Annotated in this window: 43 protein-coding genes (2 of these 43 only partly in view); 6 read left to right on the top strand and 37 right to left on the bottom strand. The window is 45.9% G+C overall.

The window, feature by feature from the left end:
• From MKY87_RS26575 to rpiA, 6 genes are all read right to left on the bottom strand, one after another.
• A protein-coding gene (locus MKY87_RS26575; protein WP_338593754.1) for an alpha/beta hydrolase crosses the window boundary here: on the bottom strand, positions 1-510 show its 5' portion. Its footprint begins 444 nt before the window's first position; only the first 510 of its 954 coding nucleotides appear in the window; it begins with the start codon at positions 508-510; its stop codon lies off the left edge, out of view.
• 36 nt (positions 511-546) lie between these two features.
• Positions 547-2,256, bottom strand: a complete 1,710-nt coding sequence (locus MKY87_RS26570) for an ATP-binding protein (protein WP_340966859.1) — start codon at positions 2,254-2,256, stop codon at positions 547-549.
• Between the two features lie 15 nt (positions 2,257-2,271).
• Positions 2,272-3,360 (bottom strand): cobalamin B12-binding domain-containing protein, encoded by a 1,089-nt coding sequence (locus MKY87_RS26565; RefSeq protein ID WP_340966858.1) that lies wholly within the window; start codon positions 3,358-3,360, stop codon positions 2,272-2,274.
• A 286-nt stretch (positions 3,361-3,646) separates the two neighbouring features.
• On the bottom strand, positions 3,647-4,108 hold the full coding sequence (locus MKY87_RS26560) for a MarR family winged helix-turn-helix transcriptional regulator (protein WP_017689273.1): 462 nt from the start codon (positions 4,106-4,108) through the stop codon (positions 3,647-3,649).
• Between the two features lie 15 nt (positions 4,109-4,123).
• Positions 4,124-4,723, bottom strand: a complete 600-nt coding sequence (locus MKY87_RS26555; RefSeq protein WP_340966857.1) for a GNAT family N-acetyltransferase — start codon at positions 4,721-4,723, stop codon at positions 4,124-4,126.
• Between the two features lie 25 nt (positions 4,724-4,748).
• Complete coding sequence (rpiA, locus tag MKY87_RS26550; protein WP_047842431.1) at positions 4,749-5,420, bottom strand: ribose-5-phosphate isomerase RpiA; 672 nt, start codon at positions 5,418-5,420, stop codon at positions 4,749-4,751.
• Positions 5,421-5,931: 511 nt separating this feature from the next.
• On the opposite strand from rpiA, the gene MKY87_RS26545 reads away from it, so the two are divergent.
• Both MKY87_RS26545 and MKY87_RS26540 read left to right on the top strand, forming a co-directional pair.
• On the top strand, positions 5,932-7,674 hold the full coding sequence (locus tag MKY87_RS26545) for a methyl-accepting chemotaxis protein (RefSeq protein WP_091034997.1): 1,743 nt from the start codon (positions 5,932-5,934) through the stop codon (positions 7,672-7,674).
• Positions 7,675-7,753: 79 nt separating this feature from the next.
• A complete protein-coding gene (locus MKY87_RS26540) occupies positions 7,754-11,428 on the top strand; it encodes an amino acid adenylation domain-containing protein (RefSeq protein WP_445669468.1) in 3,675 nt (1,224 codons plus the stop codon).
• Between the two features lie 114 nt (positions 11,429-11,542).
• On the opposite strand, the gene MKY87_RS26535 is transcribed toward MKY87_RS26540, so the two are convergent.
• The 3 genes from MKY87_RS26535 to MKY87_RS26525 all read right to left on the bottom strand — a co-directional run bounded on the left by MKY87_RS26535 (position 11,543) and on the right by MKY87_RS26525 (position 13,439).
• Positions 11,543-12,163 carry a TraX family protein gene (locus MKY87_RS26535; RefSeq protein ID WP_339784660.1) on the bottom strand — a complete coding sequence of 207 codons (621 nt, stop codon included), beginning with the start codon at positions 12,161-12,163 and terminating at the stop codon, positions 11,543-11,545.
• A 77-nt stretch (positions 12,164-12,240) separates the two neighbouring features.
• The gene (locus MKY87_RS26530; protein WP_340966855.1) at positions 12,241-12,840 is read right to left on the bottom strand and encodes a GNAT family N-acetyltransferase; all 600 of its coding nucleotides are present in this window, start codon (positions 12,838-12,840) and stop codon (positions 12,241-12,243) included.
• 125 nt (positions 12,841-12,965) lie between these two features.
• The gene (locus MKY87_RS26525) at positions 12,966-13,439 is read right to left on the bottom strand and encodes an RbsD/FucU family protein (RefSeq protein WP_074094514.1); all 474 of its coding nucleotides are present in this window, start codon (positions 13,437-13,439) and stop codon (positions 12,966-12,968) included.
• Between the two features lie 260 nt (positions 13,440-13,699).
• Here MKY87_RS26525 and MKY87_RS26520 point away from each other — a divergent pair, with 260 nt between their 5' ends.
• Both MKY87_RS26520 and MKY87_RS26515 read left to right on the top strand, forming a co-directional pair.
• The gene (locus tag MKY87_RS26520; protein WP_340908286.1) at positions 13,700-14,122 is read left to right on the top strand and encodes a MarR family winged helix-turn-helix transcriptional regulator; all 423 of its coding nucleotides are present in this window, start codon (positions 13,700-13,702) and stop codon (positions 14,120-14,122) included.
• Between the two features lie 30 nt (positions 14,123-14,152).
• On the top strand, positions 14,153-15,496 hold the full coding sequence (locus MKY87_RS26515) for an MFS transporter (RefSeq protein WP_340966854.1): 1,344 nt from the start codon (positions 14,153-14,155) through the stop codon (positions 15,494-15,496).
• A gap of 154 nt (positions 15,497-15,650) precedes the next feature.
• Here MKY87_RS26515 and MKY87_RS26510 read toward each other — a convergent pair whose 3' ends face one another.
• The 4 genes from MKY87_RS26510 to yicI all read right to left on the bottom strand — a co-directional run bounded on the left by MKY87_RS26510 (position 15,651) and on the right by yicI (position 23,411).
• Positions 15,651-16,952, bottom strand: coding sequence for an MFS transporter (locus MKY87_RS26510; protein WP_338593740.1), 1,302 nt, complete (start codon positions 16,950-16,952; stop codon positions 15,651-15,653).
• Between the two features lie 82 nt (positions 16,953-17,034).
• Positions 17,035-19,986 (bottom strand): glycoside hydrolase family 3 C-terminal domain-containing protein, encoded by a 2,952-nt coding sequence (locus MKY87_RS26505; RefSeq protein ID WP_340966851.1) that lies wholly within the window; start codon positions 19,984-19,986, stop codon positions 17,035-17,037.
• A gap of 19 nt (positions 19,987-20,005) precedes the next feature.
• Positions 20,006-21,016 (bottom strand): phosphotransferase family protein, encoded by a 1,011-nt coding sequence (locus tag MKY87_RS26500; RefSeq protein WP_340966849.1) that lies wholly within the window; start codon positions 21,014-21,016, stop codon positions 20,006-20,008.
• A 76-nt stretch (positions 21,017-21,092) separates the two neighbouring features.
• A complete protein-coding gene (yicI, locus tag MKY87_RS26495) occupies positions 21,093-23,411 on the bottom strand; it encodes an alpha-xylosidase (protein ID WP_340966848.1) in 2,319 nt (772 codons plus the stop codon).
• Between the two features lie 172 nt (positions 23,412-23,583).
• Here yicI and MKY87_RS26490 point away from each other — a divergent pair, with 172 nt between their 5' ends.
• Positions 23,584-24,504, top strand: a complete 921-nt coding sequence (locus tag MKY87_RS26490; protein WP_339309097.1) for an AraC family transcriptional regulator — start codon at positions 23,584-23,586, stop codon at positions 24,502-24,504.
• 156 nt (positions 24,505-24,660) lie between these two features.
• Here the strand turns inward: MKY87_RS26490 and MKY87_RS26485 are convergent, their stop codons facing one another.
• The 21 genes from MKY87_RS26485 to MKY87_RS26385 all read right to left on the bottom strand — a co-directional run bounded on the left by MKY87_RS26485 (position 24,661) and on the right by MKY87_RS26385 (position 54,006).
• Positions 24,661-25,581, bottom strand: a complete 921-nt coding sequence (locus tag MKY87_RS26485; RefSeq protein WP_338593733.1) for a hypothetical protein — start codon at positions 25,579-25,581, stop codon at positions 24,661-24,663.
• Positions 25,582-25,816: 235 nt separating this feature from the next.
• Complete coding sequence (locus MKY87_RS26480) at positions 25,817-25,969, bottom strand: hypothetical protein (RefSeq protein WP_340966846.1); 153 nt, start codon at positions 25,967-25,969, stop codon at positions 25,817-25,819.
• The gene (locus tag MKY87_RS26475; RefSeq protein ID WP_340966844.1) at positions 25,962-27,824 is read right to left on the bottom strand and encodes an adenine deaminase; all 1,863 of its coding nucleotides are present in this window, start codon (positions 27,822-27,824) and stop codon (positions 25,962-25,964) included. The genes MKY87_RS26480 and MKY87_RS26475 overlap by 8 nt, the downstream gene beginning before the upstream one ends.
• 314 nt (positions 27,825-28,138) lie before the next feature.
• Positions 28,139-30,514: an RNA polymerase recycling motor HelD gene (helD, locus tag MKY87_RS26470; protein ID WP_340966843.1), complete on the bottom strand. Its 2,376-nt coding sequence runs from the start codon at positions 30,512-30,514 to the stop codon at positions 28,139-28,141.
• Between the two features lie 244 nt (positions 30,515-30,758).
• Positions 30,759-31,220 carry a pyridoxamine 5'-phosphate oxidase family protein gene (locus MKY87_RS26465; RefSeq protein WP_340966842.1) on the bottom strand — a complete coding sequence of 154 codons (462 nt, stop codon included), beginning with the start codon at positions 31,218-31,220 and terminating at the stop codon, positions 30,759-30,761.
• A 178-nt stretch (positions 31,221-31,398) separates the two neighbouring features.
• Positions 31,399-32,466, bottom strand: coding sequence for an FUSC family protein (locus MKY87_RS26460; RefSeq protein WP_338593726.1), 1,068 nt, complete (start codon positions 32,464-32,466; stop codon positions 31,399-31,401).
• A gap of 300 nt (positions 32,467-32,766) precedes the next feature.
• Positions 32,767-33,438: an HD domain-containing protein gene (locus MKY87_RS26455; protein WP_340966841.1), complete on the bottom strand. Its 672-nt coding sequence runs from the start codon at positions 33,436-33,438 to the stop codon at positions 32,767-32,769.
• 52 nt (positions 33,439-33,490) lie between these two features.
• Positions 33,491-34,930 carry an NAD-dependent malic enzyme gene (locus MKY87_RS26450; protein WP_124113995.1) on the bottom strand — a complete coding sequence of 480 codons (1,440 nt, stop codon included), beginning with the start codon at positions 34,928-34,930 and terminating at the stop codon, positions 33,491-33,493.
• A gap of 208 nt (positions 34,931-35,138) precedes the next feature.
• Complete coding sequence (locus tag MKY87_RS26445) at positions 35,139-37,211, bottom strand: beta-galactosidase (RefSeq protein ID WP_340966839.1); 2,073 nt, start codon at positions 37,209-37,211, stop codon at positions 35,139-35,141.
• An 87-nt stretch (positions 37,212-37,298) separates the two neighbouring features.
• Entirely contained in the window at positions 37,299-38,384 is a 1,086-nt protein-coding gene (locus tag MKY87_RS26440; RefSeq protein WP_310334245.1) for a glycoside hydrolase family 53 protein, read from the bottom strand.
• Between the two features lie 32 nt (positions 38,385-38,416).
• On the bottom strand, positions 38,417-39,295 hold the full coding sequence (locus tag MKY87_RS26435) for a carbohydrate ABC transporter permease (protein ID WP_091032085.1): 879 nt from the start codon (positions 39,293-39,295) through the stop codon (positions 38,417-38,419).
• A gap of 29 nt (positions 39,296-39,324) precedes the next feature.
• Positions 39,325-40,215: an ABC transporter permease gene (locus tag MKY87_RS26430; RefSeq protein ID WP_074094500.1), complete on the bottom strand. Its 891-nt coding sequence runs from the start codon at positions 40,213-40,215 to the stop codon at positions 39,325-39,327.
• A 190-nt stretch (positions 40,216-40,405) separates the two neighbouring features.
• Positions 40,406-42,097, bottom strand: coding sequence for a sugar ABC transporter (locus MKY87_RS26425; protein ID WP_340966836.1), 1,692 nt, complete (start codon positions 42,095-42,097; stop codon positions 40,406-40,408).
• A 123-nt stretch (positions 42,098-42,220) separates the two neighbouring features.
• Positions 42,221-43,849, bottom strand: a complete 1,629-nt coding sequence (locus MKY87_RS26420) for a response regulator (protein ID WP_340966834.1) — start codon at positions 43,847-43,849, stop codon at positions 42,221-42,223.
• A 73-nt stretch (positions 43,850-43,922) separates the two neighbouring features.
• The gene (locus tag MKY87_RS26415; protein WP_338593716.1) at positions 43,923-45,677 is read right to left on the bottom strand and encodes a sensor histidine kinase; all 1,755 of its coding nucleotides are present in this window, start codon (positions 45,675-45,677) and stop codon (positions 43,923-43,925) included.
• 298 nt (positions 45,678-45,975) lie between these two features.
• Positions 45,976-46,674, bottom strand: a complete 699-nt coding sequence (locus tag MKY87_RS26410; RefSeq protein WP_338593714.1) for a hypothetical protein — start codon at positions 46,672-46,674, stop codon at positions 45,976-45,978.
• Between the two features lie 183 nt (positions 46,675-46,857).
• Complete coding sequence (locus MKY87_RS26405) at positions 46,858-48,387, bottom strand: ABC transporter substrate-binding protein (RefSeq protein WP_340908318.1); 1,530 nt, start codon at positions 48,385-48,387, stop codon at positions 46,858-46,860.
• A 133-nt stretch (positions 48,388-48,520) separates the two neighbouring features.
• Positions 48,521-49,429 (bottom strand): carbohydrate ABC transporter permease, encoded by a 909-nt coding sequence (locus MKY87_RS26400; protein WP_338593712.1) that lies wholly within the window; start codon positions 49,427-49,429, stop codon positions 48,521-48,523.
• A 17-nt stretch (positions 49,430-49,446) separates the two neighbouring features.
• Positions 49,447-50,433, bottom strand: a complete 987-nt coding sequence (locus tag MKY87_RS26395) for an ABC transporter permease (protein WP_338593711.1) — start codon at positions 50,431-50,433, stop codon at positions 49,447-49,449.
• 185 nt (positions 50,434-50,618) lie between these two features.
• Positions 50,619-52,232, bottom strand: a complete 1,614-nt coding sequence (locus tag MKY87_RS26390; protein WP_338593710.1) for a response regulator transcription factor — start codon at positions 52,230-52,232, stop codon at positions 50,619-50,621.
• A complete protein-coding gene (locus MKY87_RS26385; RefSeq protein ID WP_340966831.1) occupies positions 52,207-54,006 on the bottom strand; it encodes a sensor histidine kinase in 1,800 nt (599 codons plus the stop codon). The genes MKY87_RS26390 and MKY87_RS26385 overlap by 26 nt, the downstream gene beginning before the upstream one ends.
• A 341-nt stretch (positions 54,007-54,347) precedes the next feature.
• Here MKY87_RS26385 and MKY87_RS26380 point away from each other — a divergent pair, with 341 nt between their 5' ends.
• On the top strand, positions 54,348-55,790 hold the full coding sequence (locus MKY87_RS26380) for a hypothetical protein (protein WP_340966830.1): 1,443 nt from the start codon (positions 54,348-54,350) through the stop codon (positions 55,788-55,790).
• A 222-nt stretch (positions 55,791-56,012) separates the two neighbouring features.
• Here the strand turns inward: MKY87_RS26380 and MKY87_RS26375 are convergent, their stop codons facing one another.
• From MKY87_RS26375 to MKY87_RS26365, 3 genes are all read right to left on the bottom strand, one after another.
• Positions 56,013-56,594 carry a DUF4269 domain-containing protein gene (locus MKY87_RS26375; RefSeq protein WP_340966829.1) on the bottom strand — a complete coding sequence of 194 codons (582 nt, stop codon included), beginning with the start codon at positions 56,592-56,594 and terminating at the stop codon, positions 56,013-56,015.
• A 20-nt stretch (positions 56,595-56,614) separates the two neighbouring features.
• Complete coding sequence (locus MKY87_RS26370; RefSeq protein WP_026081155.1) at positions 56,615-56,821, bottom strand: YwbE family protein; 207 nt, start codon at positions 56,819-56,821, stop codon at positions 56,615-56,617.
• Between the two features lie 213 nt (positions 56,822-57,034).
• Positions 57,035-57,671, bottom strand: partial view of a polysaccharide deacetylase family protein gene (locus tag MKY87_RS26365; protein WP_340908331.1) — the 3' portion only. The gene runs 152 nt beyond the window's last position; 637 of the gene's 789 nt are visible here — the last part of the coding sequence; its start codon lies off the right edge, out of view; its stop codon occupies positions 57,035-57,037.

The following is a 57,671-nucleotide window of genomic DNA, read 5'->3' as shown; positions in this document are numbered from 1 at the left end:
TATGCCGTGCAATACGATTTCCCCTTGTGTACCCACTTTTTCAAGCACCCAGTTGGTCCACTGGACATAATCCTTCCGATCTAACCAGCCAAAACCGATGATATCACCTTCACTCTGTCCATGACCTCGATCATCCGGCATTAACACGTTATACCCATGCTTTTCAGCATAGAATCGGGCAAAACCAGCCATTTCTCTGCCTCTCCCCGAATAACCATGTGCCAGAATAACCGTCTGATCCGACCCTTTATTGGAACTGAGCCATGTACCGTGCAGTTTTAATCCATCATGTGATTGAAGAGATATCTCTTCTGTAGGCTGACCATCAAGCCACTTCAGATCGGAAGCACTGCTGATGATTTCATTGTCCGGTTCAGGCATCAGATTCGGGTTATCCACCAAAAACGTTTTTGGTGTACGGCGAATGGCCGTTTTGAAAAAATAAAGCCCACCTGCCCACAAAAGAGCAAGAACGATCAGTACCAGTACTGCAAGTACGTAAAATAACATGAACGAGTTCTACCCTCTTTCCTTATTAAGATATGTTCAATCTTTACTTACTCGTTGAAGTGACACACATGCTGCTTGATAGGCAGGTAACAAAGCATCCAGCAAAGGTTCTGCTTTCCGTGATTGACCTTCCTTCGCAAACTGCTCTATCTGGGCAAACAAAGTTGATAAATAACGAATCCCAAGACTCAGACTCCCTGATTTCAGATCATGGGCTACTTCGGTTGCAGCAACATGGTCGCCGGACACAATATGTCTGCGCAGCACCTCAATCTTGCCGGGTGTCTCGGTACGATACATGTCCAACAACATACCGAGGAGGGTACGATCGCCATCGGTGTTTAATTCCGCAATCTCATGTACGATGTTCATATTTAGTACCTCTGTCGGTTCGGAGGATTGCTGCCACTTCTCGATCATCTTACTCAGAATTTCCAGCGTGAAGGGTTTGCCAATAAAGTCATTCATCCCGGCTTCCATACACTTGTCTTTCTCTCCCTGCATGACATTACCTGTCATTGCAATAATGGGTGTGGTATGGCGCATTTCATCCATTTCTATCGAGCGGATTTTGCGTGTTGCCTCCAAACCGTCCATCAATGGCATCATATAGTCCATGAGAATCAAACTGTATTTTTTGCTGAGAAAAGCAGCTATCGCCTCTTCCCCATTCACTACAGCATCCACTTGGGTTATTCCCAGTTTTTTGAGCTGTAACATAACAAGCTGTCGGTTGATGACATTATCATCAGCCAGCAATACAGATACAGAAGAAGCTTTATCATCCATGTCCTGCCCCTGATGCTCTTGAGCGGAAGCAACAGACTGGTTAGCGGACTGGTTACCGTCTTTCTTACCAAGTGTAAGTTCGAACCAGAATGTTGATCCTTCACCCTCCTGACTGTCTACTCCAATCTGACCTTCCATCAGTGTAACGAGCGACCTGCAGATCGATAATCCAAGGCCCGTTCCTCCATACTCACTTGAGCGTCCTCGTTCAGTCTGCATGTAGGGTTGAAATAACTGGTTCTGATCTTCTTCCGAGATACCAATCCCCGTGTCTTCGACTTCAAATCGGATCATTTGTGTAATCTCATCATCTTCCATAAGGGTAACTCGTATCCGCACCGTACCTTCTGATGTGAATTTGTTCGCATTCTGAATTAGATTGATCAGTATCTGTGTAATCCTCGTTGGATCCCCTTCAAGAAGAGTAGAGATTCTGGGGTCACAGTCTATCGATAACTGATTTCCGTTCTTTCTGACTTGGGGTTCGAGCAAACGAACAATATAGTTTATCGTCTCTTGCAGATCCACTTCTCCCAGTTCTAGTCGCATCTGACCCGCCTCAAGTTTGGACAGATCCAGAAGATCCTGAATCAGCTTAAGCAGCAGTTTGGCAGCATCCTGTATAACGGAAACCGAATTCTCCTGTTCTTCAGACAAGGGAGATAACTTGAGCATCTCAGCCATCCCCAATATGCCATTTAATGGTGTACGAAAATCATGACTGATACCTGCAATAAATGCGATTTTTGAATCACCTGCATCTACTGCTTGCTGACGTGCAGCTTCAAGACTGTTATTGTTCTTTGCAAGCAGACGCTGGAGTGTCACCAGTTCATTATTCATATCCGAGAATTCTGCAAGTGTTCGTTCCTCTTGCTCTTTACTCCGAATCATCTGATCCGATAACTGCTCAATCGTTCTGCGTAGCCTCTGTATCTCTCCGCTCTCATTAGACATCACATCATCCCTCTCTTAATCCCTAACCATATCAAGCTGATTACATGTAGCTGGCTGAGCCAGTAATTGTTCTGCAACCGCTACCGCTTCGTCGGCTCCTGGAGCATAACCGTCAGCTCCTATCGTTTTCCACAACTCCTGATCAATATTAAAGGGATATCCCCCAACCATAATCTTCACATGTGCCGTTGCCGGATGATGACGGATCAGATGAATCAACTCTTTGGCCAGATGAAGGTGATATGTCATCGTAACCGATATCGCAACAACATCGCCCTGATGCCGCTCTATAGCCTCTATTACACTTCCATTGGGAACATTGGCTCCCAGATAGTGCGTATCCCAACCTTCCATCTCGAACACATCTGTGAGCATACGCAGTCCGATCTCATGTTGTTCACTACCTACACAGGTAGCCACTAGTTTTTTATCCTGACCGGTATGAATTAACCAGCGAGAATAAAGACGTGATATGAATGACTGGGTCGCTGCCGTACAAAAGTGTTCTTGCCCCACACTGATACGATGGTATTGCCACAATCGTCCAATTTCATATTGGGTGGGCTGAAAGATATATCGATAAATATCACGAATCGTCACCCCAGCTTCTAACTGGGCTTCAATGATCTCGAAGGCTTCTTTCCGTTTATTCTCAAGCAAACACTGCAAGTACGATTGCGCGGCATCTCCATATGGCATGGATTCGTTGATGTAACCCGCCTGTGACTCCATGTGTGTTGTTCTATATATTCCCATCTCCAGGTACTCGAGCAAAAATGCCTTTGACGGATGGTCAAATTCTTCTTCCAATGTCTCTTTGATCAGATTGAGATTAATCGCCAGGTCTTCTGGTGATACCTTATAACCCTCAAGTAGAACTTTGAGCCAGGCAATATAATGAGTAAACAGACCTGGACTCTGTACGAGCGCACTTTCTGCCAAATAGTTCAAGCTATACTCCGAATCCTGTTTGGTTCGCATTTTTCCATTCTCGCCAAATCGCTCAAGTAAATCGGGCTGTCTGAGATACTGTTTCTCCGTTATTTTATCAGCTAATTTCGCAGATTCTTGGAGCAAACGTTCTCCTGCTTCTTGATGACTCATAGATGCACCTCTCCTCTACCCGCATCACATCTCCATCATCATTCGTGACTAATCCAGAATGAGATCGATGTTAGCTAACTTGCAATCGGGATAGGTTCTTCTACTTGATTCAATCCATCCATTCCGCTCTTAATCGTTCTGTTCCATTATACATGAACTTTCGATGATCATGTTTTACACACGATGAATGTATAGAACAATCTTCCTATATTATGGAGGGCCTTGCAAGCCAGTCAGCCAGTATATGCCTGTACTTTTCGAGATCTACAAAAAAAACTGACCTGCGTTATGAACGCAAGTCAGTTTTCCCTTCTGCCGCCAATCCCAGCTTCTTCAACATCTTAATCGCATCCACTTTCTCGGAAGGATCAAGTCCTTCCAAAGCATCAATGATGACCTGATGGTGTTGAGGAAATATCTGTGTGAACAATTCTCTTCCTTCCTCGGTTAACTCAGCGTAAATGACACGCCGATCTTCTTTGGATGGTCGACGAAACAGCAGATTTTTATTTTGCAACTTATCTACAACGTACGTAATATTACCACTGGACATTAACACCTTTTCACCAATCTTTTGCAATGCCTGCGGTCCCTTATGATATAACAAATCAAGCACACCAAATTCTGTCGTATTCAGTCCGTGACTCTGGATGTCCCGATTGGAACGTGAGGTCACAGAATTGTAGGCCCGAACAAGAACTACGAATAATTGTAAAGACAGTTCCCGGTTGTCCTCCGTGTTCAGCATTTCAATAATCCTCCATCAATTGTTTACATTTCGGCTCGTATGAGGGGCCAGCTTCTGCTCCCACTCCTCACGGAGCATCCCCATACGAATTGAATCATAGTACTGCCCGCGAACGATACGACACTTCCGCATTCGTCCCTCCACCTGTAATCCGGCTTTCACAGCCGCACGCATCATACGTTCATTACCAGACCAAGTAGTCAATCCAACCCGAACCAAAGGCATCTGTTCGAACAAATGACTTGACCACATAACAAGTGAGCGTGTGCCAACCCCGCGTCCCCACTGGACAGATCTGTATATTACAATCCCCATTTCCAGCCACATGGATAACTCATCTTCTATGTAATAGCTGATTGTACCCACAATTTGTCTGTCGGATTCAATAATACGGATTGATACGGGTTTGGTATCACCAGGATCAACGTTCATACGTTTGAGCATACCTTGTTCAAAACTTTCATAACTTTCGTGTTTAAGTGGGTAATAGGGTGCATCCCATTGCTTCCATTCAGGTACGTCATCACTGTAGATCAATTCATAGAGTTCTTTCAGATCCTGTTTCTCCACACACCTGAGTACAAGTTCACCATCAACGATTGGCAGTTCTTTCATACGATGAAAAGCACCCTCTTCCATATTAAGAACGATGAAGCTCTTCAATACTTCCGTCCGCATTGGCAAGAATGACTGTACTAGCCATATCCACAAATAGTCCGTTATCAACAACACCTGGTAACATGTTCAATTGAACATTAAGGTCCGCAGCGTGATCAATCGCCTCCAAGTGGCAATCTGCTATCAGGTTTCCGTTGTCTGTCAGATAACGTTGCTGTCCATCCATCCGCCATTGCGGTTGACACCCCAATTTTTCGAGCGCCTGGAAGGTCCACTCAGAAGCAAATGGAACAACCTCAACTGGAAGCGGGAATTTCCCCAACTTTTGCACGGCTTTGCTGCCATCCGCTACAATAATCAATTTGTCACTATTGGCCGCTACGATTTTCTCACGCAAAAGAGCCCCGCCTCCCCCTTTAATCAGGTTAAATTCGGGATCTACTTCATCAGCGCCATCAATGGTCAGATCCAGACGTCCAATCTGGTCAAATGGGACGATGGGAATCCCCCATTCACGGGCAAGCTTGTCCGAAGCCTCTGAAGTGGCAACCGCTTGAATGTTCAATCCATCACGTACCCGTTCACCGATTCGGCAGATGGCATAATAAGCTGTTGAACCAGTACCCAATCCAACCTTCATTCCATCTTCAACATATTCTGCCGCACGCTCTGCTGCTATCTGTTTAAGATTCATCTATAAACCCCCGCTGCTCATAATTTGAGAAATGCATATGTAGTTATTATAGATAAAACCGCTTCCGATGTATATCCGTGCCTTCTGTTGCATCTTTTCCATCATATTTTTGTTTAGTTGAAGGATGTATTTTTACCCACCATGTTATAGAATACAGAATGAAGCTAAAAAATGGGAAATTTTAAAATAAACAGTTCTAAATACCTATAATACATCTGATATGTCCATAAATACGTAAAATATTAAAAAAAATTTAACGATACTATTCAATTTAACGACATTTTATACGACATATTAATTATAGATGTGTTTTAATAATTAGACACCTATGGTTCATACGGTACATAAGTCTCTACGAAAGCGACTGATAAACCAAGACCATGGTCGCATAAATTTCCTTTGGAGGGGATCACGGAATGATCTAAGTTCACTGTACCAAAGCAACCCTAAAGTTTCTTAATTTAAAGAAGATCAGGAGTGGAATTTAGTGAAATCATTAAGTTGGAAAAGCATGTCGTTTTTCTCCAAAAATTTGTTACTCTCATTTACTAATATCATTATCATCGGGGTAGCACTTATCGCAAGCAGTTACTATTTTCAAAAAACAGTTCTTGTTGATCAACTGCACGGACAAGTGGAACAAATTACCAAAAAGTGGGCTGAAGATATCAATCCTGCCGAGGTACAAGCTGCTATTGCGGAAGGTAGTTATGATGGAGCAACACAAACGAAATTACGAGCGTATTTCGATGAGATGCAAGAATATTATCCTAACATTGCACAAGCCTACATCTTCGGTGTTGAGCTCGGTGGCGATAACAAGAGATTAACTTCCCTTGTAGCGATGCCGACCAACCTAAGAGAGGCTTTTCAAAGTGAGAACGTAAATATTGGTGACATGTATGAGCAACCGGTCGTTGTAGCCAATGCACTGAAAGAAATGCTTAATACGGATCGCCCAACATTCACAACATTTTATTCCGATGATTTCGGAACATGGACAACCATTGCATATCCAATCAAAGACAGCAACGGTAAGATTTTCTCATATTTTGCCATTGATGCAGATGCATCAGCCGTACCCGCAGGACTAAACTCCTTGCTCAAAAACGGAATTATCATCCTTGTGGCCTTCTTGCTGTTATTCCTGATTATCCAATACCTTGTAGTTAAAAACACACTTTCCCCTATCCGTCACTTGATCAAAGGAATTGATGACGTCAGTCGGGGTAATTTGAATGTCAACATTCCGACAGGCAAAGACGATCTGGGACTCGTTAACGAGAAGTTCAACACCATGGTTCGCAAAATTAACGATACTATCGTTAAAGTGCAAATCACATCACAAGAAGTAAATCAGTCTGCCAAAGAACTATATGAAGTTTCCGAGCGCAACAGTGAGAATGCAGATTCTATCAATAATAATGTGACTCAAATCACTTCCAACATTCGTTCACAGGAACAGGCAACCCGGGATAGTGCGCGTGCCATGTCCGAGATGGCTACCGTAATCCAGACGATTGCCAGCAGCTCGGCAAGTGTAGCGGATGAAGCCTATGAGATGGAACGTCGTTCGCAACAAGGTAACAGCGTTGTCCGTCAGGTATCTGAACAGATGAATCTGATTACGGAATCGGTTAAGAATACCGCTTCTGCCATTGAGGTTCTGGAGAGTCGTTCACAGGAAATCGGCGATATTCTCAATATCATCTCGGGAATCTCCAGCCAGACCAACTTGCTTGCTCTTAATGCATCCATTGAAGCAGCTCGTGTTGGTGAAGAAGGAAGAGGATTTGCAGTTGTTGCAGGTGAAGTACGCAAACTTGCCGAGCAGTCTGAACAAGCAACCAGCCAGGTTGGCGTATTGATCCAAGAGATTCAAGCTGGAATTAAACAAGCTGTACGTGCTATGGAACAAGGTACGTCAGAAGTAGATACAGGGCTCAGCGTAGCCGATCAAACAGGACAACTGTTCGAAGATATTTTAGAAGCAGCGAAAAAAGTATCTAATCAGATTCAGGAAGTATCAAGCGCGACGGAGGAAATCTCTGCGGGTACGGAGGAAATGACCGCTACAGCAGATGACTTGTCTTCAAGCGTAAGTAAGACAGCAAACAGCAGTGAACAAATTTCCTCATCTGTTGATGAGCAAAAAGCATCTTTGATAACACTGGTAGACTCCTCCACACGCCTTAACAGCATGTCTGAGGAACTCCAAGAACTGATCTCTCATTTCAATGTAAGCAAACAATAATTCAAATCCACAAACATTCGGTTTGAACCAAGGAGGAATAACTGAAGTGATTGAAAACCAACCATCTTCTTCCCATTCCATGGAATCTAGCTTGCCAGTTCTGCAGATTCCACTGGATTTTGGGCGACGTCAACAATCATTCTCTTATCAGTCTGCTCAAATCACATTACATGCTTCTCTGAGCCGTGAACTTAAACAGAAGTATGGAGAACAGATGGTGTATCCGGTACTCCTCTCAGCTTATGCAGCCTTGTTATTCCGATTGTCAGCTGAACAGGAACTTGCCATAGGTATACTTTCCCCCGATCAGGCAGCTTCCTATCTTTCATTACAGATTCAGGGAAAATTAACCTTCAGCCAACTATGTCATCAGGTGTCAGAGCAGCTCAAGATTGAATACACGTTGCAAAACGGTGGATACCCTGAATCGTTTTTTATGCTGAATAGTGTACAGTTGCCTCAAGCTCCTCAAATATTAAACTGGAACGTTCGAGATGATCAGAACATGCTCATCCTCGATCTGTTCTATGATAGTTCACTGTTGAAAGAGTCTACCGTGCTGAGATATGCAGAATATTATCAGACTCTTCTACTCGCCCTTGTGCGTGACGGTGAGAAAGCAATCGGTACGGTAGATATTCTTTCCGCCTCAGATCGATTGCTTTACCGTGAAATGAATGATACTTCTGTTCTCGAACCAGAGAATCAGACGGTTCATGGCTGGTTCGAAGCAACGGCAGCGGCATATCCGGATTCACCGGCGATAACATCGCCATCCAAAAGTTATACGTACAGGGAATTGAATGAACGAGCTAATCAGGTTGCACGTGTTCTGTTATCCAATGGATTGCAGAAAGGTGAATTCGTCAGTATCTTTATGGATCGAAGTCTGGAGACCATCATCTCCCTGCTTGGTATTCTGAAGGCAGGTGGTGCATATGTTCCGATCGACCCTGAGCATCCACAAGAACGTAACAGTTATATCGTGGAAGATACGGCGTCCTCATTCGTGCTGACAACGGAGGCTTCTTATGCCCAAGCTTCCAGCTTGTTCTCCAGTATAGCTACGGTACGTCAGATTCTCGCTGTGGATGGTCGTTTAGCCGGATTTGCAGCAAGTAACCCCAATCTGGATATTCAGCCAGACGATCTTGCGTATATTATCTACACGTCAGGGTCGACCGGTAAGCCCAAAGGTGCACTGATTGCCCACCGGGGTGTAACCAATCTTGGCAGTGTGGTTCAGCGTGATTGTGACATTCAACCAGGTGATGTATTAACCCAGTTTGCTACATACAGCTTTGATGCATCCGTGTGGGATACCATTGGCGCCTTGTTCTATGGAGCAGAATTATATCTATTGTCTGCGGAAGAACGTGTATCCGTTGAAGAATTCGCAAGTGCAATTGAACGAACAGGAACAAACATCATTACGATACTGCCTACGATTTTCTTCAATCAGCTTGCTTCCTACTTATCCGATGAAGGTTTCCACAAGCTGGCCAAAGTCCGAATCATTACTGTAGCCGGAGAAGCGTTATATGGAGAACAGGTTCGTGCCTTCCAGCGCAAATTTGGAAACCAGATTGATATTGTTAATGTGTACGGACCTACCGAATGTACAGTAGCCACAGCTACTCACCGCATCAGTGAGCAGGTTCCGGAACATGTGGTGAACATCCCTATCGGTAAACCGATTCATAACTACAAAGTATACATTGTGAATGAAGAGCAACAACTCTGTCCGGCAGGTGTACCTGGTGAGGTATATATTGCTACCCCTGCACTAGCCAAAGGTTATCTGAATCAGCCAGAACGTACTGAGCAAGCATTCATTGAGAACCCGTTTGCGATGGGTGAGAAAATCTACAAGTCTGGCGATATTGCCAAATTGCTGGATACCGGGTTGCTGGAATATGTCGGTCGCAGTGACTCTCAGCTAAAAATTCGTGGTCACCGAATTGAGATCGGGGAGATTGAAGATCACTTTGCACGGCTTGATCAGATCCAGAACGTTGCTGTCATTCCGAAGAAAGAATCCGATGGACAAAATATGCTGGTTGGTTACTTTACATCGAAAGATGGCAGTACCCTTTCTGTTTCGGACATCAAGGCAGAACTGACGGAGAAACTTCCTTCTTATTTTGTACCAAAGTGGATCTGTCAGCTGGATGAAATGCCGATTGCACCAACTGGAAAAATCAATCGCAAAGCGATGGTATCCTTGCCTCATGTGGAACGACATGAAGATCGCCCTGACCGGGTCATGCCTGAAACGGAGACGGAATCCATTATCCTGGACGCATGGAAAGAAATCCTTCAGCACGATGACTTCGGTGTCGAAGACAGCTTCTTCAATATCGGTGGGGATTCACTCCGGGTCATTCATGTACTGGTCATTCTGAAGCCACATTATCCACAGCTGAAAATCGCCGACTTCTTTGCCGAGAAAACAGTCCGTGCTCTCGCTCGTCGTGTGGAAGTATTGTCTCTCAGTGCTGCAGAAGTTACGAATTCAGTGGTGACCGACGGTATGATTACACAATTATCCGAACATCCTGTGGAGCTAACATCCCAGTTGGGGTATCCGCTCATTCGTGAACCTGAGCATGTGTTACTGACCGGAGCAACTGGTTATCTGGGCTCTCATGTGCTGCAACAGTTAATTCTGAATTCCAGTACACGAATCTACACCCTTGTTCGTCGACCATCCAATGGAATAACTGCAATGGAACGTTTGACTAACGTGCTGGAAGGTTATTTCGGCAAACAACTGACTGACCAACTCTTCACTCGCGTGGAAATTATTGAAGGGGATCTCGAACAACCTAATCTCGGTCTGTCCTCTGAACAAACGGCTTATGTTCAGGAACGAATTGACCGTGTCATCCACTGCGCTGCAGACGTACGTCATTTCGGCGATGCCGATCAGTTCGCCAAAACAAACGTGGAAGGAACGGTCGCATTGTTAGACTTGATTCGCAGCAAACCGGGTGCTTCCTTCCACCATGTATCCACGATGGGTATTCCGGAAGATCTGGCACTCAGCGGACAATGGGAATCCTCCCTGCAATATGATCGGTTCCCGGCTGACTTGCATGTGGACAACCTGTATTCGGACAGCAAGCTTGAAGCCGAGAAAGTGCTCATGATTGCGGCAGAGGAAGGTGTACCTGTCAGCATCTATCGTGCAGGTAATCTCACTTGCCACTCCGAAACTGGACGCTTCCAGTCCAATATTGATAGCAACGCCTTTTATCGTATGATCAAAGCGATGTTATTGCTCGGCAAGGCTCCTGCGGCTGACTGGATGGTTGATTTTACACCGATCAACTATGCAAGTGAGGCTATCGTTCACCTGGCCTTACGTCAGGATACCGCCGGTCGTGTATTCCACATCTGTAATCCGGAGCCCATCCGTTATGATGAGCTGATCCGTTCTGTAAATCGGGCTGGTTATGAAGTCGAAACGCTACCTTTTGCGGATTACACACGTTGGTTGTTCGATGCGAGCATTAGCAAGGAGCCTGAGGCTCTTCAGTTGGCTATTGCACAGCTTGAAGGCGACGGTGCGAAGGATTCAGCTTATGTCTATGCCTGCCCTGTCACAACGGCTTATGTGGAACCAGCCGGTATCTCATGTGCGAGAACAGATGATCGCTTCATCTCCGCCATGTTAGACTACGCTGTTCAGATTGGGTACTTCCCCGCCGCAATTCGGGACCATAAGGGCACTTCTACAGCAATGGAGTAAGTTCACTCTATCATCAGCATTTATTAATAAATAAGGTCACACGAAGAGAAGCCATCTATCGTCATTCACTGACGATAAGATGGCTTCTTTTCTTTGCATTTTTGGATCATTCTTTTAGACCCATCGGATAATTGCAATGATGGCAAGATGCGCTGGATAGAAATAACGCCAGACCCAACGTGGCCCCTTCATACGGAATCCCGCTTGGTAATACTGAGCAATAGCAATGCCGGCGGTTGCGAGCACACTATACATTTGCACAGAGCTGTTATGCAGCAGAAGATATAGTGCATTTAACAAGACATGTGCCACGACAAGTACAGGACCCTGGAAATAACGGAATAACAGAACCAATAACAATCCGTACATCCCATAATCCATATGGCTAATTTCCATGAACCAACCTGCTCCAATGACAATCGGAATCCCCAGTAGTTTGGATGGCAATTTATCAATAACGAATAATACCAACAGGGCTGACCACAATGTCCATACCACGTTCAGAGAATAATGATTAAACGCAGCCATGAACGGCACCTGTGATATGATCGCGATCCAGAACAGCCGCCATATGTATTTTTGTACGTCGCGTGTATGTTTATAACCGATATACACTGCAAAAGCATAGATTGGAAAAGCGATACGACCTATGATCCTCAGTTCTATAATATGTGGAAAAAAGACAGCCCCTATATGATCAATTAACATCGTGATCATGGCAATCCACTGCATCATGTTGCGACTCCCCTCCCTTGTTGCCGACGACACGAGTGTGCCATTCATTCATATAGTGCGTCTTTTTGAGCAACCTCTTATACATTAAGTTCATAATACATGAATTTGGTATCCTGTGCATATCCTTCGGATTCATATAAAGCTTGCGCTTGTTTGTTACTTAACTCAGTTGAGAGTGATATACGAAGAACCCCTCGCTCAGATGCCAATTGCTTGGCTGCTTGCAAGAGCTTCCTGGCAATGCCTTGCTGACGATAATCCGGATGCACATATAGATCATTAAGCACCCAGACAGGCCCCATCGATACTGAACTGAAACTGGGATACAGCTGAACGAATCCGGTGCAAATTAAGCCATTCGAGATTGGCTTTTCTGCTACCAAAATCATCGATTCATGGCGTTCCATTCGTTCTCTAATATACTGACGTGCTGCCTCAATGTCAGCATTTTGGTTGTAGAACATCCTGTACTCATTGAACAAACGTCCCACTTCGTTACAATCAGGAAGATCCGCTTGTCTGATTCGGTGCTGCATTTCACTCAACTCCTCTGGAATGGAGACCATCGTCTCTTCGTTTGTATTTCTTTCAATTGTATAACAGTCCTTTCCATTTCCCCATTCATCATCTGCATCAAAATTTGTAGTATCTTGAGCAGTGAGCTGACATTCGTTCATGAGCGCTTCCAGTATGCTTCTTGCTATCAAGTCCATGCCAATTCTGTACGTTTTGTTATATTGACTTCGTATTGGTAAAAATAAAAAGGCGACCAAAGCATCCACTGCTCCGTCGCCATAATTATTCAGTTCGATTCAGCATTCTGCTGTTCCTGACCAGGATCAGTATCGGGGAAAATGACGCCTTTCTTCAAAATCAGATTGGCATATTGCGCGCGCTCACCAGTTGCAACAATCACATAGGCATTCGAAGCACGTTTATAAAAATCAAATCGCTCTTCATGATCAAAAGCATCCGTGATGCCTTCATATTCTTCAATCAACCGGCGGTAGTCTTCCCATATGATCGGGATCACCTGATCCCCTTTCACAACCTGCATGACAGCAGCGGGACGCTCAGCATAGGTATCGAGTGGATATAATTGCAGGATGGCATCCAGCAGTTCAACGACTCCCAGTGCATCACAGCGTACCAGTCGCTTGGCATGACTGGCTGCGGGGAAATTGCCATCCGCCAGAACCAACTCGTCTCCATGACCCATTTCGGACATGATTTTGAGTAACTCTGGAGGTATTATTGCGGGTATATTCTTTAGCATACACAGCTCTCCTTGTTCATCTCCAACATCAGTTAGAGCAAATTGGTTTGGTTTTCTCCATTCTTCAAGCACGCTAGACATTGATTCTATAAAAGCGATTTCATTACCATTCTAACAGTATTTTTAGATCATTGCACAGCGCACACGTACGTTCGATATGAGAATATTTCATTTTGACAAAAATACTTGTTTGACATATAGTTGTTATAACAACTAATTAATTGGGACATTTTATTATGGAAGCGAGGTCTAGCAATCACATGGACTATACACTGGAACAATCTGTTGGATTCATGCTGGGTTTCACACATCGTAAAGCTGTAGCTTTACTTGCGACGCGATTCAAACCTTATGATATTACGACAGAGCAATTTTCTGTTCTCTTTAATGTTGACCGCGGTGAAGGTGTGAATCAGAAGGAGCTCGCTGCACGTGTCTTCAAAGACCAACCCACCACTGCGCGGATTATTGATCTGCTTGAGAAAAAAGGTTGGGTAGAACGCCGGACCAGCGAACAGGATCGCAGAGCCTACCTGTTATATCTCACCATGGAAGGCAAAGCGTTAATTGATATCCTCGTACCGATTGAAAGAGAAATGAATAAAGAACTTGCTGAAGGTATATCTGAAGACCAGATGGAAGCATTTAAACATACTCTTTCCCTCATTAACCGCAACTTGTAATGAATCACAACTCAGGGGGAATACATCATCATGAAAGAACAATCTACACAACAAGTTAGACTATGGACCACCGATTTTATACTGCTGATGCTGTGCAACTTCTTGTTGTTCTTGCAACTGCACATGATCGTCTCTCCGCTTCCGTCCTACGTTCAGGAGCGATTTCACGCCAATGCATTTGAAGTAAGTTTATTCACCTGTCTGTTTGCACTAAGTGCCATTGCAGCCCGTCTCTATTCCGCGAAAGCACTGGAGAAGGGCCTTCGTAACGCCATGATCTATATCGGCCTGTCCGTAGCCCTGCTGGCAACGCTCGGCTATTATTTTGCTGCCGGTATAGCCGTGCTTTTATTGCTGAGAATGTTGTTTGGTATCGGGTTTGGTATGAGCAGTACCGCTTTTCCAACGATGGCCTCGGACATTGTGCCCGTCAAACGAATGGGTGAAGGCATGGGTTACTTTGGGCTATCGACTAGCCTGGCTATGTCTATGGGACCAATCATTGGGGTCACTCTGCTACAGGGTGCTGGATTTGTAACCCTGATGTTATGTACTGCGGGTGTCCTCGCTGTGATCTATCCACTGAGTTATTCGCTGACACGCAAAAAAGCAGTCAGAACCGATAACAGTGAAAATATCATGCCACAAGCTACAACAAGTGCTTCAGGGTCCAATCCAAAACAGAAGACACCTTTCAATCGTAAGCTGATTCTGCCAAGTGTGCTGAACTGCCTGTTATCCATCACCTATGGTGGGCTTGTCGGATTCATCGTTTTGTATGGCAAGGAAGCCAATCTGGCCAATCCTGCGCTGTTCTTTTTGTTCAATGCACTCGCCGTGTTATTGGTTAGACCATTTGCAGGGCGGATCTATGACAATAAAGGTCCAAAAGCACTGCTCATTCCAGGGGCAATATTCGTTGCTGTCGGCCTCATTCTGCTCTCGTATGCAACCTCCATGTCTGTCCTGTTCATTGCTGCCTTTATCTACGGGATCGGTTATGGTTCCATGCAGTCGTCTCTGCAGACCTGGATGATTCAAGTTGTATCTCCTACTCAGCGGGGTATGGCTAACGGTATGTTTTTGAACTCGCTGGATCTGGGTATTGCAACCGGCGCCCTTCTTCTTGGCGCCATTGCGGCCATAACCAGTTACACCGATATGTATCGATATTCCGTAATGTTTATGATTCTGTTCTTGCTTATATATCTGATTCAGGGAAAACGAAGCGGCAGCTTCTCCATTGAACCTCATGCTCTGCTCGCTCATACTCATATCACTGCAACGGAACCACCTCAAGATCAATCCAAGAATTCAGAATCTGGAGCCGGCAACACCGAAACTAGCCAGTCGAATATAAGCAAACACGAATGATTGGTTAACGTCATTCTGAACATAAAAACGCGTTTACACCGAGAAAGCAAATTCATCCGCTTTCTTAGGCGTAAACGCGTTATTTTATTGGAACAGATCTGAATGTTAAAGTGAAGACACCATGGAAATGAATGTAGCATACAGCACCATCTATCTAAAATGGACTTCTCTTGCGACCTATGGAAGCATACCCTCTACTCGTCTCGATCACATCCATAGATGTTTCATCCTGTTTCTGCTTGCTTCCTGAAGTAGGTTGGTCTCCCTTATCCGGCTTAACTGCGAATAATGTGAGCAATCCGCCCACTGCGCCAGACGCAGCGAGCACACCAAAAAGCAAAAAATGATGAGAACCGATCAGCAAAGAAACGACAGGTGGACCGAGAGATACCCCAATGAATCGCATGCTGCTGAACAGAGCCGTGATTGTGCCCCGCTGTTTTTTGTCCACGCCTTCTGTAATCAAGGCATCCAGACATGGTAACGTTGCACCTATTCCGGCACTTCCCAATGTGAAAAGACCTACTACAACATAGATATTATCGAATAAACCTATAACGCCAAGGGATACCGTCAGAAGCGCAAGTCCTGTGAAGCCAAGCCATTTCATTCGTGTTTTGTTCTTGCCAATCCACTTCCCTGCCAGGAAAGAAGACAGACATAACGCTGCCAGCGGAATCGCAAGGACAAGTCCTTTAAGAACACCTTTCAGGGCGAATTCGCTCTCCAGCGTCTCGGATAGATAATATAACACACCAAAGATGACAAACATGCAAATACCGCCGATTGCAAACAACGCATACAACCAGCGTCCCTTTTCTTTCAATACGTCACGAATCGATGCCACAAATTCAGGAAAGGTGGGAGGCTTTTCTTTTTTCCGGGGAGTCTTCACCAGAAAAATAACAAGAACCAGCGAAAGCACACAAAGTATAGGAATAGCCATGAATGGCGCATACCACAACCAGACCGCCAGCGCTGCACCCAGAATCGGACTTATGACTTTACCGAACGTATTTGAGGTCTCAATGATACCCAGGCTTTTGCTAACTTCGTTTTCATCATTGAACATGTCCCCAACCAACGGGATAACGATAGGAAATGCGCCGGCAGCACCTATTCCCTGCAATAACCTGCCACCCAGAATGGTCCAGTAGGCTATGTTTCCGTTCAGCATCCATGCTGCCACACCAGCGACAGCACCTCCGACGGCTGCAATAACGAGGCTGGGAATGATAACTGCTTTTCTGCCAAAACGATCCGACAAGTACCCTGCAAGAGGAATAAGCAGGATGGCAACTACAGCGTAGACTGTAATGAGCATACTGACCTTAAATGCAGATACCTTCAACTCACGTTCAATCTGTGGCAGGATCGGTATAAGCATGGAATTACCCAAGGTCATAATTAAAGGGATGGAAGCAAGTGCGACGAGGTCCCACTTTTTATCGTTCATACCACAACCACCTTTACAGATTCTACACACAACAGCATTATTGTGCTTGTTTCGGAGGTTGATTATGCAGGACATGCTACAACTACAACAATCTAAAGTGCCGTAACGCTGCTCCACCTTTGAAAATAATATATAGCTCATTCACCTTATTTGACGCCTCAAGCGAACACTGTACCGTTGTCCACTTGATATCTTTCCCGTTCACACTGCCTCCAGGTCCAGATACTTCACACACACCGAGCAGTTCGCCCTCCATTCCTCCAGAACGAATCTCCAGTCTGCCCTCTTCCCCAAAAGCTGCCACTCTGGCTTCAAATCCTTTTACTTCCTGAACAGCATTATGGTGAAAAGCGATCCAGGATGACTGACCATCTCGATATAAGGGTTCTTTCCGAGTGATTGCCCGAACTGCCGAACGTCCTTCCAGACATTCATCCAACAGAACACCTGCACAAGCATCGTAATTCTCGGCAAAGGTAAGTAAGTGCAGCGGACGATCCGGAATCGTCTCACCTTCAATCTCAATATCAGCCGACTGGCGGATATCTGCGGAAGAACGCCCTGCCAGGATGGCCCAGGTCGCTGTCTCCAGGCAGTATCGATCTCGGGTAACATCCCATAGCGCCAGCTTCTGAACAGGAATCTCGAAACGTATCGTAACACGCGTCCCTGCTTTCAAATGGATACGACGAAAAGCAAGCAGTTGCTTCTGAGCGCGTTTCACACGCGAGGTATGTGAAGATCCATAGATCTGTACAACTTCATCACTGTCACGTTCACCTGTATTGTTTACCTCCACTTCAATCTTCAATTGATCTGTGGTGGTGGCTTCCGCCGGAGCACTGCGACTTACACGAATCGCTTCGTATTCGAATTCGGAATACGTCAGGCCATGACCAAATGCATATTGAACAGGTCCTTCATGATACATATAGGTCATGCCACTCTGAATAATGTCATAATCCATCACGTCAGGAAGCTGTGATTCATCTTCATACCATGTCATGTTTAATCTGCCTGCCGGGGCATAATGACCTAACAGCACATCTGCAAGAGCGTTCCCCAATTCCTGACCTGCATGTGTCATATACACGATTGCGCGGGCAATACCTTTCAACTCCTGCAAAGCAAATGGATAACTGCCCATAATCACAACCACCGTATTGGGATTGGCTTCACACACAGCTTTGACAAGCTCGACCTGACTCGGCGGAAGCAGCAGACTTGGGCGGTCAATTTCTTCTTTGCCGTTGATATATGGGCTGTTGCCAACAACAACGACAGATGCCTGACTGCTACGTGCAGCTTCTACGGCTTGTTGTATTCCGCTGGTCACAATATCAATATTGAATGCAGAAGGTATCTGTGTATTGCCTGGTGATTGACTTGCGTGTCCAGAGTCACCAATATCATTCGGGTTTGTATCTGTAGCTGTAGTTTGTTCTCCTTGTGGCCGGAGTGGTGATACAGCAGACTGTCCCTGATATTCGCTCAGTCCAACAGGGGTACCGTTCCACGTTCGCAAGGTGTTACTTCCATCTGTTAGAGGATCTATACGAACAACTTCCTTCACGAACCAGCCACCAATCTCCGGTGCGTTTGCCTGATAGATGCCTTGCTCGGTTAAGCTAACGTAACAGTTATTGTTCACACTTCTCAGCGTATGACTTCCCCAACCCCAATCCTGATGTATAAATTCGGTGGCCGTAGGTGCATTACCCTCTGGTACAGCGACGAGTGCACCTTCCGCACACAAGGTTATAACCTGACCGTTTGTTGTCTTCAACTGAATACGGTCATTCCCATCTGTATACGTTACGTCTGTTTGGGGTAGTCGATTACGCAATCCATCAAGGACGGATACACGATAAGGCAGTGTGCCACTGTACCAATCGGTATAGACAACATCGGCAAGTGGTCCAATGACACTGATCTTCTGTGATGCCTCTGGCTGCAACGGAAGCAATCCATCATTTTGGAGTAAAACAATGGATTCGGCAGCTGCACGATAACTGAGTTTAGCGTGCTGGGGTGCACATAATACCGACTCGGAAATAGACGCATAGGGGTTGAGTCCAGACCGATCTAGTTGTCCAAGTCGCATCCGCACACCAAAGATGTTACGAATCGCTCGGTCCAAATCAGCGATCTCCAACAGATTCTGATCGAGAGCAGCCTCCAGAGCAGATACGACAAGATCAACTTCATCCGTAAGACAATCCACTCCTGCCTTCAACGCACCTGCTGCTGATTCAGCATGGCTGGTATGATAACCGTGATAGTCTACCGTCTGAGACAGATCTCCTCCATCACATACAATAAAACCTGGCATCGCCCACTCGCCCTTAACCACATCATTCACATACGGACTCTCAATGGCAGGTGTACCATTAATGGAATTGTAAGCTGTCATCATGGACAAGGCTCCGCCTTCCACAAATGGTGTCTCAAATGCTTTTAAATAATATTCCCGCAGATTGCGCGGATCGATGCTGGATGAACAATTCAGCCGATCTTTCTCATTATTATTGGCAAAAAAGTGCTTTAATGTCGCGACCATTTTCAGATAAAAAGGATCATTTCCCTGCATACCTTTGACGAGAGCTGCCGACATTTCTCCCGTGAGGACCGGGTCCTCGCCATATCCCTCTTCCGTTCTGCCCCAGCGTGGGTCACGTTCCAGATCAACCGTTGGTGCCCACAAGGTTAACCCATGAACCTCAGGATTACGGTGATGGTATGCCCTCGCTTCATCACCAATGACGGAACCAATCTCCCGCATGAGCCTCGTATTCCAGGTACTTGATAGACCGAGAGGTTGCGGAAATACGGTTGCCTCCCCTTTCCATGCAACCCCGTGGGCAGCTTCACCCCCAACGTTGTAGGCTGGAATGCCCAGTCTTGGTACAGCTGCTTCGCGTGTAGGAATTAGTCTGATCTTCTCCTCCGTTGTCAATCGTGCAATCAGGTCATCCAACCTTTCCTCAAGTGAAAGTGACACATCCCACATCGGGTATTGATGATACTCCTTCATCCTTCATTCCCCCTGCGAATTAGTTAAGTCCAAGTTGCTTCCATTGCTCCAGTAAATCCAGCGTGCGCTGGTGATACTTCTGACCATCTTCAGGTTGATTGACCTGATGTTCATGAACGTAGGCATTAAAATATGAAGACAGTATTCGATAGGCAAGCCTGCGTGCCTGTCCTTCAGCGGATGAGTCCAGTGGACGATTATATCCTTCATGAAAAGCCACCGATTCTGACGACAATATGGCTTCAAACTCCCTGTCGGCAAACATGGAACGATCTCCGTCAATGATGGCTGCAATGTTCAGCTCACCATTTTCCTCATGAACAAGTACATTTGCTTCCCACAGGTCATTATGAACGAGTACCGGACGGGTCACTTGATCAAATAAGTCTTTATTTTGGATGAAAATAGCTGCGATCTCTTCTCCCACACCTGACATATAATCGACTTGTGCAGCTTTAAGTGCCGTTTCTTCTGCAAAAGAGTGCAGCACCTCGGACCATTGATCCGAGCCTTTAATCGTCCCATCTCCTTGCGGCCAGCCAAACGATGCACCCTCGATCTGATGCATGATGGCGGTATAGACGCCAAGCTGATGATACAATCGCTCTTTGTCTATGTCTGAAATTGATGCGTGATCCAGCTGCTTACTCGGAATAAACTCCATAAACATGTACGTTCTTGGAATGATGGATCCGCTATCATCACAGGCGATAATGTTTGGAGCAGGAATGCCTGCTTTACGGTAATATTCATACACAATCGGTTCAGCCGCCATCATGGTGCGTTCAAACGAAAATAGGGGATCACTTGCAGAACCGGCCGCCATCTCTCCCCGCTCTGGAGCCAAACGTAAAATCACATCCGTATAGGATGTATGTTCAAGTTGAATCCGATAGGTTGTATTAAAAAGTCCACCTTGCAGGAGACCAAACTTCTTCACTTTGGTATCGCTTCCAAAATTAATTTCTACCAGATGATGCAGCATGTCTGCTGATATCGTGCAGTGCAAACCGGAATTCATTGTACTCATTTCATTCAATCTCCTATCATCGTAGACAAACAGACGGCACCTTTTCGGCACCGTCCTTTTCTTTTACTATATCATTTTACAGTTGGATTGTAAGCGCGCTTGCGCCTTTTGCTGCCGTAACGACAACACCATTTGCACCAGACACTTGGGAACCACCTTCAACGCTGGATACACTTTCAATGCCGCGAAGTACGATGTTCCAAGGTTTACCTGCACCTTCAGCACGAACATCCAGCACTGATCCATTACGTGTAACGTTAACTGTCAGCTCCTGCTCTGCCGCTTGGTTCACAACGACAGCTTGAGCCGTTTGACCATCAGCCAGTTCGAACAAGTGCAAGGACACATCATTCGCAAAGTCGTAATCCGGTTTGTTATCCACCGCACCCACAGCGATCAAGCTATTTGGTTTAACCATCATTGGCAGTGTTTTGAAGTCATGGTTTTCACTGATCCAGCGTCCACCTTGTACTTTCGCTCCTGTCAGATAGTTCGTCCAAGTTCCTTCAGGCAGGTAATAACGCACATCACCTTCCTTGTTGAAGATTGGAGCCACCAGAATCGAGTCACCAAACATGTATTGCGTATCCAGGCTGTATGTTGTTGGGTCCTCTGGGAAGTCCAGCAGCATAGCGCGCATCATCGGAATACCTTTTACCGTTGACTCTACCGCAGAATTGTACAGGTACGGCATCAGGCTGATTTTGAGTTTGGTAAAGTCACGGACAACGTCCACGGACTCCTCGTCAAACAACCAAGGCACACGATACGAAGTGCTTCCGTGCAAGCGGCTGTGTGAAGATAACAGTCCGAATTGTACCCAGCGTTTGTATACGTCAGGGCTCGCTGTGCTTTCAAAACCACTGATATCATGGCTCCAGAATCCGAAACCGGAAAGCCCCAGTGAGAGACCACCGCGAAGCGATTCAGCCATGGATTCATAAGTGGAAGAACAGTCACCGCCCCAGTGAACCGGGAACTGTTGACCACCTGCTGTTGCAGAGCGTGCAAACAGGGCAGCTTCGTTTTTGCCAATCTTCTCTTCGAGCAATTCAAATACAGCTTTGTTATAGAGCTGTGTATAATAGTTGTGCATTTTAACCGGATCAGAACCATCAAAGTATACAACATCCGTTGGAATTCTTTCACCGAAGTCGGTCTTGAAGGAATCTACACCTTGATCCAGCAGGACTTCCAGTTTGCTCTTATACCAATTCACAGCATCCGGATTCGTGAAATCCACCAGAGCCATGCCTGCTTGCCACATATCCCATTGCCATACGCTGCCATCGGCTGTTTTGACCAGATAACCGTTCTCCATACCTTCATCGAACAAGTAGGATTTTTCTGCAATATATGGATTGATCCAAGCACAGATTTTAAGACCCTTTTCTTTCAGACGTGCAAGCATGCCTTCCGGATCCGGGAACATTGCTTCATCCCATACGAAATCAGACCATTGGTATTCCTTCATCCAGAAGCAGTCAAAATGGAATACAGACAGCGGAAGATCACGTTCAGCCATACCATCTACAAAATGGTTAACCGTTGCTTCATCATAATCCGTTGTGAATGAAGTTGTCAGCCACAGACCAAAAGTCCATGCCGGTGGAAGCGCTGGTTTACCTGTTAAATTCGTATAATTATCAAGTACATCTTTCGGATTGTCACCGCCGATAATGAAGTATTCCAGAGTCTCTCCTTCTACGCTGAACTGCACTTTTGATACATTCTCAGATGCAATCTCGTATGATACGCGTTCAGGATGGTTTACAAATACACCATATCCTTTATTGGACAGGTAGAATGGAATGTTCTTATAGGACTGTTCACTGCTTGTACCGCCGTCCTCATTCCAGGTATCTACGATTTGGCCATTCTTAACAAACGGTGTGAAGCGCTCACCGAGTCCGTAAACGTATTCACCAATACCGAGATCCAGCTGTTCGCGGAAGTACGCTTCCTTGCTTGGACCTGTAATATAACCAGCAGCTCTTTGACCACTACCAGTAATCCGTTTCCCTCCATACAGGAAGCTAATGTCCCAACCGTTTGTTTTGTCGATTTGAACTTCCAGATTGCCACTTTTCAAAACAGCACCCTGTTCATTTTTTGAGATCTCAACGTTAGCTTCTTGTGTGTTAAGCTCAAATACAGGCCCTTTTTTCACTCCGCCTTTATGGTGATTCAAGGTTACACGGATAACGTTAGGCATAGGTGAGCTGTACGTTGCTTTCAGCAATGTACCATTCAATGTGTCGCCTTTGGTACGAATATATTTAGTTGCCGCATATACGGTCACAGCATTGTCTTTTTGCACAATATCACGAATGTCAGTCGGGTTTTGAATCTGGTACCCTTCACGAGTCATCCAGAATCCATCAGTAAATTTCATGTTTTCTTTCCCCCTTTGGTTATATTATAATAATATTGATATTAATAACGAATTTCTTCTCTTATTTTGACCAAATATATCACGATTTTGATAATAACTATCCGATTCTTTAGTATCAAGACCAATCTATGGGAACGATTACATTAATAATGATATAAAAGGAGAAACTGATATGGAACGTGAACGATTACGGGAAGACCGGATTCACGGCAATGCCATGTATCCCGTCAGTGTGTACCCGGATATTCAGCAACTCAATGGAGATAGCATTCTCGATTGCCATTGGCATGATGAGATGGAGTTCACCATGGTGACAAAGGGCTGCGCCGTCTTTCAGATTGATATGAACACTGTTGAGGTTCAAGCTGGAGAAGCGATTTTCATCAATCGAGGTGAGATTCATGCGGGGTATCTGAAGGGCGATGTTCCCTGCGTATTCTCTTCCATTGTATTTAATCCCGAGCTGCTCGGCAGCCGCACCTTCGATACGGTCCAAGAGAAATTCATCGGTCCACTGGTACGCAAAACGGTGATTCCCCCCAGTCATATCAAGGCAGATGAGGATTGGGGACAAGAAATTCTGGATCTCCTGAAACGTATCTTTGCGGACCATGCTACCCGAACCGAAACGTGTGAAATGTCAACAAAAGCGTACCTGTACCTCATATTTGCCCGAATGTTCGAACATATGAGACCTGCTCCGCTCAAAGGCACCGTGGCTACAGGGAGTCATGACAAGGTAGAGCGCCTGAAATCCGTGCTCGGTTATATCCACAAGCGTTATCCTGAACCATTGAAGCTGAAAGAACTGGCCGATGAAGCCAATATGAGCGAAGGACACTTCTGCCGTTTCTTCAAACAGATGGTGCAGAAAACCCCGGTTGATTACATTAACTATTACCGTGTTCAACAGGCCTGTGTTCAGCTTGAGAATACGGACCACAAGATTGTTGATATCGCCATGGATGTGGGTTTTGAGCATCTAAGTTACTTCATCACTACATTTAAAAAACATAAAGCCACTACACCTTCACAGTATCGCAAAATGTTCTATGAGAACGTAGGAATGGAGTCTGCCCTGGTTCAGGTGTAAAAGAAGAAGGTGCTCACAGCGATTCAGCTGCAAACACCTTCTTTATCACTTCCAATTCCCAAGAACTAACAAGATAAGGTTCTGATGCATGTTGTCTCAGCTAGAACTCATTTCATGTGCTGCTACAAGAACTGCGCTAAGGAATTTATTGATGTCTCACTTTTTCAGCGTCTTCCATGAAGTGTACTCATGTACGGAGAAACCGTTAAAGGACGCATGTACTGAAGCCATTTTTTCGACCAACTTCAATTGTGCTTCCATATAAGCAGATCCCTCTTCATAAAAAGTAATGAAGTCGCCTTCCTTGCTTTGCTTTGTTTCCACGGCGATCGAGATCGTCTTGCCGAGCAGAGCTGCTTCTGCAAGTTCATCCTTCGCTACACTATAGATTGCAGCAGCTGTATCGCGGTAAGCCATAATGGTGATGGAATCAAACTTGCGAATCATCCAACTGCTTACGGCCATCGTGGAACCCGGAATTTTGTAGTTATCGAGCCAGAAAGGCAGATCGGCCGCTACCGGCATCTTCATCCGTGATGCTCGCTCAACAATGTACTCCACATTTCCTTGCCACTGGGTAATTACACTGGCCTGATTGATTTTCCACTGCGGATGCACATGGGGCTCAATATCCAGATGGATACCAGCAAACTTCTCATTAGGCAACGCCTGCGCCTGATAGGCCTCGATCCAGTCCAGGAAAGATGCAATCTGCTCCCGGCTTTCCGTCAATCCCCACGCTGATCTTCCATCCATGACGTCAACCGCAATGTTTTTGGCTCTCGCTTGGCGAATAAAACTTTTATATTCAGGAATTTTTATATCCCGGTTCATCTGCAGATAGATCGTATTGATCTTGTTCGCTGTAGCGTAATTTAACACCTCTTGAGGATTACTTCGGATCTGGGTGGTATCCCACACCCATGTCGCTCTCACCGGTGCATCAAGTTTTCCATGAATCGTTGCATAACTGTCAACTGAACCATCCGCAATGGCTTTGGAAGAACAGGCTGTACTCGCACACAGGATCAAACAACTCAGTAATACGATAAAACGGTAACCCATTTTGCTTTTCATATTTGTACACTCCCTCTGAAGTTATCAGCTCTGACGTGCAAATCTGGATGAAATTGTGTCGTTTCATATTCATTTAATGGATATTTATTAGGTACGACGAATTTGGATTGCTTCTATATGCAATATCATCTTTAAGACTCACTACGAAAGAATCATATAACTATATTTCGGGAATTCGTAGTTCTGTATGTATAGTTCAAAAGTCACAATTATTCACTATTTTCTAAATTATCCCTTATTTCAGCATGACTTCAGTCATTATTGCCATATGTACACCAAGATCCAGAAGACCTAGAAAGCGGTTTCTTCCAAAATGCACAAAAAACCGCCCTAAGGCGGCTTTGCATGGTTCTCCATTTAATAATGCTCTAACAACATTTTCATTCATTACCCGATAGAGGAGCTACCGGGGTACCGTCCACCACTTCATCGAAAAGGGAAACCAGTTCAATACCTTCTGCCGAGATCCGCACAAGCCCCTTGTCGGACAATCGTAATTCTGGAATCACAACCAGTGCAAGCAAGGAAAGGGTCATGAACGCATTGTTCAACGTACATCCTGCCGACTGTAAAGCTTCACTGATTGCTGCCGATTGGGCTGCAACGACTTCGAAAGGCTCGGTTGACATCAAACCTGCAATCCGCAGCGGGAACTCAGTAACGCCTGCTGCTGTTACCATGGCTACCCCACCTTGCATGCGAATGACACGGTTGCCGGCTTCAGCCATCAGGGCATCATCATTACCGATAATCAAGAGGTTGTGACTATCATGAGCCACCGTCATCGCAATCGCTGCAGGTGATGTGAAGCCGATGCCTCCAACAAGAGCAACCGCCCGATTCCCGGTTTGTTTGTGACGCTCCAATACCGCAATTTTGCATACTTCCCCTGAAGTTGAAACTACAACCTTGCCGTTCTCTACCGTGACAGGCAGGTGTTTCTCCTTCGTGTCCACATGATTCTCCGTCACATGAATGATTTTGGCACCAATCGTACCCTCTGTAATCGGTGCAACCAGTTCCATATCTTCTGGCTGAATAGTAGCTTCCAACTTCACCGTGTTCAGCGCTTCTTCCGGGTACGTGAAGCTGTCCCAGACCGCCGTCATTTTCCCGTTCTCGGCTACTACTTGCCCGGCAGCAATTGTCATGCCCACACGTACATCCGCCAGTCGGCCGTCCAGCAGAATAATATCGGCTATATTGCCCGGAATAACCGCACCAATGTCGCGTGCTACACCGAAGCGCTCAGCTGTGTTAATGGTGGCCATCTGGAAAGCCGTGACCGGCTTCACACCTTGGGAAATTGCGAGACGAACTACAAAGTCCATATGTCCTTCTTTGAGCAGGGATTCAGAGCTTCGGTCATCCGTCACCAGCATCATTCGGCGTGTATCCAGTCCAAGCTCAGTGCAGGCTTTGATTGTCTCAGCCACATCATGCCATGCCGAACCTTGGCGCATCTTCGCATACATCCCGAGTCGCAGACGTTCGACCACATCTTCCTTGGTCACACATTCATGATCACCTGTAACCCCACTCGCGGCATACGCTGGCAGACGCCAGTCATCTGCAGCCCAAGTAAAGTGACCATCTGCCACTTTACCTGCCCGAAGGGTCGCCTGTATCTCACCGATCATCGTCTCGTCCCCGTAAACGACGCCAGGGAAGTTCATCACTTCACCAAGACCGATCATGTCCGGCCCCCAGGAAAGAGCCTCGGCTACCTCTTCTGGCCCGATATAAGCACCGGTAGTCTCCAGTCCCGGATGGGTTGAAGGCACACAGGAAGCCACCTGCATATAAGCAGCCATCGGTGTGGTCCGCGCTTCATCCAACATCAGTCTCAGACCTTTGAGACCTAGCACGTTAGAGATCTCATGCGGGTCAAAGAAACCTCCAGTCGTTCCTGATGGCAATACCGATCTCGCAAACTCGGTTACTTTCATCTGTGTACTTTCGATATGGCAGTGTCCATCCAGCAAACCAGGAGCGATATACTTCCCGTTCGCTTCAATAATCCGGGTATGTTCTCCGATCGTGTGGCTTACATCTTTACCGACATAAGCGATTCGAGCTCCCTGTACAGCTATGGACATCTCAGGCAAAATTTCACCCGATATCACGTTTACCAGTGTACCTCCCCGAATGACCAAAGTCGCCGGCAAATCTCCCCGTGCTGTAGCGACCAGATCCGGTACACAATCGGCCATAAGTGGCCGTTCAAAAGATGATTTGTTCATATTATTGCCTCCTTAAAATAAACGACCCAAAAAAAATATATTGTTACGATTATATGAGTCCAGACCTCATGTGTAAAGAAAAATCACATCCATTGTGCTTGAATACAAATTATGAAGTCATATTTATCCACGGGACCCAATCCTTACGAATTCACGTTAGGTATTTTCATTCCATACGACCACCTATATGGTTGGAACCTCAACATGTATACTGCTCTGGCTAAGTTAGCTTCTTCCCGATATATGTATCATATACAGAAAAGGCTCCCGTTCCATCGAACGGAAGCCCTTTTTATGCATATGAACTTGTTATGTCAGTCCACTTGTGCAGCAGATACCTTGTCAAGATCATACCATTCTTCCGACTGGGAGGTAATAAACGGACTCGGTGTGCCCACACAGTAAACATGCAGCAGATGCATCGCTCGCGTACAAGCGGTATAGAACAATTTGCGTTCATGTTCCTGGGCATACTGCTTCGCAGAGCCGTCATGGATCAGCACAGCATCGAATTCCACACCTTTGGCCAGATATGCCGGGATGACATGAACACCCTGCTCAAAAGCCAGTGTCGTTTTCTTGATTAACTTCGGTGCTGTGGGAAGCACTTTACTCAATGCAGCATGTACGTCTCTGCTCTCTTCGGCGGTCTTGCAGATGACTGCGACTGATTCATACCCTTCTTTAATCAAGTGCTGAAGGTCTGTGGTGATGACTTTCATATGACGCTCGGCATCCGAAGAAACGATCACTTTAGGCTTCTCGCCACTACGATTAAATGGAATAATCTCTTCCCCACCAGGCACCATGCCACGGGTAAACTCCACGATCTCCCGGGTAGATCGATAACTCCTGGTCAGTTCAATTACCTCTGTATTGTCTGGACCGTACAGGTTAGTCAAAGGTCCTGTTCCACTAAGAACGGAGGAGTGGGCATAGATTGCCTGATTAAAGTCACCGAGTGCTGTTATCTTCGCCCGAGGGAACAACCTCTTCATAAATGCCAACTGAAACGCAGAATAATCCTGGGCTTCATCAATAATGACATGACGGATATTGGAGTTAATATGGAATCCAAGCATCAGCTCACGCAGATACAAGTATGGCGTAATATCTTCATATGCCAGCTCCTGAAGCTTCAATCTGCGTAAAGTCATCTTACAGATTTCTTCCCATTGTGCTGGCAGCGCTTCGTCACCCAGCAGTCGCACCATCTGAGCCTGATCGTTGAACAGATGTGCATACAATTGTCTTATATCAACGAATCGCAAGGACTTGATCCATTTCCGCAACGGCTTAAGTCGGTCACTGACCACCATACGTGCCAGAATTTCTCTTTCCTGCTCGAAGTCATTAAACGTATGGGTCTTTCCCTTTTGCTTGCGCTTCAACCGTTGATAGGCACGTTGCAGATCCTCCGGCTCCATCAGATCCAGCTGCTGATCGACCCAAGGAGCATCCAGTTCACCTTTACCAAAAGCAGACAGTTCTTTCAGCATCCAGTCTCGCAACATCTCCAGTCGGCTGACCAGCTTAACGGATGACTCAAAACTGTAGAATTTCTCAGCCATAGCCTCTGACGTGACAATCGCTCGACCCTGGAAGCGAACGGGCTTGAATTTCATGCCGCTTGACAGCATGCTTTCCTTATATCGCGTAATCACTTTCAGGAAAGATTCCGATGACTTGAACCGAATGCTGGACATACGAACATCGTAATCGGGATCTTCCGTCCCCGTAAGTACATATTCGAGCTGAATAAACGGATCTTCCAATTGATACTCACGACCCAAACGGCGCTCCAGATACTCCTGGAAGGTCGTTTGCAGCATGTTTTCCTCCCCAAGCTCAGGCAGTACCGTGGAGACATAACTGTTAAACATCGGATTTGGTGAAAAAAGAACCATCTGATCCGCTTGCAGATGCTCGCGGTATTTATAGAGAAGATATGCCACACGCTGAAGCGCCGCGGATGTTTTACCACTGCCGGCTGCGCCTTGTACAATAAGCATGCGTGTCCGGTCATTGCGAATAATCCGGTTCTGCTCCTTCTGAATGGTCGCTACAATGCTCTTCATTTGTGCATCCGAAGTTCGACTGAGCACAGCCTGCAACAACGCATCACCAATGGTTACGCCTGTATCAAACATAAAGCGAATACGTCCGTCCCGAATGACAAACTGCCGCTTCATCTCTATATCACCGCTGATCTCCCCGCTTGGTGTATGATATGTGATCGGGCCTGGTGCTCCGTCATAATAGAGGTTGGAGATCGGTGCACGCCAGTCGTAGACCAGAAAGGATTCGTCTTTCTCGTCTAACAACGATGCGATACCCAGATATATGCGTTCCGCATTCGGGTATCCATCTTCCTTGAAATCAATCCGGCCAAAATACGGTGAATGATGCAATCGTTTCATTTTGTCCAGCGCAGCAGCTGTATTGAGATGGCTGCGCTCCCGATCGGACAGGACCTGTGACTGCTGCCGCATGCTGGTTGAAGTCTCCCCGACATCATCCGCTTCACTGAAGTTCATCGTAACTTCGTCCCAGAAGTCTTTTCTCATGCCAACCACTTCATCACGGAAAGAGCCGACTTCATCTTCTAACGTTGTGATCTTCCGCTCAATCTGATCGGTCACCATGTTGACCCGTTGTTGCTCTTCGCTCCATTGCTGCTCTGTACTCATATGTGAATAGCCCCTCTTTCCCCGGATTGTGTCCTCAAAATCCCATTTGACAAGCCCGAAAAGGCAATGGTATAATTATTAGAAAGTAAACATTTTAATTATATGTTAATTAGTTCTAATTTTCTGAAAACCATTTTTTATTGTACCAGTGACAACGTCCCGATGCAAGCGGAGGCGTTTTTTGTTGTTTTCTTTCTCATTATTACCCAATCACCGGGTCCTCAACTGATACAGCTCCTCATGCCTACTTTCGTAATTCTTCAATTGTCTCTTTCCAGCGTGTAATCGCTCCACGTTCATCTTTTAATTGAAAGGTTATTCCTGAAGTGATCTCCGCATATGGCGCGTGATCCACACGTACATGGAGCACTTTTGCTTCAAAACGATCCCTCGGATGAACAGCCCCCTTCATCTCAGGCAGCTGTTCTACTTCTATACGGATATGCAACAATCGCTGTCCTTGAACCGCAATCAAGGTAGCCTTGCCTGTTTTGCTCATGTTCATACTGGTCTGTGTACCTTGCCATAAAGCAAGTCTAAGCTGATGCGGATTGATCGCAATCACTTCCCCCATACTGATCATCGCCTGATGCGGCCATTGATCCTCAGATACGGTTAGCAGTTGCATGGCTTCATGCTGTTTATGCTCCAGATTTGTCCCACTCAACCATTCCATTAGTTCAGCGTCTAATTCCTCAATAATCATGTCTCTATCCCTCGGTTCGTTAATATTCATTCATGCCCTTCAGCCGTATGTATGACAAAACAACCCGGACGCGACGGTCCGGGCAATGTTGTAGTTCCATTGTATATGATCGCGAAGCGTGTATGCAATTCGCACTTAGAGGTTGTTCAAAAAGTCTACTTTTGATTACGAATCATGCCTAAGGCCACTTAAGCCAATTCAAAATTTTGTCCTGTGATTCTTTGTCTTCACTGGCGCTATGCACATGTTCGGCAAGTCGATTTAGACGTTCCAACTGATATCCGTAATCATAAATCGCAGCAGCCACGATCGACAATCGTAACATCCCTTCCTTGTCGATATCAAACTGGGTGATCGTCTGCTCCATGAAATGGTCATTATCCAATACAAACTGTGCGGCCTCTTCCCCATTAGGTTTCAGCTTATCCTCGAACTTGAGCAGTGCATGCTCATGGAATTTGATAACCAGTTCAAGATGTGAGTCAAAAAACTGATCCATGGCCGTTGTCCGCGGTGCCTGGAAATAGTGGCGTTCCACCGAATCCAGCACCTCATACCCTTTTTGCAAACTCAGCAGCATTTGTTTGTAGACCACCATCTGCCGAGTTTCGCTGAATTTCGAACGTTTCATCTTTTTCTGTTCCTCTTCGAACAAGTTATACTTGTCGGACAGAGACTTAATGGAACCGCCCAGGTTGCTTTTCTCCTCCCGGAATACAACTTCCTTGATCTCATCCGAGATCGAAGTTCGCAGAAGCAACGACATACCACTGAATACACTATGGATCTGCTTCACGAACTGAACCTTCGGTTTAGGAGGAAATACCGTAATGTTGATGAGAAACGCCGATACAATACCAACCAGTGTCAACAGAAAACGATTGAGTGCAAAATGCCAGTCACCCGATGCTTCCATAATGGATACAACCGTGACAAGTGTAAGGCCAACCGTCTCACCCATATTCAATTTAAGACAAATCATGATGACAAGTACAATAATTAATCCAACGGCGATTGGCTCATTGGACAACACCATGCCCCCCACCAGAGCGACAATAGCTCCCAGCGTGGTCGTTTGCAATTGATCCAGGAAGTATTTCCAGGAACGATAGATGGAAGGCTGCATGGCGAATATAGCCGCGATTGCGGCAGGCACGGGAGATTGCGGGTTCAAGAACAGGCTGCTTAGGTACAAGGCAAGCGTGACCGCGATCCCCGTCTTAAGTACACGTGCACCAAACGACATGGTGGTGACCCCTCCTCTTTACCGAACCTGAAATTTTACATTTGATAATCATGTTCATTATTACCCCATATTTCTTTTTTTGCCTGAATTCATTCAGGAGAACGATTTATTGTACCATGTAAGGTCTTTCGTTGCCATGTCATAAGTCAGAGGTATTATGAAATTGATTCCTTTATGTATGTTAATACACATTATTAACCCAAAAAGAAGCAAATCTTCAAAATGGATTTTCGCCACTTCAAAGATTCGCCTCTGTTATTTATGATACCTCTGTGGAATGCTCATGCTTATTATGCCTGCCTAACGGTCCGTGCCCTCCCATTCCCTTTTGAACTGGTCCACAAACTGCACCATATAATCATGACGCTGTTCCGCCAGCTCCTTGCCATAGGAGGTATTCATCAGATCCTTGAGCTTGAACAACTTCTCGTAAAAGTGATTTATCGTTGTGCTGCGCCCATTGCGATATTCCTCACGGGTCATCTGCTCCCGTGGGGGAAGGGACGGATCGTACATCTCGCGCCCTCTGGCGCCTGAAAAGGCAAAGGTTCGCGCGATCCCAATCGCACCCAGTGCATCCAGTCGATCCGCATCCTGAACAACCTGTGCTTCAAGCGAACGGACCGCAGGACGCTGGCCTCCCGCATATGAGATGGTGCTAATAATACCCACGACCTTATTACGCATATCCGGGTCAAGAGGTTGGGTATCCAGCCAGTTATTCAGTTTTGCCATCCCGGCTTCCAAGCTCTCATTCAGCTTCTCATCCGGTACATCATGTAATAATGCGGCCAGTTCGCAGACAAATGGATCTGCACCCATGCGGTGAGCGAGTTCAACTGAAAGTGCGGTTACCCGTTCAATGTGCGGCCAGTCATGACCATCACTATGCTTGGATGAGTCCCCTTGAACAAAGGATCGGGCGGCACGCAGAATAGCCTCTCCTGCCGTTATTCCATCTATGTTATGCATGTGCCCTAATTCCTGCAGATTCCCACCAGGTTGAAGAGGGTTCTCTGACATCTTACGATTCCCCGCCTTCACGGGCCTGTTCACGCGGAATACGCCGAGCTACACCCGTCTTAATAGCTGCTTCAATCACGCGACTGCGCATCGATTTGACCACTTTATCATTGAACACACTCGGAATAATGTAATAACGTGTACGCTCTTCGTCCGTAATGGCCGAAGCAATCGCTTGAGCGGCTGCCAGCTTCATTTCTTCATTAATTTCGGTGGCTCGGCAATCCAGAACTGCCCGGAAGATGCCCGGGAAACATAACACGTTGTTGATCTGATTCGGATAATCCGATCGTCCTGTTGCCATTACCGCTACAATATCTTCCACCAAGGCAGGCATAATCTCAGGTACCGGGTTTGCCATTGCAAACACGATTGGATCTTCTGCCATGGTCTGCACATCTTCGCGAGTTAACAGATTCCCGCGGGACAGGCCAATGAACACATCGGCTCCACGAATAACATCACGCAGCGAGCCAGTCTCCAGTTCGGGATTAGTACGAGCTGCATAGTCACTCCAGACTTCATTCTCATAGGTTTGTGTCCGCACAATTGCACCCTCACGATCGACACCTATAAGCCGGCTGGCTCCCGCAGACAATAATATATTGCTGCATGCTACACCTGCTGCACCGATACCACAGACCACAATCTTCACATCTTCAATGGACTTGCCCACCAGTTTGAGCGCATTGATCAGACCGGCATATAACACAACGGCTGTGCCATGCTGGTCATCATGAAATACAGGAATGTCCAATTCCTCATTCAGACGACGTTCAATTTCAAAACAACGTGGTGACGAGATATCCTCCAGATTAATGCCGCCAAAACCAGGTGATATCGCTTTCACAGTACGTATGATTTCCTCGGTATCCTGTGTGTCCAGGCAGATTGGGAAAGCATCCACACCTGCAAATTGTTTGAATAACATCGCTTTACCTTCCATGACAGGCATCGCTGCACGAGGCCCAATATTACCAAGTCCAAGTACTGCACTGCCATCAGATATGACGGCCACTGTATTCCGTTTTATTGTCAATGAGAAGGCTTTGCCAGGTTCTTCTGAAATGGCTGAACATACACGTGCCACATCCGGAGTGTACACACGTGACAGATCTTCCCGGTTTTGAATCGGGGTCTTTGGTGTTACTTCGATCTTACCGCCCAGATGAAGCAGGAACGTCCGATCCGATACGTTAATAATGGACACACCTTTAAGCTGGCGCACCCCTTCTATAATTTTACTGTTATCTTGCGCATCTGTAACGGCGACCGTCAAGTCGCGCACGCTTACATCCTGATTGGTGGAAATCACGTCGATGGCAATGATGTCTCCCCCAGCTTCCGAGATGGCCGAAGCCACTTCGCCAAACTTGATATCCTTAGTTGTCATTTCCAGTCGAATAATAATGCTGTTACCATCCAAATTTCTTTGATTCATTTCCATTCCTCCCAGACTGAAAGTCTTGAGTTACATGTTACGTGTTTGTCTTCGCTGCGCGGACACGTTTATCCTTTATCTTGTCCAGAAAAAGTCATTCAACAGCCAAATGCATAAAATAAAAAAGATGCCCTGAACACCAATATCAGGCGTTCAGGGCACTTTTTTAGTATCTTCACTCCGTTTATAAAGTAAGGATGAACCTATATTATTTCCGGGCAGCAGGTCTGCGCAGAACACAAATGTCATATGGCTTCAAGCTGAGACTTGATTCCACAGCATCACCACTGAGCAGATCAGTGTAGGACTGTCCATCTAATTCTACCAACTTCTCATCTGGTGTGTAGTTCTGTACAAACACATAATCAGCTGTACCATCTGTACGCGTATGTGCCGTTGTTCCGGCAGGCAGCTCTGTTTCAAGTCCACGCTCAATGTTCAGGTCAGCGATTAGTTTCGCATAGAAATCATCATAGAATGGTGCTTTCAGACGTGTCGCTACATAATATGCTTTCCCTGAACCCAACTGGTTAACCGTCAATGCAGGGCGTCCAGCATAGAAGTCAGAACGGTACGTAGCCAGGGACTTCGCGCCTTCCAGATGAATCAGATCACACAGTTCAATTGCATCATACGCTGTATTGAGCTGAAGCTCATTGCCCTTCTCCGGAATGATTCCGTTCAGATCACGATCATGCAATCCGTCAATTTCCTCGGACCAGATGCCAAGTGTCTTACGCAGCGGGCCTGGGAATCCACCGAGGAAACACAGATCGTTTTCGTTAACAATACCAGACCAGTAAGTTGCTACAAACGTACCGCCTTGTTCTACAAACTTCTCAATGCGTTCCCCGACACCTTCACGTACCAGATAGAGCATTGGAGCAATCAGCAGCTTGTACTTGGACAGATCTGCATCCATATCAATAACGTCTACAGCAACTCCCTTTTTCCAAAACGCTTCGTAATGCTCTTCCACGGTCTGCTCATACTTCACACCAATATTACGTGGACCCTGGGAATCATTAACGGCCCAGCGATTTTCCCAATCAAATATGATTGCAACTTCTGCCGGAACCGCTGTTCCTACAATGGCTTCCATGCCTTGAAGAGCCGTTCCTACATCAGTGACATCTTGGAACACTCGAGTGTGTTCCGTTCCTACGTGGTCTACCACCGCACCATGAAGTTTCTCACTGGACCCCCGGCTTTTTCTCCACTGGAAGTATTGAACACTATCGGAGCCGTGTGCCACAGCCTGGAGAGAAGAGAGCAAATGCATGCCAGGTTTTTTCAGCTTGCTGACATCTTGCCAATTCGTAGAACTTGGAGTGCTCTCCATCAGCAAGAACGGCAGACCGCCTTTGATGGAACGAACGATATCATGCATCATGGCGATACGGGATGCCTGTTTCGCGTCGTCATCTGCATCGTGCCAAGTCGGATAACTGTCCCAAGAGAGGAAATCCAGAATATCAGCGAACTTCCAATAGTTCAGGCCACCATAAAATTCCATCAGGTTTGTTGTGACTGGCAGATCAGGATTCTGAGCTTTCAACGGTTTCGTTTCATGCACGATAAAATCAGCTGTCTGATCCGTAACGAAACGGCGCCAGTCCAGATTCATCGCGTGTACCTGTGTCTCACCGTGTGGAGCCGGAGATTCCACTTGACTCCAGTCTGTAACCGTATGGCTCCAGAATGTCGTCCACCAGGAATGATTCAGTTCATCAAGTGTTTGATACTTCTTCTGAACCCAACCACGGAATGCTTCCTGACAATAATCACAATGACAGTCTCCGCCGAACTCGTTCGAGATATGCCAGCCGATTACAGCCGGATGATCCGAATAACGTTCCGCCAGTCTTGTGTTGATCGCAGTAACCTTCTCACGGTATACCGGGGAAGTATAACAATGGTTGTGACGGAAACCGTGCAGATTGCGGACACGCTTCTCGGATACGCGGAGCACTTCCGGGTACTTTGCGGACATCCAGGCAGGTCTGGCACCACTTGGTGTAGCCAGGAATGCATAGATGCCGTTTGCTGCGAAACGATCCAACACCTGATCCAGCCATTCAAACGTGTATACGCCCTCTTCCGGCTCAAGGGATACCCACGAGAAGATACCAATGGACATCACGTTACACTTGGCAAGCTTCATCAAACGAATATCTTCTTCCAGAACTTCAGGATAGCGGAGCCATTGCTCCGGGTTATAGTCTGCGCCATGCAACATGTGCGGGGCTTTGGAACTTACAGGTGGAAATTTGTATGTCATAAGGACAACTCCCTTGCATTAATTAATTACTGTTTTTAGTTTATATACGATAACAACGATTTCACAGAAGATACGTATTACGCTAGATTACACGTATGTCACGACATCTGATTCTTCTGCAGTAGCGAGTGCTGTAAACGATTCCAACTTGCGACCTTTAAAATCAAACATGGTGAGGTTGCCCCAGTTATTCGGATGACCGACGGACCATTCTTCTTTACTTGGTATCCAGGCAGGTTCCCAATAATAGAATCCATGCCCCAAACCACCAGGAACTTCGCGAATAATCTGCAATAGATCCTTCAGATATTTGGTCTGTCCCTCTACACTTGCAGGGTATCCTGGTAACAACATATCTTCCTGATTCAAAATCCATTCAATGCCTTCCGGCTGCTCCAGCGTCCATGGATAAGCGGTTTCAACTACATTGATCGGTTTGCCATAACGCTCAGCCAGATCATGAAGATTGTCACGTAACGCGTCGAGTGTGCCATGCCACCAAGGATAATACGAGAGACCAATGATATCAAACTCCACACCCAGTGCTTCAAAGCGATCGTAAAACTTGCGGCTCTCGGCGTTATCTCCACCACGGTCAATATGTATCATAATCTGAATATCCGCGTCAACGGATTTGACCGCAGCAATTCCGTACTTCACAAGGCCTGCAAAGCGCTCCCACTGTTCATCCGTATCATGCTCTTCTCCACCGACACGTCCCTCATTCCATAACATGCCCGGTGTAATCTCGTTGCCCACCTGCACCATGTCTGGAAGCGCATCGTGTTCCTTCAACGTTCTCAGAACGTCAGCCGTATACATGCATACCGCACGTTGAAGCTCTTCATAGGACAGATTCTCCCATGCTTTCGGCTTCCATTGATTGGCTGGGTCAGCCCAGCGATCAGAATAATGGAAATCAAGCAAAAATTTCAAGCCCTGTTCCTTGATCCGTTTGGCTACCTCCACCGTCCGCTCCAGATTGCAGAATCCACCAACAGGATCATTCCAGATTCGAAGTCGTATCGCGTTAGCGTCATTAATCTTCAGGATGGACAGCAAGTCTTGTTCCTTGCCATCCACATCACTATAGCTCCCGCCATGCTGTTCGATTTCATCCATAAAAGACACATCCATTCCCAGAATGAATGTCTTTTCCGTCAAGTTGCTCACTGTATCAACCTCCATTAATTTGGGGTACAGGCTCAGCCTTTAACTGAGCCCAACGTCATACCTTTGACAAAGAAACGTTGCAGGAAAGGATACACAATCAAGATCGGTGCACTTCCGATGAAGATCTGAGCTGCCCTTACCGTCGTTTGAGAGAGAGCTTCCATTTCTTTTGGATTCATGCTCATGCTACTCATATCACGTCCAATAATGACCGTTTGCATAAATGTAGCAAGTGGGTAATCCTTGGCGTTATTCATGTAGAGCAATCCATCAAACCAGGAATTCCAGTGGAACACCATACTGAACAATGCAATTGTTGCAATGGACGGCATCGAGATGGGAAGGAAGATACTGAACAATGTTCTGAAATGGTTAGCTCCATCCATCAGTGCCGCTTCCTCCAGCTCTTTTGGAATACCGCGGAAGAAGTTCAGCATCAGAATGACAAGGAATGTGTTAACTGCCCCAGGGAGTACCAGTACCCAGAAGGAATCCATCAACCCGATCTTCTGGATAACCATGTAGAACGGCACCAGTCCCCCGTTGAAAATCATACTGAATACAAAAATCCAGGAGTAGATCGTTCTGCCTTTGAATTCACTATTTTCTTTGGACAACGGATACGCCGCCAGGAACGTAATTAGCAAGGTAATAGCTGTACCAATTACCGTACGTAGAAGTGAGATCCAGAGCGAGTTCAAGAAAATTGGATTGTTCATCGTTTTTTTGTAAGCCTCAAGTGAAAATCCTACGGGCCAGAGATTGACCAGATTGGCGTCGGCAGCTGCCTTCGTACTAAAGGATACAGCCAGGACATGAACCATCGGTATGATACACATAATGGCGATTAAAATCAGAAAGCAGGTATTGACTATATTAAACACGCGATAAGGCAATGATTTATGATACATCGTGGTCCCTTCTTTCTCTGTTCATTCGTTTAGAATATGCGATATCCAGCGTATTTTTTGGCTAAGCTGTACGATACAAGAATCAAGATCATACTAATGACCGATTTGAATAATCCGATCGCGGTTGCAAAGCCCATCTCACCATTCTGCATTGCGGAACGATATACGAATGTATCAATGATGTCACCCGTTTGATATACGAGCGGGTTATACAAGTTGAATATCTGGTCAAATCCGGCATTCAGTACGTTACCAAGTGCCAGTGTTCCTACAACCATCAGCATCGGCACAAGCGAAGGGATTGTAATGTGCAGTGTCTGTTTCCAGCGTCCTGCTCCGTCAATTTCCGCTGCTTCGTACAATGCTGGATTAATTCCGGCAAGGGCAGCCAGAAAGACAATCATGTTATAGCCAAATTCTTTCCACACATCTGTTAGAATGACCGTAGATCGGAACCAACTGTTGTCTCCTAGGAAGAAATATGGCCCGAGTCCAAAGGTTCCCAGAACCCGGTTAACCAAGCCGCCTGTTGACAACAGATCTATCAAAATCCCGCCCAGAATGACCCAGGACAAGAAGTGAGGTAAATAGACAAGTGTTTGAATCGTTCGCTGTATAGCCATCTTGCGAACCTCATTCAAAAGAATGGCAAAAACAAATGGAACAAATAAATTAAAAATCAGTTTAAGTACAGCAATAATCAATGTGTTCCAGATGACCTGTAAGCTGTCTTCACGTTCAAACAGATATCTAAAATTGTCCAGTCCAACCCATTCAGAACCGCTAATCCCAAGCCATGGCTTGTAGTTCTGGAATGCCATAATGATCCCGCCCATAGGCACATAACTGAAGATAATCAGAAAGATAATGGCTGGCAACAGCATAACGTGGAATGGCCAAGTGCGTTTCAAAGTTCTCATGATTGCTCCCCCTGTATTTCTTCCTACTCAAGTACTCCCTGAGTGGCTTATAATGCGATTATATCAACCTTTTACGGGGTCCAAACAGCACATAAAAGCAATATAAATGGCACAAATTCAACCACTTTGCCTCAGCTTGAATAAACACAAAAAAGCGCTCAGACGTTAGTCGTCTGAGCGCTACTTAAAACTATTTTTTCACACTGTCATACCATTCATTGACCTCTTGGGTGATTTGGTCACCGCCACCCGATTTCCACGTTTGTACAAAGGTATCAAACGCATCAGCCGGATTTTTGCCATAGATAATTTCGTTAAATGCCTGATTCTCAATTTTGTTCAGATAGTCCAACTTGGATTTCATTGTCTGTGTTGTCGGACCTGTGAACATGTTTTTGAAGGAAATTTCTTCTTGGCTTAACAACACTTTCGCTGCTGCTGGAGTTTCTTTACCGTAATTGACAGCAACATCTTTTTCAAGCTTCGTTTCAGGCTCTTTGCCGTCCGCTAAGTTCAGAAGTGCTTTCATCTGGGCATCTGGAATACGAGCACCGTCGCGAACAAGCAAATAACGTACAACGTTCACGTATCCGCCTTCGATTTGGTCAATCGGCATTTGTTTTCCATTTGCATCCAATTGATAGTCATAACCTGCAAACAAACCGTTATCATAAGGGCTGCCTGGTGCCGGGTCTGCATAATTGTCAAACAGGTAGTTCTGGTACGTAAAGAATGCTTCTGGGTGTGCCATATCTTTTTTGATCAATGTAACACCATTAACGAACTGTGTTCCGTGACGCATCGCTTTGCCTTCAGGACCGGTAGGAATTTCAATCGGTTTCCATACCGCACTCGGTACATTTTTCACTGTATCAAGAAGTGGCCACCCACTCATCCAGTAAGGTCCTGGAATAATGCCGGCAGTTCCTGCAACTGCTGGCTCTGCTGTTTTGTTCTCATCCCATAGAGCTGCTTCCTGCGGGATATATCCTTTTTTGAGCCATTCGCTCAATTTGGTCAGACCTTGCTTCATGCCTGGATTAATGGAGCCATACTCGAGCTTGCCATCTGAAGCCAGATTCCATTGTTGAGGTAAGGTGCCATATGCACCAAAGATCCAGGATACATCTCCCATCCATGTGTTCATGGATGTTTTGAAACCAACGCTGAGCGGAGTGACTTTATCAGGAGCCAAGCCGTCCGGGTTATTGTTTTTGAATGCTTCCATAACGGTTTCCAGCTCATCGATTGTTTTTGGTGCTTTCAGATTCAGCTTGTCCAGCCAATCCTGGCGAATCCAGAGCAAGTAATCATTGTTGTATGCGTAGTCCAGAACAGGGATACCCATTCTTTTGCCATCACGACTATATTGGTTCCAAACGTTAGGATCTTGCTCCATCGCTTTTTTCCATGTGTCTGAAGCATATTTGTCGAACAGTGGACCGACTTCTTCGTACATACCAGAGTCGATCAAGTCTTGAGCAACGAGATTGTCCGCACTACCAATCGTCACGATATCCGGCATTTCCTGTCCAGAGGACATAGCCAGACGAAGTTTAGTTGCAAACGCACTGTTTGTGTCTGTTACTGACCAGAGCGCGCTGACATTAATCCCGAATTTTTCCTTGGCCCACTTGGTTGCCACGTTATTTTCCATGGATTCGCCATTTTTAAACTTCAGCTCAGGATCGATTCCCCATGCTGTTGTAATGGTTACTTCCGGATCATACTTTTCTTTGTATTCGTTTTGGGTTCCAGATGTACTTGGTGTTGCACTATCTCCGCCCCCACTGCCTCCTGAACATCCTGCAAGAACGACAGTTAGACTCAGCGTTGTAGCGAGAAGCGTCAAGAATCTCTTTTTCGTTGATTGCGCTCTCATGTTGTTCCCCCTTAAATCGTTTTGGTTACCCTTTCATTATAGGCTGACCAGGCCTTTGAGCCTATGATACGAAATCAAGATTTCTGCACCTTTGCCAACCTATATTCTGGAATGTTGTTGTAATTATGCCTGATCCCGAAATTCATTTGGTGTCATGCCATAATGTTTTTTGAACATTTTGCTGAAATATTGCGGATTTTGATAGCCAAGTTCACTCGTAATCTCGTATATTTTTTTATTGCTATTCTTAAGCAGATACAGAGCACGCTCCATGCGCATACGAATCATGTAGTCCCCAAGACCTTCCCCTGTCTCTGCCTTGTAAATTTTCGATAGATATACGGGGTGTAAATATACCTTGTCCGCAATCATCTTCACTGACAGATCCTGTCCTGTATCTCTTGTAACCAACTCCTGAACCTGCTTGATCACATGTCTGCGGCTCTGCACACCTTCCTGATCGGACAACTCTTCCTGAAGCTTCGCCAGCATCTCGGTTGCCCAGCGCCGCAGCTTCTCGGGGGATTGAATCAACTGATGAGCAAGGAGCAGATCGAATCCCGCATGATCAATCTCATGCACCAGATGCCCCTGTTTATGGGCGATATACATAAATGCATTGGTTACCGACAGATACATCTCATACACGTGTTCTCTGGACAATCGAACCTGTTCTGCCGCGTCAAAGACCGCGTTCAGCTTAAGCGCTGCCGCTTCCCATTGCTTGGTCTCAAGCAATTGAGGAAGTACAGGCGGTTTGTACAGCTCTTCGAGCGCCTGCGTTGCATCATTCTCCGGTCTTTTGCTGAGTGCCTGATCCATGTCCATATAAGTAATCTTGTGTTCTTCCGGTCCTGAAAGGACAAGCGAACCCAGACTTTTTCGATAAGCTACTGTCAATTCATTAAAGGGAAATGACGGTGTAACTACCATGGACAGGTCTCCCTGCAAATATCGAATAACATGTTCACGGAAAGTTTCAGCTGAGATTCTCAACGTCTCCAAGTTCATTTGCGGAGCTTCGATCTGTTCTTGATTCTGCAAAAACATTACCAGACACTCATGCGGTCCGCGACCAAACCACACGTTAAATTGCTCTCCGAGTACTTCCTCTGCAATATTACCTACCGCAAAATCCATCAGATCCAGAGACTGCTGGTCCATTGATGAGAAGCGTCCTGTAAGGCGAATCAGCATCATCACAGCCGATTGTTCCGGGTCAATATGAATCTCATATTGTTGCAGTTGTTCCCGAAGTGCCCGCGCCGTGATCTCACGCCCCAGCAGCAGATCATGCATAAGATTTTCCCGTAAAATTTTATAGTCAGACTTCCGACTGTACAAGAGCCGGTGATATTTATCGAATTCATCCCACTCATCGCGAAGAGATGTGATAGCTGCCGACACGGAACTCATAAATTCATCATCGTTTACAGGTTTCAGGATATAATCCGCCGCCTGCAATTGAATCGCTTTCTTCGCATAAGTAAAATCACTGTGACCCGTCAGCAAGATACAGCGAATGTGGGACCAACGTTTGCTTACCTCTGCAATCAGATCCAGTCCGGACATGCCAGGCATGCGAATATCGGTCACCACGATATCCACTGCATTTTCCTCCATAATTTCCAGTGCTTCTTTACCCGAAGCGGCACGAAGCACAGTCGTTACTCCAAGCTCTCCCCAGGGGATTGTAAGTTCCAGACTTTCTGTTACGTATGTCTCATCATCTACCAGTAATATATCAATCAAGTGATTCACTCCCTATTTCGTTCATTCTGCAAATGGATTCCATCGTTCATCATGCGCTACACGTTCCAAGTGCTTATCCTTCATTCTCCAGAAGAAACTGCTGCTCGGCAGGCCACGACAGCGTAACGCGTAATCCACCAAGTTCCGATTCCGTTATATCAAGCCCTGCCTGCTCCCCATATCGAAGCTGGAGTCTCTGATTCACATTCCACAGGCCACAGCCCATCTCCTGATCCATCGTTCCCCTAAGCTTATTCAGAAGCGTCTCACGTGCCTCCTGTGTCATGCCTTGCCCATCATCTTCAACCACAAGAACCATGACACCGCCCTGTTTTTCCCCGGATACTCTTATTTCTCCGGCTTCCGCGTCCGCTTCGATACCATGAATCACCGCATTCTCCACTAGTGGTTGCACGATAAGTGGCGGTACCTCCTGTCTTAACATCTCATCAGACAGATCAATCTTGTAATGAATCCGATCCATACGCATCCGTTGGATCTCCAGATAACAGCTGACAAATTCAATCTCTTCCGTCAACGGTACCACGTCCCGCTCCTGTCTTGTCGTATACCGATAATATCGTGATAGGTTATGCGACATCGCTACAACCGCGTCCATGCGCTTCAGCTTCGCCATACTTGTAATGAAGGAGAAACAATTATAGAAAAAGTGCGGGTTAATCTGCGATTGCAGCTGCTTCAACCGGGCTTCACGCACATGAATCTGTTCCAGATAAACGTGTTCAAATAACTGCTGGATCTGCTCCACCATCAAGTTGAAACGTTCGGACAGGAAACTGAATTCATTGCGGCCCTTTGGCTTAATTCTCACGGAATAATCTTCCTGCTTCAACCGCTGGAATCCGCGAATGAGTTGTTTTACTGGTACCTGCACCTGTACATAGAACAAATACGCCACACCAAAACTCATTAACAACAAACAAATCATGGAAGAATAAAACAGCATATTGGATTGATGAATGGGCTTCAGAATATCTGACAGGGGCATGTAGTCCACCAAATACCAGCCTGTTGTACTGGATTTCACGGTATTGACCATGTAAGGCTCGTTCCCGATCACTACTGTACGATTATCAACGTCCTGAAGTTTATGGACGGACAGTTCTTCCATCAACTGATTCGTTAATGAACGATCTGAAGTCCGGTTATAGATAACCCCCGACTCTTCTCGGAAATAGAAGGGATCATGCCTGCCATCGTCCTTGAATTTGTCGAGCATATCCCGAATGTTATCACTATCAAATTCCAGTTTAATAATCGTTTCCGCATTATTAGCCGGGTCTTTAATGCCGTACGGAGATACCGTAATCCAGCTAAACATGAACCGATCATCTTCCCCATCCTGAATTTTGCGTACATCCCAGCCGGAACTGATATTCTGCCTTAGCGCTTGTTTATCGTAAGAACGTGCGTCCCTTTCGGAAACCACCCTTCCCAGCGAAGGAGAGTACAGATATAACTTTGTGGCCCAATTGGATGAGCTTTCCTGAATACTTAGCTTATTCTGAATACGTTTGACCAGGTTGATCGCATCCAGATCAAAGTAGTTACTGTCCGCATAGATTCGCTTGAAGCTGGCAATATCAGGATCATGTATGAGCAGATTCGGCCATGAGGATAACAGTTCAATGTGTGTGTTCACTTGATTTTGGAAAAATTCAAGCTGGTTACTATTCGATCGATTCAACTCATCTCTGAGAACAGCTGTTGTTTTGTGATTGGAGTACCAGTACAGAAGTACTACAGGAATCAGCATAATCAGAATAAGAATGACCATTTTGGAAAACAGGTTTGTCCGATATGACATCTTTTCATCTCACCTTGTCTTAATTTGTCGTGACATTAATTGTAATGATGTAAGCGCTAAAGACAAACTATTTTTTTGAGACAAACCGATTCATTATCTAGCGTAAGCGTTACCAATTCAAGGGGGAAGGAGACAAAACCAATATTTCTGCACTAAATGCAACTTCCACGCACAAAAAGAGCCGGCGATTAGCCAGCTCTCTATCTAATTTCATTATATATCTTAAATCGTTCTATTCAACTCAAACCTTATTCCACTTCTGTTTATGTAATTATTCTTTTTTCTATGAAAATATCAACTATGGAATATCATAATCAAATACCGTATTCGCTCCATCCACGCCTACATCCAGTACAATATCCATAAGTTTCCCATTGACGAACAGAGGGGATTCCGCTTTCCCGTAAAACTCCAACTTGCCTGTAAACGTTCCATGGCGTTCAATCTCAACATGTACGGGCCTTAATTGGACAGACTGCAAGGCTTCCAATAGTGGATCGTCCTTAAACTTATAACTGCGTGCGAGATCAGGCAATAACACGGCGGATACGGAATCTCTGCCGTAATTTTTGAGTGTCAGGTCACATGTTGCTCGGGTCTCACCCGTTTTCAGCACGTTAAAGGTACAAGAGCTTGCATTCTGTACATAGGATACCGCATTAATGCCTGAAGCTCCCCACTTGGCTACATACATGAATTTATCCGTCATGTACGAATAACTGAGAACGATAGCGATAACTACGATCCATAACCCTTTTGCAAGACCGGGGAACGATTTCCCGATTTCTTTGCGTGTAAGGTAGAAGCCGCAAGCGAAGATTCCCATCCCCAGGAAAAGTGTGATATGTACACCACTTAAATAAGACGTAGTATACGGTGATATACCTATTGCTGACAGCATGGTATCTCCAACAGAAAAACCAAGGTGATGGTTAAATGTAAAGATGATAGCAAATAGCAATAAAGCCCCTGAGAACACAAGTCTGGTTCTCGACACACGAACACCCCCTAATCAACCACCTTATTATATCATATTTTTCCTATTTATGATTAACAATCCAAATCAAAAAAACAACAATAAAAAAAGAACGCCTTCGGTTGTTCACCGAAAACGTCCTCCCTATTTGCCACCGATAAGAGCTTGTAGAACACAAGTCTCTCTATCATAGCTGATAATCATTTACTTCTGGGCAAGGAATGCATCAAGTTGTTCCTGTTTGGCTGCAATAATTTTATCAATTCCTGCTGCTTTCAATTTCTCGAGATATTTCGGAATCATCTCATTTGGATCAACGGCGCCCGATGTCATACCCGGCTTGAACTGTTTGTTCACGTTGTTGACCGCAGCAATTTCATTTTTGACAGATTGACTGTTGAATGTAAAGCCCAGTGCTGGAGACTTCACACCTTTGGCGTTAAATTCTTTGAACTTTTCCCACTTCTGCGGATCTTCATTATCCCATAGGAAGTTCAGGAACTGGTTACCAAGCTGCCATTGGGCACCTGGGTTATAGGTACGACTGTTGGCATCAACGCCTTCAGGGAGAGTAATGATATTATCCTGTCCGTCTTTTTTCACATAATGAGTACCTTCAATTCCGAAGTTCAGCAAGTTGTTAATTTCCTTGTCGGAATGCAGCAGGTTAATGACCTGCATCGCTTTCTCCGGTTGCTCGGAGGAACGGGAGATTGCAAGCATCGCTCCAGACGCATCACCCGTCGTGATTGTCGGCTGTGTCATCTCAATCTGAGTGAGTGGGAAACCCACATACCCTTCTTCTTCTTTATCCTTGCCTGGCTTCATGCCATCTGTCCAGAGAAACGCTTTTCCAGCCTTCGCCTGGTCTTTCGGGAACACATTGGAAGTAGCAGCATCACTGTTGATGTATCCCGCTTGATACCACTTGCGAGCGAGTTCAGCCGCTTCTTTGAATTCAGGGGTCTCCACTTCATTCAGCACCGTTGTTCCGCCTGCTGTTTTGGAGATGACCCCAGGTACGGAAGCATCACCGAGATAATCCCAATCCAGATTCTCCAACAGCCCGTTACCGTTGGTATTGGACATATAGAATGGTGTAATGGCTGGCTCGTTTTCCTTGATTGTTTTGAGCAGTGGCTCCAGATCAGCCCAAGTTTTTACGGCTGTCAGGTCCAGCTTATACTTGTCAGCCAGATCTTTACGTACCAACACACCACGTGTGGCAGCGAGTTCCTTATTCGTAGGAACCCCGTAATTCACGCCGTCCACCTGGGAACCTTCCAGAAAGGCAGGATCCAGGTTTTTCTTAATATCCTGACCATGTGCATCAAGCAGATCATTCAAGGGCAAGAATGCGCCTTTAGCTACATTCACCGTGTAGTTCTGCCAAGCTGCTGTGAAGATAATGTCTGATTTTTCACCTGAAGAAATCATGAGATTCAGCTTGTTATCCCACTGTCCCCAGTCAATTGCATTGATCTTAAGCGTGGCTCCGATCTTTGGTTCCATCTTTTTGTTAATCTCGGCTTCCACCAGAGCGACATCCTTCTGTGGTGTCCCTGGGTAGAACAGTGTCACTTCATAGGGTTTGCCCCCACCTTCACTTGCTCCTCCGCCTTCTGCGGCAGGTGTTGTCGTTCCACCCTTGTCTGATGAGCAAGCTGCCAGCACCAGGCTCAGCGCCATAACCGTTGCCATCATGCGTGACCATACCTTTAATGATCTAACCAATTGAACCCCTCCTGTCATGTGTTGAACCATACAACCGAATTCCCCAATTCACAAATAAACCGATAACTACTTCTGTATATGCCCTTTCAGTCCATCTTCATTTACCTTGCCCACTCCGCTAACCGGTTCAGAGTTATCCCTTCACAGCGCCAACCGTAAGACCTTTGATGAAATAACGCTGGAAGAACGGATATGCCAGTACAATTGGACCAATACCGACTACAGCCATCGCCATTTGCAGAGTTTTGTTAGGCAGATTCAGCAATCCACCCTGCGACGAAATCTGTGAAGAGACGTTGGAGTTGGTTGTTAAATATTGAATATCGAGCAGCGTCCGGTACATAAGGTACTGAAGGCTGATCGTCCGGTTATCTGATATAAAAATCATGCTAAGGTACCAGTCATTCCAGTAATTCAGTGTACTGAACAACGCGACGGTTGCCATTACGGGAAGAGAGAGCGGAAGCACGATACGTGCAAACGTTCTCAATTCTCCCGCACCATCAATCCGAGCCGATTCCAGAATGGACACCGGAATGGAGTTCGCGAAGAATGTACGCATGACCAGTACAAAGAATGGGGATAGCAATAGCGGCATAATGAGCGCCAGTATGGAGTTTTTCAGATCCAATACGTTGACATAGACCAGGTACCAAGGTACCAGACCCCCATTGAACAACATTGTGAAGAAGATGAAAAAGGCGAACCAGCCCCGGTAAGGCAAATCTCTCCGTGAGAGCGGATACGCGTACAATGCGGTCAGCGCAACACTTGTAATGGTACCTACAACAGTAACAATAAAGGATATACCATACGAGTGAATGATCTGATCCATATCTCTGAACAGAAACTCATAAGCCGTCAGGCTGAACTTCTCTGGAATAAGCTTATATCCATTGGCAATGACTGTTGTCTCGTCCGAAAATGAGATGGCGAAGACAAGCAGGATCGGCACGATACAGGCAATGGCATAGAACAGAAACATCGCATGAATAACGGATGCGGAACGCTTCGATACGGCTAGTGGATCACGTGATTTCACAGCTGACTTGCCTCCTCTCAAAATAATGCATTATCTTTATCTATTCGCCTTACGATGGTATTGGATACAAGAACCAGCACAAATCCAACGATTGCTTGGTATAGACCGGCTGCTGATGACATCCCGATATCTCCACCGATAAGGAACGTACGATATACGTAGGTATCCAGTACATTCGTTACAGGGAACAGCGCTCCCGATTCCAATGGAACCTGATAGAACAGACTGAAGTCTGCATAGAATATACGGCCAATTTGCAATAACGTCATAATGACGATTAATGGGACGAGAAACGGAATGGTAATGAAGCGTATCTGATGCCACTTGGTTGCTCCATCGAGCACAGCTGCTTCATAATATTCTTCATCGATACCCACGACAGCTGCCAGATAAATGACGGCATAATATCCAATATTTTTCCATGTGTTCACCAGTGGCAAAATATACGGCCAATACTTCGGCTCTGAATACCAGTCGATCGGCTGACCGCCGAACATCTGCAGAATCGTTGAGTTCATGAAGCCTGAATCCTTGCCCAGGAAAGCCAGTACCAGATAACTGACCACAATCATGGACAGGAAATACGGTAATAACATAAGTGATTGATATAACTTGGACATCGCCTTGTTCTTCACTTCATTGAGCAGAATAGCAAGCCCGACACCTACAAAGAGATTCAGTGCAATGAACACCGTGTTATACGCGAGTGTATTTCGGGTAATTTCCCATGCATCACTGGTTGAGAACAAATATTTAAAATTGTCCCATCCACTCCATGGGCTACCCCAAATACCATCAGCATAGTTTACATTTTTGAATGCGATCAGAACGCCGAACATCGGCATGTAGTTGTTCACCAGCAGAAACAGGACACCTGGCAAGAACATGAGATACAGCACCTTGAATTTGCCAAGATTGTGCCACACAGACTTGCGCTTTCGGACTGTTTCTCCCGGTATATCCGATATCCGTACTCCCTTACCCGCCTGGGGTTGTGTCTTCATAACTTGTTCTCCCTCACTCCTCTTGAATTCTTCCTCAGGATGAAGCTCCGTTGCGGCTCCTGTGGTTCAAGTATACGGCGGGGCGAGTAAGACCTCTATCTGCTGTGGTGACCTGTTGACTTATCAAATTATGACTTTAGTGCCAAATTAAACAAAACAAAAGGCGCAGCATGCTGCGCCCTGAACTATACGGTACGTGACTGTTTTCGGAACTCCTGTGGCGTTATACCCGTGCACTTTTTGAACATTTTGGTGAAATGCGAGTAATTGTAGTACCCCACCTTGCCAGCGATATCCGTCACTTTAACGGTGGACTGGGACAACAATGTCTTCGCTTTGGCTACTCTGCCCTGCAGGATAAACTCAGATAGGGACATCCCCTTCTCTTTCCGAAACAGACGTGATAGATAAGCGGGATTGAATCCGGCAAAAGCTGCAAGCTCCTCTCGCATAAGTTCTTCACCAATATGAGTTTCAATATAAACGCACAACTGATCCACAATGGTCATGGGGCTATGATCGTCCGGATATAATACTGGGATAACACGATCAATCAGATCCGACGTCCACTGCTTCAACTGCGGCAACGACCTTGTCACCATACCCTCTTCCGGCTCCCGTTCACCCGGATAAAGACTGCGTATTGATACGTTTTTCTGATGAAGCAACGGATAGACCACATGCAGCATGGCATGATAGTAGAGATGAAGCATTTCAGGAGACAAACCCTCCTGTGCAGCAAGCAACTCAAAAATCTCATCCACACGTTCTCGCAAATCCCCCACTTTACCCGTCTCAAAAAGAATGGATAATTCCGAAAACCATGGAATAGGCAAAAAGCGATCTTCCTGATCTCTTCCCCGCTCATCATAGACAAAAACTTCTTCAAGCTCCTTAATATTGCGCCGTTCCATATCCATCAGTTCATTTAACATGCCTTGCAACTCAGTTACAGCAACCGGGGCACCAACATAACAGGACAACCGACAGTAGAAATACGTACCACATTCCTGGATATACCCCTGACAACGTTGTGCCACTTCGCTCGCACTCGGAATGATGCCATCTTGCTCGTAAGCAAGCACAATATTTAATCCACTTTGATCCTGGAACACCTCACCGGGCTTGTCGCCTAGCAGCATCTCTTTGGCTGCATTACGAAGGGCATATTCCAATACCTCTTCGTCACGCAAATCAAAATCACGCACCCATTCCTCCACCGAGATCACAATGGGTAACACACGAGCCTGCGGATCAATCTCGGCACCATACAGTTCTGCGAGCTCTTGCAACCGTTGTTCGGTTAACGTGATACGCTGAGAGATGGCATCCTTCCAGAAGCGTTCCGTCAGTAGCGGTTTATGGGTTTTCCAGCGTTTGTATACGGTCTCATAAACTTCGTTGGTACGGGTACGCTGCTCTCCATCCTTGATCTTCTCCACTGCCTGAGTTACTACCTTAATCAATTGATCCGCTGGAGCCGGCTTCAACACATAATCAAAGCTGCTTAGCTTAATGGCTGTCTGAGCATAATCGAATAAAGCATGCCCTGTCAGGAAAATGGTCAGTATGCCTGGATCATGTTTTAACACCCAACTTTGCAGGTCAAGCCCTGTTTCACCAGGCATCTCGATATCACAGATCATGATATCAATAGCATTAGCCTTTAAAATCTTTCTTGCCTCTTCGGCATCACCAGCACTGTATACCTGGTCAATGCCTGCTGCTTGCCAATCGACGCCTTCCACCATTGCTTGTAATGCATACACTTCATCATCCACGATCAACAGGTTCCGCATAGGCTCCCCCTTCTTCCTCTTCGGTCTGAGCGGGTAAATCAATGATGACTTTGGCCCCATGATCCACCTCATTGCCAAACTGCAAACTGGCTTGATCACCATACTTCACTAAAAGCCGATGAGCCACGTTCCATATACCGATATGCTGTCCACTCGGGTCTTCAGCGTATTGTCCATGTTGCAGACGCCCCAACAATTCCTCTTCAAATCCGACACCATTGTCCACAATCATCAGTTGAAGCACCGTCCCATCGTCCTGACCGGACGACTTCTCACCGAGGCGCGCCACGATCCGAATGACAAAGGCTTGTGTCCGGCGCTGAAATCCATGAATAATGGCATTCTCCACAAAAGGCTGAATGGTTAATGGCGGAATCACATAATGTCCCAGATTCGACTCAACATCCAGTTCAAAATCGAATCTGCTTGGAAACCTCAGCTTTTGAATTTCCAAGTAATGACGAATGTGCTCGAGCTCTTCATCCAGACGAATAACACGTTTGCCTGCACGCAGACTGAATCGAAAATAATCGGCCAGATGACCAGCCATCTGCTGTACCAACTCATGTTTTTGCAAGGAAGCCAGACTATGAATAATATTGAGTGAATTCAGGTAAAAGTGAGGATTAATTTGCATCTGTAGTTGTTTGAACTCTGCCTCCCGCGTCCGCAGTTGTTCCTCATACACATCAATCTTCAGATGCCTGATCTCACTGGTCATTTGATTGAAACTTCGTGTCATAAATTCAAGCTCCGAAGAAGATGGCGGGTCCAGCTTCACATCGAGATCTCCACGGCTGACCCTTCTCATGCCTCGGATTAACGCATTCATCGGGCGGAATAACAGATGCCTTAAAAAGATCAGTGCAGTAACCAGAATTACTGCCGCACCAATGGGAAGCAGACGAATGATCTGCTGGAAAAACGGGAGGTTACGCATCATGTCTTCCTCAGGCAGCAGCACGATATAATTCATCTCGGACATGGCCGAGGCAATACCCAACATCAAATATTGACGTGCTTCTCCCTTGTTCACAACTTCAGAGATAACCTGATACGGATTCTTCAGGCCGGGAAGATGCGCTGCAGCCAGTTGAATCTGTGCAGTATTCAATGTGGAATCTGATAGCGCCCCACCGTCTGTTCCAACAATGACTGCGCCTCCCCGATCTCCGGATTCAGTGAATTGTTGTGTATGATTCAGTGCATTCATATCAACAAGTGCACCTGCATAGAACTGCTGGTTGATTCGCACCGTTTTCACCAGCGCATTCCACGTCCCGCCACGCACGATGCTCCATTCCGGCTTCTGGATATCCCCTTCGAGTTGCTGCATCTGGACTGGCATACTCTCCTGCACAACCGACTTTTTGACATCATAATTGCCCGAAGTGGCGAGCAGCAGATCATCATTCACGGCATCATATAGAAAAAAAGAATCGATTAGATTATAAAAACCGATATCTGTCATGAATTTGTTCATAATCCGTTGCTTTGCAATGATATAATCACCGCTGCCGTATTTCAGAAAAAACAGAGAGATAATATCCGGGTCCCGCTCGCCCAGACTATACAAATACCGATTTGTCTCCTGTAATACACGTTCGTTTTGCTCCACACTCTTGGCGAGATGATTCATATTGGTGAGGGATACTTTGTCACGTACAACTTTCATGGCGTAGACGTTGTTGTAATAAAGCAGCATGAATAATGGCAGCATGATCAATGTAAGACCCACTATAAATTTAAAACGAAGTGAACGGATCAAATTCATGGATTATGGATTCCCGCCCTTTTAGTTCAACATATTTTTTCTATTTTCTTCCTTATGATGGCATGTTTATTGTAATCACCCCTGCTTGCCATTGTCTATGGGGTCCCGTGACCTTCATATGTCAATTCTGATGACTTTCATCCGCCCCATTTCAAGCGTAACAAGCTTCATGTTGTAATAAATTCTCCAGTTGTAAAATAAATCCTTCATTTATAGCTCAGATGCTTCTCCCTAAAAATAAATGCTGCGGCAAGCCCCGGACTCCACGAACGCCCGATCTTGACATGCATACGATATATCACTCCTCGGGTTAGTCACCAGGATGTAGGGAGGACTGTTCGATGAATATTCAACTCACTGCGTTACACTATGTCTACCTTGCATTTATCGTCTTGATCATCGCAGTTATGATCCGGCGCAGGGACACCACCATCATCTGTGTTGCAGGTATTCTGACCATTGGACTTCTGGCAACCGAAACCTTAAGCGGGTCAGTTGCTGGGATCTTCAGCAGTTTTATCTATGCAACAAAAGAATTGTTAAGTACAATCTTTATCATCTCGATTATTGTGGCAATGAGCCGTGTTCTGATCAGAACCGGCATTAATGAGGTCATGGTAACACCTGTCACCCGGTTTATCCGTTCTCCTCAGGTCGCATATTGGGGTATCGGATTGATCATGATGGTCGTATCACTATTTTTCTGGCCATCCCCGGCCGTAGCACTCGTCGGTGCAGTACTGCTTCCTGTAGCCGTGCGTGTAGGGCTTCCTCCGATTGGAGCTGCTATTGCCATGAACCTGTTTGGACATGGGATTGCACTGTCGGGAGATTACATTATTCAGGGGGCTCCCAAACTTACGGCTGATGCAGCCGGTCTACCCGTTACTTCCGTCATGACGGCCAGCATTCCTTTGGTTATTGTCATGGGAACCGTATCTACACTTACAGCCTTCTGGATGCTGCGCAAAGAGATGAAATCAGGCTCACCTGCTCATTCCCCAAACGATATATCAGGCACCATGCGCATGGAACATTCTTCCTCATCAGAGGCTGTGTCTACTTCTCTACCTGGCAATCTGCCTGTTGAACGTCAAGCCATGTCACCCCGCCTGCAAAAGGTGTTCGCTCTGCTTATCCCTCTGTTATTCGCAGTTGATGTGATTCTGATGTTTGTATTGAAGTTGCAAGGTGGCGACGCAACAGCTCTGATTGGCGGAACCGCTGTGGTTATACTGATCGCGGTTACCCTTGCCGCACATCGTCATGCCGGACCAGAGGAAACGACCAATTATTTAATCGAAGGATTTCAGTTTGGTTTCAAGGTGTTTGGACCGGTTATTCCTATAGCCGCATTTTTTTATCTGGGAGATGCTGCGATTACGGAGTTGTTCAACAATCCTCTTCCTGAAGGTTCACACGGGATCGTGAATGATCTCGGGGTTGCACTTGCTGGACTGGTGCCATTGAATGATACGGTGGGCGCCATTACAATGACGGTAACTGGAGCAGTGACCGGAATGGATGGTTCGGGGTTCTCGGGGATATCCCTGGTTGGCTCGATTGCGTCCATGTTTGCAGGTTCGACAGATTCCGCACCTGTGCTGACAGCACTCGGTCAGGTTGCAGCCATATGGGTAGGTGGCGGAACCTTAATTCCATGGGCATTGATCCCTGCTGCTGCAATCTGCGGAGTCAATCCTTTTGAACTTGCAAGACGCAACCTGAAGCCTGTACTGCTGGGACTCACGGTAACAACAATTGTAGCCATCTTTCTGATCTGACCAAAGGTTATTTACACTGACACTACGATGACAGAAGCACCTTCCAATCGCTGTTATTCCCAGATTTTTTTGATCCCCTTTCCCAAGGGGAAATCCGGTAATAGCGTATTCTTCCGATGCAGCTTTCTTTCAGAAAGCTTTTAGGCGACCGCTTCGCTTTTTCAGGTTTTTTCTGTCCTCTCCGTTATCGTGTAAATGATTAGTTCATCTCAAATAGACATTTTAAAAAGACGTGCGTGAACGGGCCCAGTTCCAGAGATCTTCACGTTTCATCTCTGCCAGATGCAGCATGTCCACATATGGATCTCCCTGTAATCCAAGAACAGAAGCAAAAGCAGGCTCCGTCTTCCACCCTGCCTGTTTCAGTCTGCGGATCTCACGGTGTCCCGCGTCTCCCCACAGTTGCAACAATCTCCACTCTACGATCATATGTAAGTATGCATTCTGCCTGTAAACTGGCACGGATTGGGCAAAAATCTCCACAGACCAATGTCCCACTTGCAAATTACAAGTCACATAAGGACGTTGGTCTGGAAGATCCCCACCACGTACACATTGAAATTCAGCAACGGCTCCGATTCGATTGTATATCTCGGCTTCAAACACATCCAGATCCTCTGCATAACACAGCAGATCCAGATCACTGCCCAGAATATCAATATCAATCGGTACCGTTCCTGCTGGATATGGGTGATAGTCAGCTAATATCTCGAGCAATCCACTGCTCTGTAACACATGATATGCGTCCTGCTGACGTGTATTACCCGAAGCCAGATGTGCCATTACTTCTGTGGTAGTACTCATCTCCCCGCCTTGGACCACAGTTAGTTTGAGCCTCCTGTAATGACCTGTTTCACACGTCCCACTTGACCGCTCGTCAGTCGTACTTTGATTCCGTGTGGATGCGTAGGTGACTTGGTTAACAGATCCTTTACAATGCCACGTGTCAGCTTACCTGTAGCTTGATCCTGCTTCAGCACAATGTCCACTTCCAGACCTGGCTTAATATTCACACGTTGTTGTCCATTCATTATGTTCGCTCTCCTCTATGTCGTGATTCATACCCTGTATACTATATAACCCTTAAACACAAAGCTCCATCTATTGTAGACGTTTTGGTTTCAAAACAAAAGGGACGCGGCAATAACCTCCTAAGGCTGGTTCCATGGTTAAATGAAGACCAAGATAAAGAAACCGCAGATCTCATCATCTGAGACCTACGGTTTCTAATTGGATTACCACGTTCAGGGTTGCACATGCTTCAAAATAGACGAAGGCGAAGTTCCATCCTTCGCAGCTTCACGTGCCTTCACAGCAAGCAGCTCGGACACGGTCACGAATCGATATCCCTGCTGCTGTAACTTCGGCAGGATCGTTTTGAGTGCAGCTACCGTATGCGACTTGCCTTCCACCTTATCGTGGAAGAGTACAATATCCCCATTACGTGCGTTCTTCAACACTTTGTTAACGATAGCCGATACACCTGGAGAAGCCCAGTCTCGAGTATCCTGATGCCACGACCAGAGTACAATGGTATACCCTTTTTGTTTGGCAGCCTGAATGACCATGTCATTGTAATAACCGCCCGGTGGCCTGAACAACAGGGGACGCTCTGCACCTGCTTCAATGATGGAACTTTCTGCTTCGTTCATATCCTTCATGTACTTGTCCGCACTAGTTGATCGAACTGCATACGTGTGCGCATACGTATGATTGGCGATTTCATGCCCTTCGAGCTGTTCCTGCTTAATCAGTTCAGGAAATTTATCTGCCCATTTGCCAAGTACAAAAAAAGTTCCTTTAGCATGATACTGCTGTAACAAAGCCAGAATCTGCGGAGTCTGAATCGGATCTGGTCCATCATCAAAGGTAAGGGCGATG

Origin of the sequence: Paenibacillus sp. FSL R7-0198 (assembly GCF_038000415.1) — a bacterium.
In the GTDB taxonomy this organism is placed as follows: Bacteria; Bacillota; Bacilli; order Paenibacillales; family Paenibacillaceae; genus Paenibacillus.
Note: the sequence above shows the minus strand (reverse complement) of the source record. Positions and strands in the feature narration are given on the sequence as shown.

Bases quoted from the DNA above. Each gene is read 5' to 3' on its own strand.
- MKY87_RS26570 (WP_340966859.1), bottom strand. From the start codon at position 2,256: ATGTCTAATGAGAGCGGAGAGATACAGAGGCTACGCAGAACGATTGAG.
- MKY87_RS26565 (WP_340966858.1), bottom strand. From the start codon at position 3,360: ATGAGTCATCAAGAAGCAGGAGAACGTTTGCTCCAAGAATCTGCGAAA.
- MKY87_RS26560 (WP_017689273.1), bottom strand. From the start codon at position 4,108: ATGCTGAACACGGAGGACAACCGGGAACTGTCTTTACAATTATTCGTA.
- MKY87_RS26555 (WP_340966857.1), bottom strand. From the start codon at position 4,723: ATGAAAGAACTGCCAATCGTTGATGGTGAACTTGTACTCAGGTGTGTG.
- rpiA (WP_047842431.1), bottom strand. From the start codon at position 5,420: ATGAATCTTAAACAGATAGCAGCAGAGCGTGCGGCAGAATATGTTGAA.
- MKY87_RS26545 (WP_091034997.1), top strand. From the start codon at position 5,932: ATGTCGTTTTTCTCCAAAAATTTGTTACTCTCATTTACTAATATCATT.
- MKY87_RS26540 (WP_445669468.1), top strand. From the start codon at position 7,754: ATGGAATCTAGCTTGCCAGTTCTGCAGATTCCACTGGATTTTGGGCGA.
- MKY87_RS26535 (WP_339784660.1), bottom strand. From the start codon at position 12,163: ATGATGCAGTGGATTGCCATGATCACGATGTTAATTGATCATATAGGG.
- MKY87_RS26530 (WP_340966855.1), bottom strand. From the start codon at position 12,840: ATGAACGAATGTCAGCTCACTGCTCAAGATACTACAAATTTTGATGCA.
- MKY87_RS26525 (WP_074094514.1), bottom strand. From the start codon at position 13,439: ATGCTAAAGAATATACCCGCAATAATACCTCCAGAGTTACTCAAAATC.
- MKY87_RS26520 (WP_340908286.1), top strand. From the start codon at position 13,700: ATGGACTATACACTGGAACAATCTGTTGGATTCATGCTGGGTTTCACA.
- MKY87_RS26515 (WP_340966854.1), top strand. From the start codon at position 14,153: ATGAAAGAACAATCTACACAACAAGTTAGACTATGGACCACCGATTTT.
- MKY87_RS26510 (WP_338593740.1), bottom strand. From the start codon at position 16,952: ATGAACGATAAAAAGTGGGACCTCGTCGCACTTGCTTCCATCCCTTTA.
- MKY87_RS26505 (WP_340966851.1), bottom strand. From the start codon at position 19,986: ATGAAGGAGTATCATCAATACCCGATGTGGGATGTGTCACTTTCACTT.
- MKY87_RS26500 (WP_340966849.1), bottom strand. From the start codon at position 21,016: ATGAGTACAATGAATTCCGGTTTGCACTGCACGATATCAGCAGACATG.
- yicI (WP_340966848.1), bottom strand. From the start codon at position 23,411: ATGAAATTTACTGATGGATTCTGGATGACTCGTGAAGGGTACCAGATT.
- MKY87_RS26490 (WP_339309097.1), top strand. From the start codon at position 23,584: ATGGAACGTGAACGATTACGGGAAGACCGGATTCACGGCAATGCCATG.
- MKY87_RS26485 (WP_338593733.1), bottom strand. From the start codon at position 25,581: ATGAAAAGCAAAATGGGTTACCGTTTTATCGTATTACTGAGTTGTTTG.
- MKY87_RS26480 (WP_340966846.1), bottom strand. From the start codon at position 25,969: ATGAATGAAAATGTTGTTAGAGCATTATTAAATGGAGAACCATGCAAA.
- MKY87_RS26475 (WP_340966844.1), bottom strand. From the start codon at position 27,824: ATGAACAAATCATCTTTTGAACGGCCACTTATGGCCGATTGTGTACCG.
- helD (WP_340966843.1), bottom strand. From the start codon at position 30,514: ATGAGTACAGAGCAGCAATGGAGCGAAGAGCAACAACGGGTCAACATG.
- MKY87_RS26465 (WP_340966842.1), bottom strand. From the start codon at position 31,220: ATGATTATTGAGGAATTAGACGCTGAACTAATGGAATGGTTGAGTGGG.
- MKY87_RS26460 (WP_338593726.1), bottom strand. From the start codon at position 32,466: ATGTCGTTTGGTGCACGTGTACTTAAGACGGGGATCGCGGTCACGCTT.
- MKY87_RS26455 (WP_340966841.1), bottom strand. From the start codon at position 33,438: ATGCATAACATAGATGGAATAACGGCAGGAGAGGCTATTCTGCGTGCC.
- MKY87_RS26450 (WP_124113995.1), bottom strand. From the start codon at position 34,930: ATGAATCAAAGAAATTTGGATGGTAACAGCATTATTATTCGACTGGAA.
- MKY87_RS26445 (WP_340966839.1), bottom strand. From the start codon at position 37,211: ATGACATACAAATTTCCACCTGTAAGTTCCAAAGCCCCGCACATGTTG.
- MKY87_RS26435 (WP_091032085.1), bottom strand. From the start codon at position 39,295: ATGTATCATAAATCATTGCCTTATCGCGTGTTTAATATAGTCAATACC.
- MKY87_RS26430 (WP_074094500.1), bottom strand. From the start codon at position 40,215: ATGAGAACTTTGAAACGCACTTGGCCATTCCACGTTATGCTGTTGCCA.
- MKY87_RS26425 (WP_340966836.1), bottom strand. From the start codon at position 42,097: ATGAGAGCGCAATCAACGAAAAAGAGATTCTTGACGCTTCTCGCTACA.
- MKY87_RS26415 (WP_338593716.1), bottom strand. From the start codon at position 45,677: ATGTCATATCGGACAAACCTGTTTTCCAAAATGGTCATTCTTATTCTG.
- MKY87_RS26395 (WP_338593711.1), bottom strand. From the start codon at position 50,433: ATGAAGACACAACCCCAGGCGGGTAAGGGAGTACGGATATCGGATATA.
- MKY87_RS26390 (WP_338593710.1), bottom strand. From the start codon at position 52,232: ATGCGGAACCTGTTGATCGTGGATGATGAAGTGTATGCATTACAAGCA.
- MKY87_RS26385 (WP_340966831.1), bottom strand. From the start codon at position 54,006: ATGAATTTGATCCGTTCACTTCGTTTTAAATTTATAGTGGGTCTTACA.
- MKY87_RS26380 (WP_340966830.1), top strand. From the start codon at position 54,348: ATGAATATTCAACTCACTGCGTTACACTATGTCTACCTTGCATTTATC.
- MKY87_RS26375 (WP_340966829.1), bottom strand. From the start codon at position 56,594: ATGAGTACTACCACAGAAGTAATGGCACATCTGGCTTCGGGTAATACA.
- MKY87_RS26370 (WP_026081155.1), bottom strand. From the start codon at position 56,821: ATGAATGGACAACAACGTGTGAATATTAAGCCAGGTCTGGAAGTGGAC.